The 55,257-nt window shown below is 63.5% G+C and carries 56 protein-coding genes, 1 tRNA gene and 2 pseudogenes (1 of these 59 running past the window's edge); 38 read left to right on the top strand and 21 right to left on the bottom strand.

Annotated features, from left to right (window positions below; translation table 11 throughout):
* Nucleotides 1-135: the 5' end (the start) of a bifunctional UDP-N-acetylglucosamine diphosphorylase/glucosamine-1-phosphate N-acetyltransferase GlmU gene (gene glmU, locus MTX23_RS17760; protein WP_280977953.1), read on the bottom strand. It extends 1,224 nt beyond the left edge of the window; 135 of the gene's 1,359 nt are visible here — the first part of the coding sequence; the start codon lies at nt 133-135; the stop codon falls past the left edge of the window.
* A 171-nt stretch (nt 136-306) separates the two neighbouring features.
* Between glmU and MTX23_RS17755 the strand changes: the two genes are divergently transcribed.
* On the top strand, nt 307-1,626 hold the full coding sequence (locus MTX23_RS17755) for a hypothetical protein (protein WP_280977952.1): 1,320 nt from the start codon (nt 307-309) through the stop codon (nt 1,624-1,626).
* A 95-nt stretch (nt 1,627-1,721) separates the two neighbouring features.
* Nucleotides 1,722-2,102, top strand: a complete 381-nt coding sequence (locus tag MTX23_RS17750) for a hypothetical protein (protein ID WP_280977951.1) — start codon at nt 1,722-1,724, stop codon at nt 2,100-2,102.
* Here MTX23_RS17750 and MTX23_RS17745 read toward each other — a convergent pair.
* Nucleotides 2,062-3,687, bottom strand: a complete 1,626-nt coding sequence (locus MTX23_RS17745; protein WP_280977950.1) for a beta-(1-6) glucans synthase — start codon at nt 3,685-3,687, stop codon at nt 2,062-2,064. The two genes, MTX23_RS17750 and MTX23_RS17745, sit on opposite strands and share 41 nt — an antisense overlap.
* Before the next feature lie 243 nt (nt 3,688-3,930).
* Here MTX23_RS17745 and MTX23_RS17740 point away from each other — a divergent pair, with 243 nt between their 5' ends.
* The 7 genes from MTX23_RS17740 (at nt 3,931) to MTX23_RS17710 (ending at nt 10,418) form a co-directional block, all read left to right on the top strand.
* Nucleotides 3,931-4,521 carry a beta-1-3, beta-1-6-glucan biosynthesis protein gene (locus MTX23_RS17740; protein ID WP_280977949.1) on the top strand — a complete coding sequence of 197 codons (591 nt, stop codon included), beginning with the start codon at nt 3,931-3,933 and terminating at the stop codon, nt 4,519-4,521.
* 192 nt (nt 4,522-4,713) lie between these two features.
* Nucleotides 4,714-7,542 carry a glycosyltransferase gene (locus tag MTX23_RS17735; RefSeq protein ID WP_280977948.1) on the top strand — a complete coding sequence of 943 codons (2,829 nt, stop codon included), beginning with the start codon at nt 4,714-4,716 and terminating at the stop codon, nt 7,540-7,542.
* Nucleotides 7,543-7,762: 220 nt separating this feature from the next.
* A tRNA-Lys gene (locus MTX23_RS17730) sits at nt 7,763-7,838 on the top strand.
* A gap of 187 nt (nt 7,839-8,025) precedes the next feature.
* Nucleotides 8,026-8,789, top strand: a protein-coding gene (locus MTX23_RS17725; RefSeq protein ID WP_280972717.1) for an IS5 family transposase whose coding sequence is annotated in 2 segments (ribosomal slippage) — nt 8,026-8,367 and nt 8,370-8,789 — 762 coding nt in all. Because the reading frame shifts where the segments join, the coding sequence is not laid out codon by codon here.
* A 69-nt stretch (nt 8,790-8,858) separates the two neighbouring features.
* Entirely contained in the window at nt 8,859-9,023 is a 165-nt protein-coding gene (locus tag MTX23_RS17720; RefSeq protein WP_280977947.1) for a hypothetical protein, read from the top strand.
* A gap of 207 nt (nt 9,024-9,230) precedes the next feature.
* Entirely contained in the window at nt 9,231-9,779 is a 549-nt protein-coding gene (locus MTX23_RS17715) for a hypothetical protein (protein ID WP_280977946.1), read from the top strand.
* A 348-nt stretch (nt 9,780-10,127) separates the two neighbouring features.
* Nucleotides 10,128-10,418 carry a hypothetical protein gene (locus MTX23_RS17710; protein ID WP_280977945.1) on the top strand — a complete coding sequence of 97 codons (291 nt, stop codon included), beginning with the start codon at nt 10,128-10,130 and terminating at the stop codon, nt 10,416-10,418.
* A 245-nt stretch (nt 10,419-10,663) separates the two neighbouring features.
* On the opposite strand, the gene MTX23_RS17705 is transcribed toward MTX23_RS17710, so the two are convergent.
* Both MTX23_RS17705 and MTX23_RS17700 read right to left on the bottom strand, forming a co-directional pair.
* Nucleotides 10,664-10,831: a hypothetical protein gene (locus MTX23_RS17705; RefSeq protein ID WP_280977944.1), complete on the bottom strand. Its 168-nt coding sequence runs from the start codon at nt 10,829-10,831 to the stop codon at nt 10,664-10,666.
* A gap of 149 nt (nt 10,832-10,980) precedes the next feature.
* Nucleotides 10,981-11,235 (bottom strand): DUF3551 domain-containing protein, encoded by a 255-nt coding sequence (locus MTX23_RS17700; RefSeq protein ID WP_280977943.1) that lies wholly within the window; start codon nt 11,233-11,235, stop codon nt 10,981-10,983.
* A gap of 256 nt (nt 11,236-11,491) precedes the next feature.
* Between MTX23_RS17700 and MTX23_RS17695 the strand changes: the two genes are divergently transcribed.
* On the top strand, nt 11,492-11,767 hold the full coding sequence (locus MTX23_RS17695) for a hypothetical protein (RefSeq protein ID WP_280977942.1): 276 nt from the start codon (nt 11,492-11,494) through the stop codon (nt 11,765-11,767).
* 172 nt (nt 11,768-11,939) lie between these two features.
* On the opposite strand, the gene MTX23_RS17690 is transcribed toward MTX23_RS17695, so the two are convergent.
* Nucleotides 11,940-12,791, bottom strand: coding sequence for a 3-hydroxybutyryl-CoA dehydrogenase (locus MTX23_RS17690; RefSeq protein ID WP_280977941.1), 852 nt, complete (start codon nt 12,789-12,791; stop codon nt 11,940-11,942).
* Between the two features lie 1,016 nt (nt 12,792-13,807).
* On the opposite strand from MTX23_RS17690, the gene MTX23_RS17685 reads away from it, so the two are divergent.
* The 7 genes from MTX23_RS17685 to MTX23_RS17655 all read left to right on the top strand — a co-directional run bounded on the left by MTX23_RS17685 (nt 13,808) and on the right by MTX23_RS17655 (nt 17,911).
* Complete coding sequence (locus tag MTX23_RS17685; protein ID WP_280977940.1) at nt 13,808-13,933, top strand: hypothetical protein; 126 nt, start codon at nt 13,808-13,810, stop codon at nt 13,931-13,933.
* A 152-nt stretch (nt 13,934-14,085) separates the two neighbouring features.
* On the top strand, nt 14,086-14,394 hold the full coding sequence (locus MTX23_RS17680; RefSeq protein WP_280977939.1) for a hypothetical protein: 309 nt from the start codon (nt 14,086-14,088) through the stop codon (nt 14,392-14,394).
* Nucleotides 14,395-14,416: 22 nt separating this feature from the next.
* Nucleotides 14,417-14,665, top strand: a complete 249-nt coding sequence (locus tag MTX23_RS17675; RefSeq protein WP_280977938.1) for a hypothetical protein — start codon at nt 14,417-14,419, stop codon at nt 14,663-14,665.
* 209 nt (nt 14,666-14,874) lie between these two features.
* Entirely contained in the window at nt 14,875-16,164 is a 1,290-nt protein-coding gene (locus tag MTX23_RS17670) for a hemolysin family protein (RefSeq protein ID WP_280977937.1), read from the top strand.
* 104 nt (nt 16,165-16,268) lie between these two features.
* A complete protein-coding gene (locus tag MTX23_RS17665; protein ID WP_280977936.1) occupies nt 16,269-16,868 on the top strand; it encodes a formyltransferase family protein in 600 nt (199 codons plus the stop codon).
* A gap of 184 nt (nt 16,869-17,052) precedes the next feature.
* Complete coding sequence (locus MTX23_RS17660) at nt 17,053-17,412, top strand: hypothetical protein (protein ID WP_280977935.1); 360 nt, start codon at nt 17,053-17,055, stop codon at nt 17,410-17,412.
* Nucleotides 17,357-17,911: a hypothetical protein gene (locus MTX23_RS17655; protein ID WP_280977934.1), complete on the top strand. Its 555-nt coding sequence runs from the start codon at nt 17,357-17,359 to the stop codon at nt 17,909-17,911. Before MTX23_RS17660 ends, MTX23_RS17655 begins: the two co-directional genes overlap by 56 nt.
* A gap of 63 nt (nt 17,912-17,974) precedes the next feature.
* On the opposite strand, the gene MTX23_RS17650 is transcribed toward MTX23_RS17655, so the two are convergent.
* Both MTX23_RS17650 and MTX23_RS17645 read right to left on the bottom strand, forming a co-directional pair.
* Complete coding sequence (locus MTX23_RS17650; protein WP_280977933.1) at nt 17,975-18,175, bottom strand: hypothetical protein; 201 nt, start codon at nt 18,173-18,175, stop codon at nt 17,975-17,977.
* Nucleotides 18,176-18,186: 11 nt separating this feature from the next.
* A complete protein-coding gene (locus tag MTX23_RS17645) occupies nt 18,187-18,585 on the bottom strand; it encodes a RidA family protein (RefSeq protein WP_280978104.1) in 399 nt (132 codons plus the stop codon).
* A 140-nt stretch (nt 18,586-18,725) separates the two neighbouring features.
* On the opposite strand from MTX23_RS17645, the gene MTX23_RS17640 reads away from it, so the two are divergent.
* Entirely contained in the window at nt 18,726-19,604 is an 879-nt protein-coding gene (locus MTX23_RS17640; protein WP_280977932.1) for a DMT family transporter, read from the top strand.
* A 30-nt stretch (nt 19,605-19,634) separates the two neighbouring features.
* On the opposite strand, the gene MTX23_RS17635 is transcribed toward MTX23_RS17640, so the two are convergent.
* Both MTX23_RS17635 and cysK read right to left on the bottom strand, forming a co-directional pair.
* On the bottom strand, nt 19,635-19,874 hold the full coding sequence (locus MTX23_RS17635; protein ID WP_280977931.1) for a BrnA antitoxin family protein: 240 nt from the start codon (nt 19,872-19,874) through the stop codon (nt 19,635-19,637).
* A 3-nt stretch (nt 19,875-19,877) separates the two neighbouring features.
* The gene (cysK, locus tag MTX23_RS17630; RefSeq protein ID WP_280977930.1) at nt 19,878-20,852 is read right to left on the bottom strand and encodes a cysteine synthase A; all 975 of its coding nucleotides are present in this window, start codon (nt 20,850-20,852) and stop codon (nt 19,878-19,880) included.
* Nucleotides 20,853-21,079: 227 nt separating this feature from the next.
* On the opposite strand from cysK, the gene MTX23_RS17625 reads away from it, so the two are divergent.
* Nucleotides 21,080-21,295, top strand: a complete 216-nt coding sequence (locus tag MTX23_RS17625; RefSeq protein ID WP_280978103.1) for a hypothetical protein — start codon at nt 21,080-21,082, stop codon at nt 21,293-21,295.
* 6 nt (nt 21,296-21,301) lie between these two features.
* Here the strand turns inward: MTX23_RS17625 and tgt are convergent, their stop codons facing one another.
* On the bottom strand, nt 21,302-22,435 hold the full coding sequence (tgt, locus tag MTX23_RS17620; protein ID WP_280977929.1) for a tRNA guanosine(34) transglycosylase Tgt: 1,134 nt from the start codon (nt 22,433-22,435) through the stop codon (nt 21,302-21,304).
* A gap of 258 nt (nt 22,436-22,693) precedes the next feature.
* Here tgt and MTX23_RS17615 point away from each other — a divergent pair, with 258 nt between their 5' ends.
* The 5 genes from MTX23_RS17615 (at nt 22,694) to MTX23_RS36375 (ending at nt 27,636) form a co-directional block, all read left to right on the top strand.
* A complete protein-coding gene (locus tag MTX23_RS17615; protein WP_280977928.1) occupies nt 22,694-23,833 on the top strand; it encodes a patatin-like phospholipase family protein in 1,140 nt (379 codons plus the stop codon).
* Nucleotides 23,834-23,931: 98 nt separating this feature from the next.
* Nucleotides 23,932-24,675 (top strand): TetR/AcrR family transcriptional regulator, encoded by a 744-nt coding sequence (locus tag MTX23_RS17610; protein WP_280977927.1) that lies wholly within the window; start codon nt 23,932-23,934, stop codon nt 24,673-24,675.
* A gap of 299 nt (nt 24,676-24,974) precedes the next feature.
* Nucleotides 24,975-25,598, top strand: a complete 624-nt coding sequence (locus MTX23_RS17605) for a PepSY domain-containing protein (protein WP_280977926.1) — start codon at nt 24,975-24,977, stop codon at nt 25,596-25,598.
* Between the two features lie 230 nt (nt 25,599-25,828).
* Nucleotides 25,829-26,866: an aspartate-semialdehyde dehydrogenase gene (locus tag MTX23_RS17600; RefSeq protein WP_280977925.1), complete on the top strand. Its 1,038-nt coding sequence runs from the start codon at nt 25,829-25,831 to the stop codon at nt 26,864-26,866.
* A 503-nt stretch (nt 26,867-27,369) separates the two neighbouring features.
* Nucleotides 27,370-27,636, top strand: a complete 267-nt coding sequence (locus tag MTX23_RS36375) for a hypothetical protein (RefSeq protein ID WP_348637563.1) — start codon at nt 27,370-27,372, stop codon at nt 27,634-27,636.
* Between the two features lie 374 nt (nt 27,637-28,010).
* Here the strand turns inward: MTX23_RS36375 and queA are convergent, their stop codons facing one another.
* From queA to coaD, 5 genes are all read right to left on the bottom strand, one after another.
* A complete protein-coding gene (gene queA, locus MTX23_RS17590; protein ID WP_280977923.1) occupies nt 28,011-29,102 on the bottom strand; it encodes a tRNA preQ1(34) S-adenosylmethionine ribosyltransferase-isomerase QueA in 1,092 nt (363 codons plus the stop codon).
* 140 nt (nt 29,103-29,242) lie between these two features.
* On the bottom strand, nt 29,243-29,707 hold the full coding sequence (locus tag MTX23_RS17585) for a peptidylprolyl isomerase (RefSeq protein ID WP_280977922.1): 465 nt from the start codon (nt 29,705-29,707) through the stop codon (nt 29,243-29,245).
* Nucleotides 29,683-30,123, bottom strand: a complete 441-nt coding sequence (locus tag MTX23_RS17580; protein ID WP_280977921.1) for a hypothetical protein — start codon at nt 30,121-30,123, stop codon at nt 29,683-29,685. Before MTX23_RS17580 ends, MTX23_RS17585 begins: the two co-directional genes overlap by 25 nt.
* Nucleotides 30,124-30,126: 3 nt before the next feature.
* Nucleotides 30,127-30,690, bottom strand: coding sequence for a peptidylprolyl isomerase (locus MTX23_RS17575; RefSeq protein WP_280977920.1), 564 nt, complete (start codon nt 30,688-30,690; stop codon nt 30,127-30,129).
* Nucleotides 30,691-30,734: 44 nt separating this feature from the next.
* A complete protein-coding gene (gene coaD / locus MTX23_RS17570; protein WP_280977919.1) occupies nt 30,735-31,232 on the bottom strand; it encodes a pantetheine-phosphate adenylyltransferase in 498 nt (165 codons plus the stop codon).
* Between the two features lie 267 nt (nt 31,233-31,499).
* Here coaD and MTX23_RS17565 point away from each other — a divergent pair, with 267 nt between their 5' ends.
* Nucleotides 31,500-31,757, top strand: a complete 258-nt coding sequence (locus tag MTX23_RS17565) for a hypothetical protein (protein WP_280977918.1) — start codon at nt 31,500-31,502, stop codon at nt 31,755-31,757.
* A 255-nt stretch (nt 31,758-32,012) separates the two neighbouring features.
* Here the strand turns inward: MTX23_RS17565 and MTX23_RS17560 are convergent.
* A pseudogene (locus MTX23_RS17560) lies at nt 32,013-32,728 on the bottom strand (IS5 family transposase).
* A gap of 70 nt (nt 32,729-32,798) precedes the next feature.
* On the opposite strand from MTX23_RS17560, the gene MTX23_RS17555 reads away from it, so the two are divergent.
* From MTX23_RS17555 to MTX23_RS17530, 6 genes are all read left to right on the top strand, one after another.
* The gene (locus MTX23_RS17555) at nt 32,799-34,646 is read left to right on the top strand and encodes a KUP/HAK/KT family potassium transporter (RefSeq protein WP_280977917.1); all 1,848 of its coding nucleotides are present in this window, start codon (nt 32,799-32,801) and stop codon (nt 34,644-34,646) included.
* A 556-nt stretch (nt 34,647-35,202) separates the two neighbouring features.
* Nucleotides 35,203-36,426: an acyltransferase family protein gene (locus tag MTX23_RS17550; protein WP_280977916.1), complete on the top strand. Its 1,224-nt coding sequence runs from the start codon at nt 35,203-35,205 to the stop codon at nt 36,424-36,426.
* Between the two features lie 10 nt (nt 36,427-36,436).
* Nucleotides 36,437-37,570: an ABC transporter permease gene (locus tag MTX23_RS17545; protein WP_348637562.1), complete on the top strand. Its 1,134-nt coding sequence runs from the start codon at nt 36,437-36,439 to the stop codon at nt 37,568-37,570.
* Nucleotides 37,567-38,301 (top strand): ABC transporter ATP-binding protein, encoded by a 735-nt coding sequence (locus MTX23_RS17540; RefSeq protein ID WP_280977914.1) that lies wholly within the window; start codon nt 37,567-37,569, stop codon nt 38,299-38,301. The genes MTX23_RS17545 and MTX23_RS17540 overlap by 4 nt, the downstream gene beginning before the upstream one ends.
* 15 nt (nt 38,302-38,316) lie before the next feature.
* A complete protein-coding gene (locus MTX23_RS17535) occupies nt 38,317-39,243 on the top strand; it encodes an alpha/beta hydrolase (RefSeq protein WP_280977913.1) in 927 nt (308 codons plus the stop codon).
* Between the two features lie 61 nt (nt 39,244-39,304).
* The gene (locus MTX23_RS17530; RefSeq protein WP_280972939.1) at nt 39,305-40,654 is read left to right on the top strand and encodes an IS701 family transposase; all 1,350 of its coding nucleotides are present in this window, start codon (nt 39,305-39,307) and stop codon (nt 40,652-40,654) included.
* A gap of 36 nt (nt 40,655-40,690) precedes the next feature.
* Here MTX23_RS17530 and gyrA read toward each other — a convergent pair whose 3' ends face one another.
* The 3 genes from gyrA to MTX23_RS17515 all read right to left on the bottom strand — a co-directional run bounded on the left by gyrA (nt 40,691) and on the right by MTX23_RS17515 (nt 44,785).
* A complete protein-coding gene (gyrA, locus tag MTX23_RS17525; RefSeq protein ID WP_280977912.1) occupies nt 40,691-43,417 on the bottom strand; it encodes a DNA gyrase subunit A in 2,727 nt (908 codons plus the stop codon).
* A gap of 230 nt (nt 43,418-43,647) precedes the next feature.
* The gene (locus MTX23_RS17520) at nt 43,648-44,046 is read right to left on the bottom strand and encodes a DUF2306 domain-containing protein (protein ID WP_280977911.1); all 399 of its coding nucleotides are present in this window, start codon (nt 44,044-44,046) and stop codon (nt 43,648-43,650) included.
* 250 nt (nt 44,047-44,296) lie between these two features.
* Nucleotides 44,297-44,785, bottom strand: a complete 489-nt coding sequence (locus tag MTX23_RS17515) for a single-stranded DNA-binding protein (protein WP_280977910.1) — start codon at nt 44,783-44,785, stop codon at nt 44,297-44,299.
* Between the two features lie 440 nt (nt 44,786-45,225).
* Between MTX23_RS17515 and MTX23_RS17510 the strand changes: the two genes are divergently transcribed.
* From MTX23_RS17510 to MTX23_RS17480, 7 genes and pseudogenes are all read left to right on the top strand, one after another.
* Nucleotides 45,226-45,969, top strand: coding sequence for an outer membrane beta-barrel protein (locus tag MTX23_RS17510; protein WP_348637561.1), 744 nt, complete (start codon nt 45,226-45,228; stop codon nt 45,967-45,969).
* A gap of 117 nt (nt 45,970-46,086) precedes the next feature.
* Nucleotides 46,087-46,474 (top strand): annotated as a pseudogene (locus MTX23_RS17505) (outer membrane beta-barrel protein); the annotation flags it as partial.
* Between the two features lie 246 nt (nt 46,475-46,720).
* Nucleotides 46,721-47,467 carry an outer membrane beta-barrel protein gene (locus MTX23_RS17500; protein WP_280977908.1) on the top strand — a complete coding sequence of 249 codons (747 nt, stop codon included), beginning with the start codon at nt 46,721-46,723 and terminating at the stop codon, nt 47,465-47,467.
* 244 nt (nt 47,468-47,711) lie between these two features.
* On the top strand, nt 47,712-48,374 hold the full coding sequence (locus tag MTX23_RS17495; RefSeq protein WP_280977907.1) for an outer membrane protein: 663 nt from the start codon (nt 47,712-47,714) through the stop codon (nt 48,372-48,374).
* A 259-nt stretch (nt 48,375-48,633) separates the two neighbouring features.
* Nucleotides 48,634-51,609 (top strand): excinuclease ABC subunit UvrA, encoded by a 2,976-nt coding sequence (gene uvrA, locus MTX23_RS17490; RefSeq protein ID WP_280977906.1) that lies wholly within the window; start codon nt 48,634-48,636, stop codon nt 51,607-51,609.
* A gap of 153 nt (nt 51,610-51,762) precedes the next feature.
* Nucleotides 51,763-52,517 (top strand): IS5 family transposase gene (locus MTX23_RS17485; RefSeq protein WP_280972604.1). Its coding sequence is split into 2 segments (ribosomal slippage): nt 51,763-52,096 and nt 52,096-52,517, totalling 756 coding nucleotides; the frame shifts between segments, so codons are not numbered across the junction.
* Nucleotides 52,518-52,581: 64 nt separating this feature from the next.
* A complete protein-coding gene (locus MTX23_RS17480; RefSeq protein WP_280977905.1) occupies nt 52,582-53,664 on the top strand; it encodes an ATP-binding protein in 1,083 nt (360 codons plus the stop codon).
* 93 nt (nt 53,665-53,757) lie between these two features.
* Here MTX23_RS17480 and MTX23_RS17475 read toward each other — a convergent pair whose 3' ends face one another.
* Together MTX23_RS17475 and MTX23_RS17470 are read right to left on the bottom strand one after the other, a co-directional pair.
* Nucleotides 53,758-54,696, bottom strand: a complete 939-nt coding sequence (locus MTX23_RS17475) for a cytochrome D1 domain-containing protein (protein WP_280977904.1) — start codon at nt 54,694-54,696, stop codon at nt 53,758-53,760.
* A 3-nt stretch (nt 54,697-54,699) separates the two neighbouring features.
* On the bottom strand, nt 54,700-55,239 hold the full coding sequence (locus MTX23_RS17470; RefSeq protein WP_280977903.1) for an SRPBCC family protein: 540 nt from the start codon (nt 55,237-55,239) through the stop codon (nt 54,700-54,702).
* Between the last annotated feature and the right edge of the window lie 18 nt (nt 55,240-55,257).

Below are 55,257 nucleotides of genomic sequence, written 5' to 3'. Positions count from 1 at the left end.
GGCAGCGGCGGCGTCAAGCACATGCGACAGCAGCGACTGGCCGGCCACGGGATGCAGCACCTTGGGCAGCGACGAGCGCATGCGCGTCCCCTCGCCGGCCGCAAGCACTACCGTCAGGCTCGATCGCGCAGTCATTCCGTATCCTCAGTGTCGCGCGGACTCGTCTGCGCCGGGCCGTCTTTAATTGTTTTCCCGCAGAGAGGAAACCGTTTCGCCTCCGTGCGCGTCCGGATTCAAGTTCCCCGGCCATTTCCTGTTAATCTTTACCCTGTGATTCGGCGGGCCTTGAGGAGGGCCGAACGGGCTTTGGCCAAAGATCCCGACAAGCTGGCGGCGGAGTTGCAGACTGACGACGGTCTGCTGGGTAGCGTTCTGGCCGAGGAGAACGAGTTCGATCGCGGCATGCTGTGGCGGCTCGGGTCGTGGGGTTTTGCCGCGGTCGGCGCGGTCACAGTCGCCGTGATGGCCAACCAGTCGTCGCTGACGCTCGAGCGCGACCAGCTTGCCGCCGCCGACCTCGCCCGCCAGGCGCAACAACTGCAGACGCTGACCAAGGAGAGCCACAACGAGACCCGGCGGCTCGCCCTGGCGATCGACACGCTCAACAGCGACCGCGACCGGCTCTATTCGCGCGTCACCACGCTGGAGCAGAGCCTGGATTCCATCACCGGCGCCGTCGCGAAGCAGGCTCAGATGCCCGTCGCAGCTCCGTCGACCCCGGCGACGGCACCCGCCGCACCGGGCCAGGCCAATCCGCCGCCGGCGACGCCTGTTGCCGCGGCCCCCGCAGTGGCGCCGATCGCAACCGCCCCAGCCGACAGGCCGGCGGCTGCGGAGAAAGCGGCCGCGGCGGAGAAGCCAGTCGCCGCCGTTAAGCCGCAGGCCGCCTCTGAAAGGCCGCCAGCGCCGATTTTGGACAATGTCTCGGCGGTGGCTGCGTCCGCCGCGCCGGCTGCCGGCCCGCTCGTCGTGGCGGTGCCGGCTGGTGCCGATGACGGAAAACCCTCGAGGCCAAAGCCCGCCGAACCGCAGGTCGCCGACACGTCGATCATCGGACCACCGGCTCCCGCCTCCAGCATGCCGGTCGAACCGGCCAAGGGGGTGACGGCGGCACCGATGCCCGACATTGCGACCGCGGCCCGGGCGAGCGATGCGACGGCGGACGACGCCGGCGCCCCGAAGGCGCAGATCCAACGCACCGAGTTCGGCGTCGATCTCGGCACGGCGAATTCGGTCAACGGCCTGCGTGCGCTATGGCACGGTCTCCTGAAGTCCAAAGCGAACGCGCCGCTCGCCGCGTTGCGACCGATCATCGTCATCAAGGAAAGCGCCAACGGGCTCGGCATGCAGCTCCATTTGGTCGCCGGACCGCTGAACGATGCCGGCACCGCCGCCAGGATCTGCGCCGAGCTGAGCCTGAGCCACCGGGCCTGCGAGACCGCGATCTATGACGGCCAGCGGCTATCGCTCAAACCCGATGACACGCCGCCGGCAGGCAGGCCGGTCCACCGCCGCGTGGCCCCGAAACACGTCGCCGTGCCGCCGCCCCCGCCACCGCCGGTTGCCGAGGAAAAGAAGCCGGAGCCGACGACGTTCTCCTCGATCTTCCGGCGCAACAGCCAATGATCATGCCAAGCAAGGCATTGCGGCCGGATTTTCACCTGATTTCGCTGCTCTAGCCGAGCCTTGTCCCGCCCTCCGTTCCCGACCATATTGCCGCGATGACAAAACCTCCGTTCCGCCTCTCCCCCTACCAGGTCCAGTTCCTGATGGTCGTGGGCTTCCTGACCATCGGCTACGCGCTTTACCTGCGCTACCTGGCAATTGAATTCTCGACCGTTGCGCTCGCCTGCGATGCCGGTCTGCAAACGATGATCTGCAAGGCGCGCGCGCTTTCGACCGTGCTGTTCAAGCACTGGGTGTTCGGGATCACCGCGCTCGTGATCGCGGTGCTGAACCTGATACGGCCGTCGATCGTGCTGCTGACCGGCGGATTGATCGCCGCCGGCCTGGGGATCGTGCTTTACAACGTCGCGCTGTCGGGGGTCGCGATCGGACTATTTATCCTGAGTTTTGCGCGGCCCGCGCCCGCCACAGCGTAGCGGCGAGCAAAAGGTACATCGAGCAGGTCCAGTCGGACTGCCAGTTGATCGTGCCCTCGTTGTAGAGCGTGTAGGCCGCAGCGATCGCGAGCAGGCCGGCAAACACCGATTCCGCGATCGGACGGGTACCCTCCTTCGGGCGGTTGAACAGGGTCAGCAGCGCGAACGGCACCACCGCCATGGTCAGCGAGGCATAGGGGAAATCGCGATAGCGGGGGTCGAAGGTGAAGCCGAGCGCAGTCTCGGTGGCGATGACGGTGGTCACGGCCAGCACGATCGCGAGCAGCGCCGCGAGCGCGCCCTTGCCGCGGTAGTCGCGCGGCCCGAGCAATTCGAGGAAGGTCGGCAGCGGGCGGCCGGCGACCAGCGCATGCGCGGTCAGCAAGGGTGCGGCAATCCCGGCCGCCAGCAACGCGCCCCATACCAGCCAGCCGCCGGCGCCGTAGCTCTCATAGGTCATCTTGTCGACGCCGATCCCAAGCAGCGCGCCCGCGGTCGTCGCGGAGACACCGACCGCGAGCCAGGCCGAAGGCCGCGGCGTCCACGGCCGGCGCCGCAGCGTCAGCCACGCCGCAAGGAAGGTGAAGACGCTCAGCACCATGCCGCAGGCCATGTGCAGCTTCCAGGCGGGATAGTTGCTGATCGCGACACCCGGCGGATACTTCACCTGCCGGCGCACGGAATCGAACAGGCCCCAATAGCCGCCGACGGTACCCTCGAGCTTGCGCTTCCAGGGCTGGTCATAGGCCTCGATCAGGTTGACGCGAAAACCCTCGCGCTTGGCGAGGTCCAGGATCTCGGAGACCACGCGCGCCTGGTTGGTGCGCGACGGCAGTGCGCCTTCCCGCATCCGCCCGGCGCTCGGCCAGCCGGTCTCGCCGATCAGGATCTCCTTGCCCGGGAACGCCACCGCCATCCGCTTGCGGATGTCGTCGACATGGGCGGCGGCGAACTTGGCCTTGACCGGCATGTCCTCCCAATACGGCAGGATGTGAATGGTGACGAAATCGACCGCGTCGTAGATCTCGCGGTTCTTCAGCCAGTATTCCCAGACGTCGGCATAGGTGACGGGAACGTTGGCCTGTGCCTTGACGGCGCGGATGTTGGCGGCGAGATCGGCGGTGGTCATCTCGCCGCGCAGGAGCACCTCGTTGCCGACGATCAGCGAGGTGATCACGTCTGGATATTGCTTGGCGAGCCGCACCGCGATCGCGATCTGCTGCAGGTTCTTGAAGCGGTTGCTGCCGAGCCAGATGCCCTGCATCACCTTGAGGCCAACCTTGGCCGCGATGCCCGGCACCTGATCGAGACCGTTCTCGATCGAATAGGTGCGGACGCAATCGGTGACCTTGGCGAGCTCGGTCAGGTCTTGCTCAATCTGCTCGGCCGGAATCTGCGTCGACGGATCCAGCGGCGTCTGGGCACCGCGGAACGGCGTGTAGGACACGCATTGCAGCTTAGCGTTGGGATCGATCGGCGCGCGCACAAGCGTGATCGGTGTGGCAAGCCACCACCACACGGCTGCGATGACCGACAGTGAAATTAGGAGAAGCGCCAGCGGCGTACGAAGCGAAATCGGTTCCATCCTCCGGGGGACCGTCGAATTAGCCGGTCACAGCCCATCTGCCAAGAGCGGGAATCGGTCAATACCATGGTTGTCCTGCGACAGTTTTGCGCTGCTGCGATAAAGTTGTGACTTTGCTGGACAAAAATTGAAATTCCGGTCATCAGACTGCAGCAGAGTCTTCCGCCGCACTGGAGACCTATTTGGACGGCATCACGCGAGCCGTTAGGGTGTCCCGCGGGGTGGGAACATATCGGGGAATGCATGCGTCGACGGCTGCTTGAGTTGAAGAACACGGGTTTGCGCCACCTTGCCGTAACGGGCCTTGCGCTTCTGATGGGGGCCGGCGGCGCTTTCGCCCAGAGCGGCACGCCCAATCCGCCGGATCAGGCCAAGCAACAGTCCGGAAATCCGGCCGACGCCAATGCAAATGCCGCGAAGGAAAATAATCAGCGCAAGACCGACGAGTTCATCGAGGCCCAGCAGGCCATCAACGGCCCGGCCGGCAACCCGGAATGCGTCTGGCTCGGGCGCCGGGTCGTCCGCTTGATGTGGCTTGACGATCTCGACACCGCCTTCCGCCATCTTGATCTTTACGACCGGTTCGGCTGCCCCGGCGGACACGTCCAGGCGGCCTTCCGTTGCCTGACCCGGTTCGGCGCCCAGATCGACGATAAGGTGCCGCGCAGCCTCGACGGCCGGATCCACGCCTGCTGGGTCAACCCGGGCGCACAGCCGCAGCCAGCGGCAGCGGCCTCACCCAGCCCGGCGCCGTCGACGGCCGGCAATGCTTCGCCTACGCCGGCGGCATCGCCTGCGCCGACGCCGTCGGCCTCACCGACGCCAGCGAAATAGCCGCGTCGAGCAAACCCGTTTCGGCCGACTTTATTTGCGTCCGGAACGGCTTACGCCCTTAAAACGCCATCGCGGCATACCAGTTGTTAAATCGGGTGGTGGAGATATCTTTGTCTCCACCACCGTGCCGGTCGAACCTAGGGGACGGGTTCGCTTAGTCCTCAATCTCAGGCCCCGTATGGTTTAACCGCGATGCGCGCCGTCGTCGCCGTCCTGTTGCTTGTCACCGCCGCTCACGCCGCATTGTGGGGCCTGTTCCAGGAGAAACAGTCGGCGCCGGATTTCCGCGGCACGCTGCCGAGCCTCTCCTATGCACCGTTCGAACCAGGCCACACCGTCGTTGACCTTGCGGCCGACACCGAGAAGGTGCGTGCGGACCTGAAGAAGTTGTCTACCTTGACGCGGGCAGTCCGCCTCTATTCGTCGACCGAAGGCAATGAACTCGTGCCGCCGATCGCCGCCGAGTTTGGCATGAAGGTCACGGTCGGCGCCTGGGTCGACAAGGACGCCAACCGCAACAATCGCGAGATCGAGGCCGCGATCAACCTTGCCAAGCGGAACAGCAACGTCATCGGCATCGTGGTCGGCAACGAAACCGTGTTCCGTGGCGAGCAGATCCCGCTCGAGAATCTTGGTTCGGTCCCCGAGATCGGTATCTCGCCCGAGGAGTCCGAACGGATCCTCCGCGAGGAAGCCCAGCGGATTCGGGACGCGGAGGCGCAGCCCGAAGACAAGCGCGCTGAGGCATCGAAATGGGCGGTCGCGGAGAACAACGTCCATCGGCTGATCAAGCTGATTCAGCGCGTCAAGAAATCGGTCAGCGTTCCCGTGACGACCGGCGAAATCTGGAACATCTGGCGCGACCATCCCCAGCTCGCCAACTCCGCGGACTTCATCGCGGCGCACGTGCTGCCCTACTGGGAAAACTTCACCGACAAGCAGGCGGTGGATCAGGCGGTCGACCGCTTCAACCTGTTGCGCGACCTGTTCCCCGGCAAGCGCATCATGATCGCCGAATTCGGCTGGCCGAGTCAGGGCTACAATTTGCGCAACGCCGAGCCGGGCCCGTTCGAACAGGCCTCGGTGCTGCGGAACTTCGTCACCCGCGCCGATGCCATCGGCATGGACTACAACATCGTCGAAGCGATCGATCAGCCCTGGAAGTTCTTCGAAGGCGGCGTCGGGCCTTACTGGGGCATTCTCAACGCAGACCGCGAGGCGAAGTTCGCCTGGACCGGTCCGATCACGAATCTGAACTACTGGAAGATCGCTGCGGTCGCCGTGCTCGTCGGGCTGTTCATGTCGTTGCCGATCCTGCGGCTGGATTCACCGACCGTGATGCAGACGCTGCTGCTGTCGGCGGCGGCCAACGGCGTCGGAGCGTGGGTTGCGACGGTGTTCTCCTACTGGACCACGCACTATTTCGTCTGGGGCTCCGCCTTTGCGCTCAGCCTCGGCCTGGTCCTGCTCGTTCCGCTGGTGCTGATCGCGATGGCGCGGATCGAGGAGATCGCGGCCGTGGCGTTCGGTCACGGCCCGCGCCGCCTGATCGGCAAGAGCGCATCGCTTGCGCCGGCCACGATCGGCGAGAACGTGTCGTTCCCCAAGGTCTCGATCCACATCCCCGCCTATTACGAACCGGTCGAGATGCTGAAGCAGACGCTCGATGCGGTGTCGCGGCTCGACTACCCGAATTTCGAATGCATCTGCATCATCAACAACACGCCTGATCCGGAGTTCTGGCGGCCGATCCAGGATCATTGCAGGCTCCTGGGCGAGCGCTTCAAGTTCATCAACGCCGAGAAGGTGCAAGGCTTCAAGGCCGGCGCGCTGCGCATCGCGATGGACCGTACCGCGGCGGACGCCGAGATCATCGGCATCATCGATGCCGACTATGTCGTGCATCCGGATTGGCTGAAGGATCTGGTACCGGCCTTTGCCGACGCGCGCGTCGGCCTTGTGCAGGCTCCACAGGAGCATCGTGACGGCGATCGCTCGCTGATGCACTACATCATGAACGGCGAATATGCCGGCTTCTTCGACATCGGCATGGTCCAGCGCAACGAGTTCAACGCCATCATCGTGCACGGCACGATGTGCCTGATCCGCCGCGCCGCGATGGACAAGGCCGGCGGCTGGTCCAGCGATACGATCTGCGAGGACACCGATCTCGGGCTGACGATCCAGCAGCAGGGCTGGCTCACGCACTACACCAATGTGCGCTACGGCGAAGGCCTCCTCCCCGACACCTACGAGGCCTTCAAGAAGCAGCGTCACCGGTGGGCCTATGGCGGCTTCCAGATCGTCAAGAAGCACTGGCGGCGCTTCCTGCCCGGTGCCAGCCGCCTGACACCCGATCAGCGCCGCGAGTTCTCGCTGGGCTGGCTCAATTGGCTGGGTGCCGAAAGCCTCGGCGTCGTGGTCGCGATTCTCAACCTGATCTGGGTGCCGATCGTTGCCTTTGCCGACATCGCAATTCCGGACAAGATCCTGACGCTGCCAATTATCGCCTCCTTCGTCGTCTCGCTGGTGCACTTCGTGGCGCTGTACCGGTTGCGGGTGAAGATCAAGGCTGGCCAGATGCTGGGGGCCATGATCGCGGCGATGAGCGTGCAGTGGACCGTGTCGCGCGCGGTGGCCCAGGGCCTGATCACCGAGCACCTCGCATTCGCACGCACCTCGAAGGGCGGCCTGTCGCGGATGTCGATCGAATTCCAGGCGTTCTGGGAAGCCGTGATCGGCGTTCTGCTCCTGATCGGCGCCGTCGTGCTGGTCGCCACCAACGGATACAAGCAGGTGCGTGAGATCTACATCTTCGCCACCGTGCTGGTGCTAGAAAGCCTGCCGTTCCTGTCAGCGGTTGCGATCGCGATCCTGGAGAATTCGCGGATCAACGAGTTCTCGTTCTGGCGCAACAGCGCGATCCGCACGGCGGAACTAATCGGCCTGCGCCCGGTCAGCCTGCCTTCGGTCGCCGCCCCGTCCCAGCCGGTCGGCTCTGACATGCGCCGGGATGGCTGAACCGGAACCGCCGGAATGCCGTGGACGAGCCACGGGGCCGACTTCAAGAAGCGGTCGTAACCGCGGGTCCTGCAAAGCCAAATCCGGCGCATTCCGCCCCACGGTTGCGGCGCGCTCCGCTATTGACCCGATGAGCCCTGGCCCCTACACAGCGCGGGCTGGAGCATGATCCGGAGATGCGGGAAACCGCCGACGTCCGGAAACGACGCTTTAGGTGAGTGAGCTCGTAGCTCAGGTGGTAGAGCACGTGACTTTTAATCATGGGGTCGAGGGTTCGAGTCCCTCCGAGCTCACCAAGCAAAATCAAATACTTGAGCCGCAAATTCCGACCGAACAATGCGGTGATGATCCAGCCATTGCACACACCGTCCGGAGAATTGGCCCGGATCTGTGCAGGGGCATACCTCGCGCTAGGCAGTGTGGACTCTAAGGATTCCCTTTTGAGAGCAAATCAGATTCAAGTCTGCTTTTGGGGAGGCAGTCTTGGGTGTGATGGATCGTTTGGTATTGAGCGACGCGGCCTGGGAGCGCATGGCGCCGCTGATCATCGGCCGGCCCGACCAGAAGGGCTCGACCGGGCGAGACAACCGGATGTTCGTGGAAGGTGTGCTTTGGATCGTGCGCACGGGCTCTCCCTGGCGTGATCTTCCGGAGGTGTTCGGGGACTGGAACAGTGTGTTCCGGCGCTTCAGCCGATGGAGCGCCAAGGGTGTTTGGTGGCGGATCTTCGAGGCGATGTCCGATGATCCGGACTTCGAATACCTGATCGTCGATTCCACCATCGTCCGGGCGCATCAGCACGCCGCCGGCGCGAAAAAAGGGGGCCTGAAGATCAGGCGCTTGGCCGCTCGCGCGGCGGCCTGAGCACGAAGATCCATATGGCCGTTCGCGGCTTGGGATGTCCTGTCCGGTTCACGCTCACCGCAGGCCAGAAGGGCGATGCACCGCAAGCCGCTGCGTTAATCGAGGGACTGCCTGCCGAGGTCGTCATCGCCGACACGGCCTATGACGCCGATCATTTGCGCAAACACATCGCCGCCAAAAACGCGCTCGCCGTCATCCCCAACAACCCGTCACGCGCGCTCAAATATCCGCTCGACAAGCATCTCTATGCCCAGCGCCATCTCGTGGAATGCTGCTTCTCCAAACTCAAGCAGTTCCGTCGCGTCGCTACCCGCTTCGAAAAAACCGCCCGAAATTACCGAGCCGTCGTCACTCTCGCTGCCATCGTCCTATGGATGCGATAAGTGTCCACACTGCCTAGCGGTGGTCGCGAATATCATCGTCGCTTGGTGGAGCTAGGAGCGCCCGCGCCAATGGTGCTGCTCATTGGCGCAGCGACGGCCTTGATCGCCACGATCAACAGGTTCCGCGCGCGGCTAACATGGCGCGGTGATTCAATCGGCGGCGCCCGAATTGGTATGCCTGACGATCGTGAGCGCATAGCGGCGCGCTATAAATATTTGACCATTAACAACTAGAAGGATTTTCGAAAATGATCGCCAAACCCCTTATCATCATCACTGCCGCTGTTGCCTTCGTTTACATTCAAGGCTGCACCCTGGGTCAGTAAAAAATCCATCCCCTCTTGGAGGTCACCCATGTGTCGACGAGCTTGCGACCCATGGTTGCGCTTAGTAGTTTGAGCGCTGGGGAGGCTTTTTGCTATGTTGGGCGGCTCTCGGACTATGAAGGATGAATTGCTCAAGGCGGAGCACACTGCGCTCGCGATGGCACACGTAGCCACCCCAGAGAGTCGAAAAATCCTAGAGACGATGGCGACGGATTTGAGAGCGCGGGCCGATGCGATCCCGGCTACGCCGTCGATCGGGATGCAACCGTTTCTGATCGGCATTGCTGCACTCTTTGGAATTTATTTTGCCATGGCTTGGCAGCTCTCTCAGGCACCAATTCCTGTTATTCCGAAGGGCGCAGTAGTCGTTCAGCTCGTCCGACCGTTCTACAAGGAAGGTAACGCAGTCGTCGCTTCACCCGACACATCCAAACAAGTCGATGAATTCGGAGACGATCCTAAGAACATAGACGACCGGAGCTCGCCGCTCCTCATCTACGAGGACGGCGTACCCCTCGGCCCTGCGCACGGCACTTTCGCCGACATCCACAACTTTGGTTCGGGCCGTTACGCCCACTGGAAAGGCCAAGGGATCGTTTTCTCCTCGAGCGACAACACCGATCCAAATACGAACAACCGCAGATATTTTGCCGTTATTCCGTAGCGGTCAACGTTCGGTAGTCCATTGCGTGCTCTTTTCGGTTGAAGTCCCGAGGTATGGGCAGAGCACCATATGCTTAAGACGGCTAAAGCGATGGTCAGGAGCGGCGCCAGTTCTGGCGCTGCGCCTTTCCAGTGCATCGCTTTTTGTTTCAGGATGGTCACTTTATCTAACCAACGACGCGTTGACGAAGCGGCCATGGCTGAGCCCGTCAGGCGACGAACCTCTCGCATGCGCCGGGGAGCCGGAAAATGATGTGTCATCGGAAAATGAACTGTGGCAGCCCCGGGCACGAGCAGATAAGTTAGCGGTTGTTTTGTTGTTTTTGTTCGCCTTTTTTGGACCAGTGCAGTGCGAACGTTGCTTATCCTTCTGGGAATCTGGCTGCTGCTGAACGTCCTCTTTGTGGTCGTGATAGTGCCGCCGCAAAAGCCGCGACGGTCGGGACCGGCGGCGCAGGCCGGCAGAGACCTCGCGCCTGCACCGATCGACAAGACCGCCTATCCGCTCGAGGATGACGAGAAGGTCTCGCTGCGCCACATCATCGTCTCGGTCGGGATGGGCGCATTTTTCGCGCTGTCTCCGTTTCTGCACGAGGCGATCGAGGCCACGAAGCGCTTCTTCAAAAGAAGCCGCGAGTAAGGCGGCGCTGGTGTGGACGTATTCGACCAGATGAAGAAACGTGATTGGGCTTTTCTGGCAGCCTGCCTCGCAACCGCGTTGCTGTTCGGTATCTGGAGCGTCCAGATGGGCATCGCGCATCATCGTGTCCGACGCGGCCCGACCGATCTCAGCAGTGCGAACAAGCGTGGTGGCGAGGGCGCTTCCGTGACAGCCCCGGCATCGCCGAGGACTGGCGATGCCAACGCGCAGACGAGGCACGCGCGCTAAAGATCGGACGACACCTGGCTTGCGTTGTTGCTCTCGGACGAATCTGCTTGCGCGCTGCCGGCATCGGTCGACGGAAAGACGCGTTCGTAGTTTGCGCGGGCCTCACGTATCAACCGCGCTCGCTCGAGTTCCGACTTCGATGTGAACCGGACGACGTCGCCCATGTGCTCTCCAATGCAGAATATCTGATCAATACGACCTGCGACGCGAACGTCATGTCAATCGGCACCGCGGCCACCGTCCGTCGCCGCAGCCATTTCCGCTGCCATCCCGCAGGCTGTTATTGATTGCTCACGCTTCGCAGACATCCGGTTCAGCGGAACGTCCACTGCGATGTCCGTGACTGGCCGAACGCAAAGCGCGGATTGTATCCGCAATAGGCATTCCGGCCCGACGCAGTCGCCTCGCACTGCGCGTAAGTCTGGAAGCCGCAGTAGCCCGGATATCCCTCCTGCTTGCCCTGGATGCACCAGGGATAGTCACGGGCCGCCGCGGGCGATGCAGAGCCGACGAGCGATCCGGTCCCGAGCGCCGCGAACGCCAGAATTGCCCAAATCGTCCTGCGCATGGTCCCGTTCCTTCTTCCGTCAGCCTTGTTGCGTTGATGTAAGGTACGGACCTGGGATCCGCGAGGTTTCCAGCCACGGCCTCAACAAGCTGTGAGGACAGTTCGCGCCGCACGCGCCTGGATGCGCAGCGCGCTCGTTGCCTCAATGATCCCGTGATTCGCGTTCAGCCCGGCGCTTGCCGGTCCGCAAGCCTCAGAGACGCTGAGTGCCGCAACGTCGACTCCGTCTGGCTTTGAGAGGTATCACGTCCGGCTGATGCCGAACGGCTACGACAACAAGGGGATCAAACAATTGCTCGGCGAAGCCAAGTCGAAGGAGCTGTTCGCCAAGGAAGCCTACGCGTTGAAGAACCAGCAGGAGTTCTTCGCGGTGACGGCGAGCATCTTCCGGGCCGGCGCGGACTCCGCGCACGAGCCCTACACGCGCGCCAAGCTCAAGGAGAAGATGCCGGAATACTACAAATATCTCGTCGGCCTGCTCGGCTTCGACCCGGACGAGACCAGCGTCACGCCGGTCGCGTCGGCGCAATGAGCATTCGCCACCGCTAGAAAAGCACGAGGCGCGGTGTGCCTAGGAGACCGGGCCTCGCATCATGTGTCCCCCGCCTCACGTGGCGGATCAGATGTCTGACGAGCGGTGTGTTAGGTCAGCTTCGCCGCGCGATCCATTCCGGATGACTACGGTGGTCGCCGCGCGGCAGCCCTCACTTGGCGTAGCTGTAGAACCCCTGCCCGGTCTTGCGGCCGAGATGACCGGCATCGACCATCTCCTTCAGCAGCGGCGCCGGCCGATATTTGGGATCGTTGAATCCGGTGTAGAACACCTCCATCACCGACAACATGGTGTCGAGCCCAATCAGGTCGGCGAGCGCAAGCGGCCCGATCGGATGGTTGCAGCCGAGCTTCATGCCGGCATCGATCTCCTCGGCGGTCGCAATGCCTTCCTGCAGCGCGAAGACCGCCTCGTTGATCATCGGGCACAGGATGCGGTTGACGGCAAAGCCCGGGCTGTTCTTCGCGGTGATCGCAAGCTTGCCGACCCGCTTGGCGAAGGCCTCCGCCTTGGCGACGGTGTCGGCGGAGGTCTGCAGCCCGCGAATCAGTTCGAGCAGTGCCATCACCGGAACAGGGTTGAAGAAGTGCATCCCGATGAAGCGGTCGGGACGATCGGTCGCGGCCGCAAGGCGGGTGATCGAGATCGACGAGGTGTTGGTTGCGACCAGCGCGCTCGGCTTCAGCGTCGCGCAGAGATCCTTCAGTATCTTGATCTTCAGGTCCTCGTTCTCGGTCGCAGCCTCGATGACGAGATCGCAGGCGGCGAGCTTCGCCTTGTCGGTGGTTGCGGTGATGCGCGCGAGCGTGGCATCGCGATCCGCCGCAGTCATTTTCTCCTTGCTGACCAAGCGATCGAGGCTCGAGCCCACCATCTTGAGGCCGCGTTGCACGGCAGCGTCGGAGACGTCGACCATCGTGACGCCGAGCCCCGCCGCTGCGCACACCTGGGCAATGCCATTGCCCATGGTTCCGGCCCCGATGATGCCAACCGTCTCAATCATTGCATTCGTCCTTGTCGCTCGCGCCGCCGTGCGGCTGCATCGTCAAACAATGCGGAGCTTCGCTCCGCGGATGGCGCATGCATAGCAGTCCGATCGGACGGCCGATACAGGGGAATCTGGTATTGTGGTGGCGCTAGTTGGGGCGCGGCGGCGTTGGTTGCCGTGACAGAACGGCTCCCCGCGGCGGCACATGGGGCCGCGTCGGCTCGGCGGCACGAGACGGCTCGAGCATGCGATTGAGCCTGACAATCCACCAAGCCTGCCGTCCGTAGCTGCTGCGAATCGCCGCCGCAACACCCTCGTCGATGTCTTCATCCCAGTCCATGGCCGCGTCGCTAGCGTCCATCCTTGAAGGAACGGTGTGGCGGGCCGGTCCTGTGCAAGGTCGATGTTTAGCGATTCGCTAACTATCCCGACGCGTCCACACTTGCTCTCCGCCAGATGGTGTTGCGCCACACGAAATGGAACCGAAATGCCACCTCTCGCGACTTCCACGAGAGCCCAAACGTTGCTAGTTTGTTATAGTGTTGGCTATCTGAAACGCTGAGGGGTGCGGTGTTTCAACTGATTCATTGGTGGAAGACGAGCAAGCTGTCCTTGGCTTGCCCGCATTGCAAGGAGCCTGCCTCGTCCGAGGCGTTCCGACGTGGTCGATATTTGGTCGGCGGCGCGCCTTTGCGCTGCGAACATTGCGGAGTCACGGCGCCGATTACGCTTTGGCGCTTTGAAGGATTGTCGCAAGGCCCTGGCTCGGTTTCCTGCCGCGCGCAGTCACGGCAGTCGTTCCTGTCGGAGCCAAGTGCAAACTAGACCTCCGACGCGTCGCAAGGCGGATTGAAGTCGCGGTTGCCACCGGCAGGTGGCGACCGCGATTCGGCGTGGCCGGCAGTCTCCCGGATTGCACATTGACGCCTCGGCGCTGCAGCATCGGGAAGCCGGCGCGCTTCGCGTTTAGTTGATCGAATTTTTAGGGCGAGTGCCGCGACTAAAGGAAATGATCGACGAGGGCTACGCCCATGCTTGCCGAAAAATTCATTTTGCTTCTTGAGACGCTGCTCCAGAGCCAAACCTATCCTGACGGAAGCCCGCGCGTGGTGAGCACTTCGCGCCACGTGCCGGTCAAGCTGCCGGCCCGGAAATAGTCTGGAGACCATGGACCATCGGTGAGATTGCTGGCAGCCTTGTCAGACGGGTCCGATCACACTAGGCAAACACGCGCATTGCCCGTGAGCCATCTCACAGCCGGCGGCCGTCAGTTGCGCTACACCGGCCGCGTAACGACTCGGTGCTGGCCATGGACAGCGAGATCGATTTCGCGACCATCATCGTCGCAGTCTGCATTGCCGCATACGCAGCGATCATGCTTGCCTGTGTCGCCGATGATTTCGACCTGCCCGGCGCGCAGATCCGCCGCCTCGCGATGACCGCTGCGGTCTGCCTCGCGCTTCCGGTGCGCTGGATCTCGTGCGCTCCCGGCCCGACACGGTCGGCTGACGCTGCGCGGACGGCCGCATCATCCGCCTGCCGCATCCGCACGTCGCAAACACGCCGCACAACAATCTGGCTAGGCGAACGACGCGAATCAGCGTTACTTCACACCTGATCACTCCTTGAGGTTTGGCGGCATGACCCAGCCCGAAGCCTTGGATCAGAATATTCGCGCGCTGCAGGAATGGCTGCGCAGTGCCTGGATGCAGCTCGGGGACCCCTCGCTTACCGCTTTCTCCCGCCGCGAATTGCGCAACCAGATGAAGCAATGCAGCGCCGATTTGCGCATGCACCTGCACGCCGCATCCGAGCGGCCGCCGGAGCCGCCGGCCGCGCCTGCCAAGACGTTCGCGATGCCGGCGCTACGGCTCTTGGCTTGGAGCTAGCCTCGCGGGCTCTCATCACCGGGGCGCTTGGCGCGCGCTGGCGACCGATCGGCGCGAGGCGCGCCAAAATGCCGCGACCGCCCGCGCATGCGGGCATACGCGCTGACGGCTTGTTCGCGGCAGCCGCGCAAGGCACAGCAGAACCGCACCAGCATGCCTATATTCCGCGGTGGTGCCGCGGCCAACGCCGCCTATTCTCAGGGACTCTCGTGCTCTATCTGGAACTTGCGGTCGTGACGGTGTTGATCGTCGTCAACGGCCTTCTGTCGATGTCGGAACTCGCCATCGTCTCTTCACGCCCGGCGCGGCTTGCGGCGTTGGTCGAGAAGGGAATCGGTGGATCGCGCCTCGCGCTCGCACTGGCCTCCGATCCCGGAAAATTCCTCTCCACCGTGCAGATCGGCATCACGCTGATCGGCGTGCTGTCGGGTGCATTCTCGGGCGCGACGCTTGGCCAGCGCCTGACGCAATGGCTGCTCGACGTCGGACTATCGCCGCGCATCGCTGACGCGGTCGGAGTCGGCCTCGTCGTCGGTGTGATCACCTATGCCTCGCTGATCGTCGGTGAGCTGGTGCCGAAGCAGATCGCGCTGCGCGATCCCGAGGCGATCGCGGTGAAGGTCGCCCCGGCGATGACGCTGATGGCGAAACTGTCGCTGCCGCTGGTTTGGCTGCTCGACCGCTCCGGCAAGGCACTGCTGTGGGTTCTCGGCCATCGCGAGGACCCGCAGGACCGGGTCAGCGAGGACGAGATCAAGACGCTGGTGGTGGAGGCCGAGAACGCCGGCGTGCTGGAGCCCGGCGAGAAGGAGATGATCGCAGGCGTCATGCGGCTCGGCGATCTTCCGGTCGGCGCCGTGATGACGCCGCGCCACGAGGTCAGCTTGGTCGACCTGTCCGACCCCGCATCCGACATCCTGGCGGCCCTGCAGCAGAGCACGCACTCGCGCTGTGTGGTGTTCGACGGCAATCGCGACCATGCGCTCGGCATCGTGCAGGCCAAGGAGGTGCTCGACGTCTATCTCGACGGCCGCTCGCCCGACATCCGCGCGCTGACGCGCGATGCTCCGATCATCCCGGAGACCGTCGACGCCCGCGACGTGGTCGCGATCCTGCGCGACTCCGCCGTGCATATCGGCCTCGTGCATGACGAGTACGGCACCTTTCAGGGTGTCGTCACCAGCTTCGATATTCTCGAGGCCATCGTCGGCGCCTTCCACACCGAGGAGGGCCCGGCCGAACCGGCCTTTGTCAGGCGCGGCGACGGCTCTTACCTGATTTCGGGCTGGATGCCCGCGCTCGAATTCGCCGAGCTGCTCGGCATCGCGCTGCCCTCGCCGCGGCCCTACCAGACGGCTGCAGGTTTCCTGCTGCATGCATTCGGAGCGATCCCCGAGGTCGGCGCCAGGGTCGCCGCGCAGGGCTGGGAGTTCGAGGTCATCGACCTCGACGGCCGGCGCATCGACAAGGTCCTGGCGAGCCGCCAGCGTCCGGCCTGACATTGCTCCCCGACCGCCCTGTTGATAACCGGCAGGAAAGCGAAAAGGACAGCCATGCTGTGCTATCGGCATAGCGGTCCGAGTGAACCCACGGAATTGATCCCATGCGCATTACCCTTGTCGGCTCCCGCCATTTCGGCGTGACGACCCTGAACATGCTGCGCGAACACGGCGTCACGATCGTCAGGGTTGTCGTCCATGACGGTGAGGACCGGCTGGCGGCCGCAGCCAGGGCGGCCGGCATCGACGTCGTCGTACAGGCCCATCCCAAGCTGGTGACCGCGTCCGAGATCGCACCCGGTACCGACCTGATCGTGACGGCCCATAGTCACGCCCGTGTCAGCAAGGAGGCACTGGCGGAAGCGAGGCTCGGCGGCATCGGTTACCACCCGTCGCTGTTGCCCCGGCACCGCGGTATCGCCGCCGTGGAATGGACCATCAAGGAAGGTGATCCGATTGCCGGCGGCAGCATCTATCACCTCGCCGACCGCATGGACGCCGGCGCGATCGCGGCTCAGGACTGGGTGTTCGTCAAGAAGGGCGAGACCGCACGCGAACTGTGGGAGCGCGCGCTTGTGCCGCTCGGCCTGCGGCTACTCGGCGAAGTCATCGATTATGCCAAGACCTACAAGGAGCTGCCTGCTAAGCCGCAGGACGAGCAGTTTGCAACCAAGGCGCCTAGCCTGCCCGGCAGCAAGCACTAAGGTATCAAAACACCTTGTGTGTCCCTGATCGTGTGGTCCGGGTCGAACCGAATTCACCATCCCAGTTCACTATGATGTGTTTGAGTTCACAGGAACTTTCCGGGATGCTTGCGACGCAGCAAATTTTCGTCACATTATGCCCGGATAAGCCGCGCCATCTCATCAAATGACAGGGATTTGATTCATGCGTTCGACCCGCATTCGGGACCTGCTTGTTGCGTCCGTCGCCGCCTCCGCAGCCATTGTCGCGGCGGCTCCCGTTTCCGCCCAGCAGCCCTATGACGGCCTTTGGAATGTCACAGTCGTGACCAAGACCGGCAGTTGCGAGCCGTCGACGAGTTCGATCCTGACCGTCACCGACGGAAAGATCTCGGCACCGGGTGCGGCGATCTCGGGAACCGTGGGCAGCGGGGGACTTGTGCGAGTCTCGATCAATGGTGCATATGCGAACGGTCAACTCAATGGCAACTCCGGATCGGGGAAGTGGAATGGGGCATCAGCTGGCGTACCGTGCAGCGGCCGATGGGAAGCGTCCCGTCAGTAAGATCAGCAGAGCGTCAGGATTTTTTGCCAAGGCGCGACGGCCTGCATTCGCAGCCGTCGCGTTTTTCGTGACGGCCATGGCGAGCTCGGCCGGGCATGCCCAGTCCAGCCCGTTCGCCGGCATGGCCGGCACCTGGTCCGGCAGCGGCTCCGTCACGCTGGACGACGGTTCCAGCGAGCGCATTCGCTGTCGCGCGACCTATCACGTCTCCGGCCCCCGGATGGCCATGAGCCTGACCTGCGCCAGCGATGCGTACAAGTTCAACCTGGCGGCCAATGTGCAGGCCGAGGGCAGCGCGGTCACCGGCACCTGGAGCGAATCCAGCCGCAATGTCACCGGCAACTTGCAGGGTCGCGGCGGCGGTGGAAACTTCCAGGTCATTGCCAGTGCACCCGGCTTCAATGCCGACATCTCGATGCGCACGACCGGCAACCGCCAGGCGGTTGCGATCAGGGCAGACAACCAGTTCCGCGGCGCCAACATCGCGCTGGTACGGTAAAACGATACACCGACAAAAAAGCCCTCGGGGTCATCCCCCGAGGGCTTTTTGCTGCGCCGAGGGTTATGCCGTGGGCGGCGTGGCGAGTTTCTCGGCGGTCTGCTGGATGGTGCGAGCGATCAGTAGCGCCTGCTCCTTGTTCACGGCGAAATCGTGCACGCCCTTGTCCGTCGTCATCGAGATCACCATGATGTCGGGCTGCTGTTCCGGCCAGCCGGTCGCGAACCCCGAGAGAAAGTCTGGTGCCTTTCTGAGATTGTTCATCGTGACAGATCCTATGCGGCGGGCACGAACGCGGTGACTTCGATCTCAACCTTGGCGCGCTGATCAACCAGCCCGTCGATGTAGAGCAGCGTCGAGGGCGGGAAATTGCGCCCGAGGGTCTCCCTCCACGCCGCGCCGATGCCCGCGCCAGCGGCCTCATATTCGCTGCGGCTGGTCAGGTACCACGTCAGCCGGACGATGTGCTCGGGTCCGGCGCCCGCTTCGTTCAGGAGCTTGACGATACGCTTCAGCGCGGTGCCGACCTGGGCGGCCATGTCGGGCTGGTATTCGCCCTTTTCGTCGCCTCCGGTCTGGCCGGCCAGCACGATCCATTTGCCCGGGCTGTCGAAGGCGACGCCGTGCGAGAAGCCTCGGGGTTTCGACCATTCGGCCGGTTGCAAGACACGCATGAGCAGATCCTCCTGATTATTCCAGCCGTTGCTTAGCACCGATCGCATGGACGGCGCATCACTGGATCGGCAGAATTGCACGTTGCAAATCCGGTTCATCTCGCCGATACCGGCGGACCGTCCCCGCCTCATTCCCCGCCATGGACCGCACACCCTCAAAGACCCGCGCCGCGCTGTGGATGTCCGGCTGGCTCGCGCTGATGCTGATTGTCGCAGTCGCCGGCCGCGAGGCGACGCGCGATGTGAGCGTATTTCAGCTGATGTGCGTGCGCGGCGTGCTCGGCTTCGTGATGCTCTATCCGCTGATCCGGATGAACGGCGGCTTCGCGATCGTGAAAACGGCGCGCCTCCACGTTCATATCGGACGCAACCTGATCCATTTCGGTGCGCAACTCGGCTGGTTCTATGCGCTGACCTTGATCCCGATCGGCCAGGTGGTCGCCATCGAGTTCACCATGCCGATCTGGACTGCGATCCTCGCGGCGAGTTTTCTCGGCGAGCGGATGACGGTCTGGAAGATGATCGCGATCGCGCTTGGCCTGATCGGCGTGTTCGTGATCGTGCGGCCGGCGACCGGCGAGATCAATCCGGGCCAGATGATCGCGCTCGCCGCGGCCGTCGGCTTCGGTGTCTCGGTCACGGTCGTGAAGTCGCTGACGCGAACCGAACAGACACTGGCGATCATCTTCTGGATGCTGGTGGTGCAGTCGGCCGCGAGCCTCCTGCCTGCGCTTTATGTCTGGACATGGCCGCCGCTCCACACCTGGGGCTGGCTCGCCGTGATCGCGTTCGGCGGCACGTTCTCGCATTACTGCATGGCTCGCGCGCTGCTGCATGCCGACGCCACGGTCGTGATCCCGATGGATTTCCTGCGCGTGCCGCTTACGGCGATCCTTGGCTGGCTGCTCTACGCGGAGCGGCTCGATGCCTTCACGGTGCTCGGCGCGGCCATGATCCTGGCCGGCAATCTGTTGAACCTGAAACCGAGCACGCCGGTTGCGGCGCGCGCCAGAGCGTGACTCCGTCCTCGGCGAGGTCTCGCTGGAGCGCTATTTCCCAGCGGCCTTGCGCAGCGCCGCATTGATGCGGTCCTGCCAGCCGGGGCCGCCCTCCTGGAAATACTCCAGTACGTCCTGGTCGATCCGCAGCGTGACCTGCTCCCGGACACCGGGGATAGCCGCAGCCTTCGGCGGCGCTTCCGCGACCTTGGTGGTGGCGCGCTTGAAGGCCGCCTCGGCCTCGCTGCGGGCGTCGCTCAGGGTTCGCGGTCTCCGGGGCTGATCGGCCATGTCTCAGATTCCTTCAACCAGCACAGTTGACAGATAGCGCTCCGAGAACGAGGGCACAATCGCCAGGATGGTCTTGCCCGCCGCCTCCGGCCGCTTGCCGATCTGCAAGGCTGCGGCAATCGCGGCGCCCGATGAAATGCCGCCGGGAATCCCTTCGTTGCGCGCCAGCGCCCGCGAGGTCTCGATGGCGGTCGCGCTGTTGATCTTGACGATCTCGTCGATCACCGAACGGTCGAGGATATCAGGGATGAAGCCCGCGCCGATGCCCTGGATCTTGTGCGGCGTGTGCTGGCCGCCAGACAGCACCGGGCTTTCCTCGGGCTCCACCGCGACGATCCGCAGCGACGGCTTGCGGGGCTTGAGCACCTGCCCGACCCCGGTGATGGTGCCGCCGGTGCCGACGCCGGCCACGAAGTAGTCGATGTTGCCGCCGGTGTCGTTCCAGATCTCCTCGGCGGTGGTGCGGCGATGGATTTCGGGATTGGCGAGGTTCTTGAACTGCTGTGGCATCACCGCGTTCGGCGTCGTGCGCACCAACTCTTCCGCGGTCGCGATCGACCCCTTCATGCCCTGCGACGCCGGCGTGAGCACGATCTCGGCACCAAGGAACGCCAGCATGCGCCGCCGCTCGATCGACATCGATTCCGGCATCACCAGTTTGAGCCGGTACCCGCGTGATGCCGCGACATAGGCCAGCGCAATTCCGGTGTTGCCCGACGTTGGCTCGATCAGCACGGTATCGGGATTGATGATGCCGGCCTTCTCCATCGCGACGATCATCGCGGCGCCGATGCGATCCTTCACGCTGGCCGCTGGGTTGAAGTATTCCAGCTTGGCGAGGATCGTCGCGTTGACACCGCTGGCCTGCGGCAACCTGCGCAGCCGGACGATCGGCGTATCGCCGATCGCGTCGACGATGGAGTCATAGACGCGGCCGCGTCCGGGTTGCACTGCACTCGTTGTCGACGATGCGTCCATCAAGCGGCTCCTGTGGCCAGATGCGCTGGGAAAATGCGGTCTTCATTTCATTAGATGCGGCGCGGCATGACGCGCAAGGGAGAAACCGGCTCATCGGGAATTCGTTGCATCGCAAAATCAGAGCCTGCTCAAATAACGTAAAACCAACGCATTTGTGTTGCGACAAGGTCAAACAAATCGGGCTATATACTTTCGTCACCGAAGCTCAGAACGCAAAGGAGGTCACGATGCCAGCGCTTGCTGAAATCCTGTCGACCGTCGCGTCTAAGCCAGATCCGCGCGGCAACGATCTGCCAACCTGCCCGGTGTGCGCCGACTCCATGGTCGCGGCGGAAGCGTCCGCCTACCTCCATGAGAATTTGATCAGCTATCTCTGGACCTGTGACACCTGCGGTTACGGGTTCGTGACCAAACACTTGGTGAAGCCGATCGTCTGCAACTGACCAAGCTCACCTCGGTGTGATGTCCCCGCGCGCCCATACGGCGCGCGTCTGGTTTCTGAACTGCTCGAACGTGCCGCTGGCGATCGCCTCGCGAATGCCCTGCATCAATTGCTGGTAATAGGCGACATTGATTTCGGACAGCAGCATTGCCCCAAGCGTTTCGCCCGAGCGCACCAGATGATGCAGATAGGCGCGCGAACACCTGCGCGCCGCCGGCCACGGGCTCTCCTCGTCCAGCGGGCGTGGATCGTCGATGTGACGGGCGTTGCGCAGATTGATCTGGCCGAACCGGGTGAACGCCATGCCATGGCGTCCGTTCCGGGTCGGCATCACGCAATCGAACATGTCGACACCGCGTGCTACCGCTTCCAGCATGTCCTCGGGCGTGCCGACGCCCATCAGATAGCGCGGCCGATCGGCCGGCAGGGCGGGCGCGGTCTCCTCGATCATCGACAGCATCACGTCCTGCGGCTCGCCGACCGCCAGCCCGCCGATCGCGTAACCGTGAAAGCCGACCTCGGCCAGCCCGCGCGCGCTGGCGTGGCGCAGCGCCGGGACGTCGCCGCCCTGGACGATGCCGAACAGCATGTAGCCGTCAGGCGCGGATTCAAAAGCGCGCTTGGAGCGCTCGGCCCAGCGCAGCGACAGTTGCATCGCCCGCTCGATGTCGGCGCGCTCGGCCGGCAGCCGGACGCATTCGTCCATCTGCATCGCAATGTCGGACCCGAGCAATCGCTGCACCTCGATCGATCGCTCCGGCGACAGTTCGACCTTGGTGCCGTCGATATGTGAGCGGAACGTGACGGCGTTCTCGGTCACCTTGCGCAGCTCCGACAGCGACATGACCTGGAAGCCGCCGGAATCCGTCAGCATCGGGCCGCCCCAGCCGGTGAACCGCTGCAGGCCGCCGAGGACCGCGACCCGCTCGGCGCCCGGCCGCAGCATCAGATGATAGGTGTTGCCGAGCACGATGTCGGCGCCAGCCTCGCGCACCTCGCGCCAATGCATGCCCTTCATGGCGCCGGCGGTGCCGACCGGCATGAAGGCCGGCGTCCGCACAACCCCGTGAGGCGTGGTCAGGTGCCCGGTGCGGGCCGCGCCGTCGGTTGCGAGAAGCTCGAAATGATTGGGAAGACTCATGCGGCTGCTTATTGCCTGCCGCCGGGGCCCGATCAACCCGCCTCGCGGCGGTTCGGGCGCCGCCGACGTGTTCGACAGGCGCGACCGAACGAGGCTTGCAACGGTCGATGCCTTCCTTTAAACAAAACGAAACCGTATCGTTTTATGACGGCGGTATGGCGATGAGATGCCCTCGGCGCCCGATGTGCTTCAGAGAATGACAAGCGACCGATGGTCTCAGCCGGCAAGGCGCTAGCGTCCGCCCGCATCGTTCGGTGGATGACGGCAGTTCCCGCGCGCACGACATCGCGGGCTGCCCTGCTGTGCGGTCTTGCGCTCGCGCTGGCAGGCTGCAGCACCCTGGCGCGTACGCCCTACACCGCCGCCGACGCCGCCAATGCGCGCGTGCTCGACCTCGACGGGCTGCGGCGGTACGCGGACGAACCGGCGGCGAAATTCCGCCTCGACAAGGAGACTCTCGCGCCGATCACGACGTATCTGGCGCTGTCCGGCGGCGGTGCCGACGGCGCTTACGGCGTCGGCGTCCTGAACGGCTGGACCGCGGCGGGCACCCGCCCGACCTTCTCGGTCGTATCGGGCGTCAGCACCGGTGGCCTGATCGCACCCTTCGCATTCCTCGGCCCGCGCTACGACGAGACGCTGAAGGACGTCTACACTAGCGGCATCGCCGAGAGCCTGCTCCAGGACCCGAGCCTCATGCGGGTGTTATTCGGATCCGGCCTGTTCGGCAATACGCGGCTGCGCGAGCTGGTGGCGCGCTATGTTGGGCCGGAGATCCTGAGCGAAGTGGCGCAGGAGAACGCCAAGGGCCGGAAGCTCCTGATCGTCACTACCGATCTCGATACCCAGCGCTCGGTAATCTGGGACATGGGCCGGATCGCCGCCGTCGGAACCCGTGGGGCGCTGCAGTTGTTCCGCGACGTCATGGCCGCCTCGGCCAGCATCCCGCTGGTGTTTCCGCCGATCATGATCGACGCCGAGGGTCAGGGCCGGCGCTTCCAGGAAATGCATGTCGACGGCGGCGTCACGGCGCCGGTCCTGACGCTGCCGGACGCCCTGCTCTTCCAGGACAGCAGGTGGCCAGCAAACCGCCGCTTCAACATCTACATCCTCGTCAACAAGAAGCTCGAACAGGGTTTCGAGCTGGTATCCAACTCCACGATCGACGTCGCCTCGCGAAGCATTTCCGCGATCACGCAGGCGCAAACGCGGTCCGTCATCCTGTCGACCTACGACTTCGCCCGGCGCAACCGGCTGGGTTTCCATCTGTCCTACATCGAGCGTGACTATCCGTCGCCGGCTTCGCAAGGTTTCGACACGGCCTATATGCGCGCGCTCTATCAGTACGGCTACGAGAAGGCCGTGTCGGGCCGCGCCTGGACGTCGACGCCTCCATGAGAGACAGGCTCGTCGAGTTGGCACCGCGAATGGACGAATCCGGCCGCCGCGGGTTATAGACCGGACACGCCGTCCGAAACGCAACCAAATGAACAGGAATGGGATTGACCGCTACTAGGGTCAGGGCAACGAAACGCAACATTCCGAAATCGCGCGGCGGCCGGCCGACCCGGGATGCCGCGATCGAGCGCGACCAGCGGCTGATCGAGGTCGCCACGCGTCTCTTCCTTGATCGCGGGTTCGACGCAACCTCGATCGACGCCGTCGCCGAGGCCGCGCGGGTCAGCAAGCCGACGGTCTATGCGCAATACGGCGACAAGCGGGGCCTGTTCGCTGCGGTGCTCAGGCGCGAAATTGCGCGCTGGCTCGCCCCGCTCGCTGCTGCGGCGGCTGAAATGCACGTCGATAGCGCCTCAGATAATTCGGTCGAGCAGCGACTGACCGATCTCGGACGCCAGTTGCTGCAGCTGAACTGCGGCGATGATGCCATCGCCTTCAGCCGAATCCTGACCGCCCAGGCCATCAACTTTCCCGAGATTGCAAAGCTTGCGGTCGATGAGGGCTGGTCGAAGGCCGTCGCCACGACGGCGGAATTCTTCGATCATCTGGTCGGGGGCGGCGCCCTCGACCTCGAGGACACGACGATCGCGGCCGAGACATTTCTCAACATGGTGGTCGGCCATACCCATCGGATGGCGACATTTGGGATCCCGATGGACATGAGAACTGCCGAGAAACGCATGGAGGTCTCGATCCGGCTGTTTCTCGCCGGAGCCCTTGGACCGCCTGATCGGGCTCCTATCTTGCCTAAGGCCAACCCGCGCCGCCGGCCGGCGCGCTGATCGTTCCGCAAAGCATCAGGTTGCGCATCGGGTTACCTCCGCGCTGCAGCAATTCTGTCCTTGACCAAAACAAAACGACACCGTATGGTTTTATTTATAAAGAGATGCGGACCCACTGCAACGAGCCCCCCAAGGGTCTCGCGTCGCCTGATAAACTATGATCGCCGCAACGGAGCCTGCGCCGTCACTCCGCTGGACGTTCGGCGGCCGACCTTCACGCAACAGGTCGGCCGCGCTTTCTCGATCTGCACGGCCGCGCAACGCGCAACAGCTTCAACGCAAAAAGTACGGATTCGACGATGACGACAGGACGACTGCGCAGGCTGGTGCGTCGGGTGCTTGGAACGCGGCTGCTTGCGATCGCGCTGCTATCCCTGCCCTTCGCCTCCCCGGCCCACGCGATCGCCACAATGGATGCCGCGGCGGCGGCTCCGTTCCAGAGCGACGACAGCGCGCAGCTCGATGCTCAGGCGGTCCGCCGCGAGATCGACAGCTTCCGGGCGGCCCAGGTCTCGCTGCGTCAGGCCATGGCGATCGCCGAGGCGCAGCACGCCGGCTCCACCACGGCGGATGTCAGCTTCGACGGCGGCGCTGAGCCCGCGGTCTACCGGGTCAAGACGCTCCAGCGCGACCGCGTGTGGCAGCACGCCATCAATGCCGCGACCGGCGAAGTGATGGGTGGCGAGGCCGCGTCGCCGCTGGCGATGCTGGACGACGAAGACCGGAGCAACCTGGTCGTGCTGCGGGGCCTTCGGCACCGTCTGTCGGATGCCGTGCGCGTGGCCGAGCACGCAACGTCCGGAAAGGCGATCAGCGGCGGCATGACGCGCGAGCGCGGCCGGCTCAATTTTGTGATCGTCGTGGTCAGCGGCGCCGATCTGAAGGAGGTCATCCTCGAGCCGCCGGGGGCGCGCAGGCGATGATGCCTGAGCCGGCCGCCGCCTCTGTTTCGCCCAAAAGCCGTTGACGGACGCCGATCTCTCCCGCATAAGTCCGCCCCATGATCACCGCGACCAAACGCACGACCAAAACCACCAAGCCCTCCAGGGCCTCGGGAGGCGTGCGCGCGTAGTCGGTCGAACCGCATCATCTCAACCCGAAGCCCCGCCTGATGAAGGTCCGGGGCTTTTTTATTGCCTGCAGCACATCTTGAATGGAGGACAAAGTGAGTAACGATCCCGTCGTCGCGATTGTCGGCGTCACCGGTGCAGTCGGCGCCGAATTCATCGCCACCATGGACAAGCGCGGCTTCCGCGTCGGCAAGCTGAAGGCGCTGGCCAGCGCCCGCTCGGCTGGCAAGACCATCGACTTCCGCGGAAAGCAGGTCGTGATCGAGGAGCTCACCGAGCGCGCCTTCGAGGGCGTCGATATCGCGCTGTTCTCGGCCGGCAGCGGCATCTCCAAGAAGTTCGCGCCGCTGGCCGTGAAGTCCGGGGCCGTCGTGGTCGACAACTCCTCCGCCTTCCGCATGGATCCGAACGTTCCGCTGGTGATCCCGGAGATCAACGCGAACCGCATCCGCGACCACAAGGGCATTATCGCCAACCCGAACTGCGCCGCCATCACCGCGCTGGTGCCGCTGTGGCCGATCCATCAGAAGAACCGCATCAAGCGCGTGATCATCTCGACCTATCAGGCTGCGAGCGGCGCCGGCGCCGCCGCGATCGAGGAGCTCGTCGAATCGACCCGCGCCAATCTCAACGGACAGGTCTACACGCCGAAGGTGATGCCGCACCCTTACGCCTTCAACCTGTTCAACCACAACACCGCGATCGATCCGGAGACCGGCTACAACGACGAGGAGACCAAGGTCATCAAGGAGACACGCAAGATCTTCGAGGACGAGAAGATCGCGATCGGCGTCACCTGCGTGCGCGTGCCGGTGTTGCGCGCCCATTGCGAGGCGATCACCTTCGAATGCGAGCGGCCGATCACCGAGGATCAGGTACGCGCGATCATGGCGCAGGCGCCGGGCGTGAAGGTCGTCGACGACCGCGCCGGCAACTACTTCCCGATGCCGATCGACGCCTCGGGCCAGGACGACGTCCTCGTCGGCCGCATCCGCAAGGACCTCAGCGACCCCACGGGTCACTCGATCTCGATCTTCGTCGCGGCCGATCAGCTCCTGAAGGGGGCCGCGCTGAACGCGGTGCAGATCGCCGAGCTGTTGCCCGAGCGCGTCCCGGCGTGAGCGCGAGTTTGGAAAATGCCTGACCCGTCATCCCCGCGCAATGGCGTAGCCATTGTCGCTGGAGGAGCGCAAAGCGCGTCTCGAAGGATGCGCGGCCCCAGTCGGGCTGTCGCCCTTCGAGACGGCTGCTTCGCAGCCTCCTCCAGCGACAACGGCGGAGCCGTTGCGCGGGGGTGACGGAAATGCGGTTGCATTCGCCGACTTGATTGTCGGGTAGGATTGTCGGGTGGGCAAAGCGCGAGCGTGCCCACCATTCCTCGTTCAGCACTTGATGGTGGGCCCGCCGCACGCGATTCCTCGCGCAGCGCTAGCTAGCCGCAGATGTTGATAAACCGCGGTCCACGGGGCGTCCATACCCTGCGCAAGCAGCCATCATCGCCGGCGAATGCAAAGCGATGGAAGCGATGATGGAAGAATCGGTGATCGAAGAAGCGGTGGGCGAAGAAGCGGTGGTGAAAGCCGTCTCGATCCGCGAACCTTGAGAACCGGGGCGAGAAGTCCCGATGCGCAAAAGACTCGCGAGCGAAACGTCCGTCGCCGAATTGCGTCCGTCCGCCAATGGCGCCGAAATGCGTGCCGCCTCCGGGGCTCTGCATTCCACCTGCCATCCCGCCGGGATGCATTCCAGCTCCGCCTCCGCCGCCACGGGACATGCCGCTGCCCATTCCACCGCCGGACATGCCACCTCCACCGCCGGACATGCCACCACCAGACATGCCACCGCCGGACATACCGCCACCGCCGCCGCCATGCTGGGCCAACGCCGGTGATGCAAGACCAAGCGCCGTTCCGAGTACAACCGCGGCGAGGCCGTTAAGGATCTTGCAGTTCATGCGAATGTTCCTCCTTGCTTGTTTGCAGCGACGGCCGTCGCGCGAACAAAACGGTCGGAGCTCCCAAATGATCCAGCATTTCCAATTACAAATGAATCAGAGTCTGACAGCCAAGTTAGTTTCATCAGCAACCGCCCAACTGATCGATGTCGCGTTCCGTTGCGCGATCAAGCCCGGCCTTGGACTCCGCAGGTGACGGTGATGGATCGGCACGTGCCGACTCGGTGGTGGAATGGGCAACGCGCAAGCGTACCCACCATTCCTCGCTGCGCACTTGATTTTCGGGCACGACGCATGCGCGCCTTTGCTCCCTACAAATCTACGCGCGGCTCATGCGCCCGGAACAGCAAACAGGCGTCGCCATACGAATAGAACCGATAGCCGCTGGCAATCGCGTGCGCGTACGCCTGCTTCATCGTCCCGAGCCCGGAGAAGGCCGAGACCAGCATGAACAGCGTCGAGCGCGGCAAGTGGAAATTGGTCAGCAGAATATCCACCGCGCGGAAGCGATAGCCCGGCGTGATGAAGATCGAGGTCTCCGCCGAAAACGGCTGGATGGTGCCGTCGGCCGTCGTGGCGCTTTCGAGCAGCCGCAGCGACGTGGTCCCGACCGCGACGATGCGGCCGCCCTTGGCGCGCGCGGCGTTCAGGGCGGATGCGGTTGCGGCGCTGATGCGACCCCATTCGGCGTGCATCCTGTGCTCCGACGTCTCCTCCGCCTTCACCGGCAGGAAGGTCCCTGCCCCGACATGCAGCGTCAGCCGGTGCAGCCCGACGCCGCGCCCACGCAGCGCCGTCTCCAGCGCCGGCGTGAAATGCAGCCCCGCCGTCGGCGCCGCCACCGCGCCTTCGTTTGCCGCGAACATGGTCTGGTAGTCGGCCTCATCCTTGTCGTCGGGCGTGCGCTTCGATGCGATATAGGGCGGCAGCGGCGTCGCGCCGACGTCGGCGATCGCTTGGTCGAGCGTCGGGCCATGGAAAGAGAACGACAGCGTCACCTCGCCCTCCTGCCCCTTCGCCTCAACTTCAGCGTCGAGATGGCCGAGCAGGCAGACCTTGCCCTCATTGCCGAAGCGGACGATGTCGCCGACGGCGAGTTTCCTGGCCGGCTTGACCAGCGCCTGCCAGCGCGAGCCGTCGAGCCGCTTGATCAGCGTCGCCTCGATCCTGGGTTCGGTCTCGCGCCCGATGCGGCGGCCTTTGAGCTGAGCGGCGATTACCTTGGTGTCGTTGACCACGATCTGGTCGCCCGCTTCCAGCCAGTGGGGCAGGTCGGCGATCATGGCGTCGCGCAGCACGCCGTCGGGATGCACCACCAGCATCCGCGCGGAATCGCGCGGGCTCGCGGGCCTCAGCGCGATCCGTTCAGGAGGAAGTTCGAAGTCGAAGAGATCGGTGCGCATTTTAACCTGCACACTGCTGACCCTCATCCCGAGAAGCGCGACAGCGCGTCTCGAAGGATGAGGCCCAGTCCGTTCCAGCATTGTGGCCTCATGGTTCGAGACGCCTGCTTCGCAGGCTCCTCACCGTGAGGGGACAACAGTTACGCCGCGTCGGCGGCCATGCGCGCCTTGACGATCTTGTCCGGATCCTTCACCGGCTCGCCGCGCTTGATCTTGTCGACGTTCTCCATGCCCTCGGTGACCTTGCCCCAGACCGTGTACTGGCCGTTGAGGAAGGATGCGTCGTCGAAGCAGATGAAGAACTGACTGTCGCCGGAATCCGGATTGGCCGCGCGGGCCATCGAGGCGGTGCCGCGGACATGCGGCTCCTTGTTGAATTCAGCCTTCAGTTTCTTGCCGGAACCGCCCATGCCGGTGCCCTGCGGACAGCCGGTCTGGGCCATGAAGCCGTCGATCACGCGGTGGAACACGATGCCGTCGTAGAAGCCTTCGCGCACCAGCTCCTTGATCCGCGCGACGTGGTTGGGCGCCAGATCGGGGCGCATCTCGATCGTGACGGGACCCTGGGTGGTTTCAAGGATCAGAGTATTCTCGGTAGCAGCCATGCTCGCTTCTCCTGGCTTCTGGGTGGATATTTCTTGTTTCTGAAGGGGATCGCGAACGGGCGGCCCGCCACCGCGCCGCCCAAGCTCTCCGTAAATGGCAACGGCGTGCAGCGTTGCAACGCCTCCATCACGGCGATCCGGTATTGCAGCCGGTCATTATCGGTCGCCTGCTCCGATTCGTAGGAGATCCTGGGATGCCCGAGGATCGCGCCTTCGCGGTTGAAGCTGACGATGACCGTGATGTCGATCGGGTTGGCCTTGTCCAGCGGCGGCGGCCTCCAGCACCGGTGAATGCTCAGGACAACGTCCCGGATCGTGTTGAGTTGCTGAGGCTCGGCCGGCGCCGGCGCGGTCAGCGCAAGCCACACGAGCGGCGCGGCAAACCAGGAGAGTTGCTTGCTGCGCGCCGCACTCATGGGTCACTTGATGTCGGATGCGACCTGCACCTTCACCATCTTGTCGGGGTCGGTGACGGTGCCGCTCGCGGAGCCCGCCGGCGCCTTCTTCAGCTTGTCAACCACATCCATGCCCTGCACCACCTCGCCGATCACGGTGTACTGGCCGTTCAGGCTCGGACCATCGGCATACATGATGAAGAACTGCGAATTGGCGCTGTCGACCGAGTCGCCGCGCCGGGCCATGCCGACAATGCCGCGCTTGAACGGCACGTTGGAGAATTCCTGCTTCAGATTCGGATACTTCGAGCCGCCGGTGCCGTTGAAGTTCTGCCCGTCGCCGGTCTGCGCCATGAAGCCGTCCATCACGCGGTGGAACGGCACGTTGTTGTAGAAGCCCTCGCGCGCCAGCTGCTTGATGCGCTCGGCGTGCTTCGGCGCGATGTCGCTGCGCAGCTTGATGACGATGCGGCCCTTGGTGGTGTCGATCACGATCGCATTGGCCTTGTCGAGGCCGGCGGGCAGCGGCTGCGCGATCGCGGGAACGACGCAGAACAGCGCGGCAACGAATGCAAGAATGCGGATCATGGAAACTCCGGATCAGGACGTTCGGGATGTGGCAGGCGCCGGTATCAGCCGGCGAATTTGGCCTTCAGGCTAGCGGCGACTGATGACGGCACGAATGCAGAGAAGTCGCCGCCCATCTGGGCGATTTGGCGCACCAGTGTGGCGGTGATCGGGCGGACCGCGACCGATGCCGGAACGAACACGGTGTGCACCTCGGGCGCCATGGCCTCGTTCATGCCCGCAAGCTGCATCTCATAGTCGAGATCGGTGCCGTCGCGCAGGCCGCGAATCATGATGTTCGCGCCAAGCTTCCGCGCTGCCGTCACGGTGAGATTGTCGTAGGTCGTGCAATCGAAGGCGCAGCCCGCCTTCTGGGCTATCGGGCCGCACTCCTCGCGCAGCATCTCGAGCCGCTCCTCGGTCGAGAACAGCGGCTTCTTGCCGGCATGGACGGCGACGGCGACGACCAGGCGGTCGCAAAGTTTGACGGCCTGCCGGACCACGTCCAGGTGGCCGTTGGTGACGGGATCGAAGGAGCCGGGATAAAGCGCGATGCGGGTCATGGTCCCCTCTAACCCGCCCCGCCTTGCCCGGCAAGCCGGCCCGGTTCCAGGGACCCCGGTCCCCCTTTATTTTGCCTCGGCCAGTGAACCAGCCCTGGCATCCCAGCGTCTATCCGGCGGAATGTTTCGTCAGCCGGTGGCGGACGAAACAAAACCGGTCCGTGACGAAACCATTTTCCAGCGTGGCGAAGACTCCAGGAAACGTGCGGCCGGTACAGCTCGGACAACGAAACGACGGGCCCGGGGGGCCCGATCACAGGGATCGTCATGATCAAGGCACTTTCCGCTATCGCTGTTGCCGCGTTCATTGCCTCGGCGCTCACCGTTCTTCCCGGCTTTGCCCCGCAGGTCGCAGCCAGCACCCCGCAGCCGCTGGCCAAGGGCGACCGCCTCAACATCCATCCGGTCGGCAAGGACTGCTCGCAGCAGGCCTGGCCCAACTTCGAGGCATCCTGCCTGCGCACCGCCGGCAGCAAGCTGTCGGTTCGTGAAGCCCGCCTCGTCACCGCCCCGCGCTCGCCGTAGTCGGCCGGGCGTCCTCTGCTCTGTCACGCAAATCCCATGGAAATTTGCGACGTCTCGTCGCAGACTATCGTCTAACGCGCCCGCCGGATGTTCCGGTCGAGCGCGCGGCATCGGGGGATTTGCACGTGACCAGTACGCCCGCCATCGTTTCCTCCGACCGCCATCCGAGCCCGCTGCCGATCGCGACAACGCTCGGCGCACTTGGCGTCGTCTACGGCGACATCGGTACCAGCCCCCTCTAGGCAGTGTGGACACTTATCGCATCCATAGGACGATGGCAGCGAGAGTGACGACGGCTCGGTAATTTCGGGCGGTTTTTTCGAAGCGGGTAGCGACGCGACGGAACTGCTTGAGTTTGGAGAAGCAGCATTCCACGAGATGGCGCTGGGCATAGAGATGCTTGTCGAGCGGATATTTGAGCGCGCGTGACGGGTTGTTGGGGATGACGGCGAGCGCGTTTTTGGCGGCGATGTGTTTGCGCAAATGATCGGCGTCATAGGCCGTGTCGGCGATGACGACCTCGGCAGGCAGTCCCTCGATTAACGCAGCGGCTTGCGGTGCATCGCCCTTCTGGCCTGCGGTGAGCGTGAACCGGACAGGACATCCCAAGCCGCGAACGGCCATATGGATCTTCGTGCTCAGGCCGCCGCGCGAGCGGCCAAGCGCCTGATCTTCAGGCCCCCTTTTTTCGCGCCGGCGGCGTGCTGATGCGCCCGGACGATGGTGGAATCGACGATCAGGTATTCGAAGTCCGGATCATCGGACATCGCCTCGAAGATCCGCCACCAAACACCCTTGGCGCTCCATCGGCTGAAGCGCCGGAACACACTGTTCCAGTCCCCGAACACCTCCGGAAGATCACGCCAGGGAGAGCCCGTGCGCACGATCCAAAGCACACCTTCCACGAACATCCGGTTGTCTCGCCCGGTCGAGCCCTTCTGGTCGGGCCGGCCGATGATCAGCGGCGCCATGCGCTCCCAGGCCGCGTCGCTCAATACCAAACGATCCATCACACCCAAGACTGCCTCCCCAAAAGCAGACTTGAATCTGATTTGCTCTCAAAAGGGAATCCTTAGAGTCCACACTGCCTACGCCCTGAAGGAAGCGGCCAGGGCCGCCGCCCATGGCGGAGCCCTCACCCAGGACGCCGTCCTCGGCGTGGTCTCGCTGATCCTGTGGGCGTTGATTCTCATCATCTCGCTCAAATACGCGATGCTGATCCTGCGCGCCGACAACCGCGGCGAAGGGGGCATCGTCGCGCTGCTGGCCTTGCTGTCGGCGCGCAACGCCGCGCCCGGCACCTGGCGCGCCCAGCTCCTGATCGTCGGCCTGGTCGGCGCCGCCCTGCTCTATGGCGACGGCGCGATCACCCCGGCCATCTCGGTGCTGTCGGCGATCGAAGGCCTGAAAGTCGATGCCCCGTCGCTGGCGCCCGCCGTGGTGCCGCTCACCGTCGTCATCCTGGTCGGCCTGTTCGTGATGCAGAAGCAAGGCACGGGCTTCATCGGCCGGATCTTCGGCCCGGTGATGCTCGGCTGGTTTGCGGTACTGGCCGCGCTCGGCATCCACGGCATCGTCAAGGCCCCGAGCGTGCTGGTTGCGTTCAGCCCGTTCTACGCGTTCGACTTCCTGATCCACCAGGACTTCCATATCAGCTTCGCCATTCTCGGCGCTGCCTTCCTCGCCGTCACCGGCGGCGAGGCGATGTATGCCGACATGGGGCATTTCGGCCGTTTCCCGATCCGCCTCGCCTGGTTCGCGGTCTGCCTGCCGGCGCTGGTGCTGAACTATTTCGGTCAGGCGGGCGAATTGATCAACGACCCGACCTCGGCCGACAACCCGTTCTTCCAGCTCGCTCCCGACTGGGCGCATTATCCGATGGTCCTGCTCGCCACCGTCGCCACCGTAATCGCCTCGCAGGCGATCATCTCGGGCGTGTTCTCGCTGACCCAGCAATCGATCCAGCTCGGCTTTCTGCCGCGCATGCATATCGAGCACACCACGAGCGATGCGATCGGGCAGATCTACGTGCCGCTGGTGAACTGGCTGCTCGCCGCCGCAACGCTCGGCGCAGTGCTGGCTTTCGGCACGTCGGACGCGCTCGCCGGCGCCTACGGCATCGCCGTGTCGCTCCTGATGGCGATCACCACGCTGCTCGCGGCACTGGTCGCGATCCAGTGGGGTTATTCGCCGATCCTCGTGATCGCGGTGAACGGCTTCTTCTTCGTCATCGACACGATCTTCTTCGCGGCGAATTCGGCCAAGCTGTTCGAAGGCGGCTGGTTCCCGCTGCTGCTCGCCGCCGCCGTGGCGTTCCTGATGCTGACCTGGCGCGGCGGCGTGAAGCTCGTCGAAAAGGCCCGCGCCAAGCTGCGCCAGCCGGAAGAGGATCTGATCGAGACCGCGGTCAACAAGTGCCAAAGCCGTCTGCCGGGCACCGCCGTATTCCTGGCATCGGCCCCCAAGGGAGTACCGCTGGCGCTGACGCAATTCGTCAAGCATAACCACGTGCTGCACCAGCGCGTGCTGCTGGTCACCGTGCAGATCGAGGAGCTGCCGCGGATATCGGACGAGGATCGGGCCGAGGTGATCGAGATCATCCCGGGCATCACGCGGATCATCCTGCATTACGGCTTCATGCAATATCCGACGATCTATGAGGGCCTGAAGCTCGCCTGCAGGCAGGGCAAGCTGCCCGGCATCGAGCTATCCGATGTGACCTACTATATCGGCCGCGAGACCATCATTCCGCGCGAGGACATCCCGGGCATGTGGGTGTGGCGGGAAGGACTGTTCGCTTTCCTGCAGCGCAACGCCGAGCGCACCGCCGCGTTCTTCGGCGTGCCGACCGGACAGGTCGTGGAGTTCGGCACGGAGATCGAGATCTAACTCCAGGTGCTGTGTAGCCCGGGTGGAGCGAAGCGTAACCCGGGAAAGCTACGCCGTGTTGCCCTCCGGATTTCGCTTCGCTGCATCCGGCTCCCCCCCCCGGAACGAGAGTGCATGTCCGACGACGCGCCGTTGTCGCTGCCCCCCTGACGATCTCGATTGACCAGGCGCAGGCGATCCTGGATCGCATCTCCCTTCGCTCGTCGGTGCTCGGCATCACCGAATTGCACGGCGGCGCGATCAGCACGCTGTTCGAGGTCGGGATCAAGGATGCTCCGGCCTGCATCCTGAAAGTCCATCCGACGGCGCTGCAGTGGGAGATGGCGAAAGAAGTCTACGCCCGACAGGCTGGCCGATCACACAAAGGGACTGGAGCGCTCCCTGGACTAGACGAACGGCGAACACGGGTAACGATCTCTGAGGTTCCGCTTCGCTCGACGTGGGCGACCGGCACGCGGCTCCTGAATTGCCGCCAAATAGGAAACAAATAGGAACAAGTCGAGTTGCCCGGCGGTTGAACTCGAAATTTCACTTCCATCTCGGCTGTCACCGCCACATGAGTTCAGGCGTAAACGTTGCCTTTAGTAACTTGCGCGCTGTGGTCATCTTGATCGTGGTGGCCTTTCATTCGGCGCTTCCCTACCTTGCGTCGCAACCACCGCACCCGTTCGCCTTCGATACCCCACCCTATCGCTGGATCGCATTTCCGATCATCGACCGCGAGCGCTGGTTCGGGTTCGACCTGTTTTGCGCGTGGCAGGACATCAGCCTGATGTCGCTGATGTTCTTCATGGCGGGCTTGTTCACACCGCAAAGCCTCATCCGCAAGGGGAGTGTTGTTTACCTCGCGGAGCGATGCTGGCGAATTGGAGTGCCCTTCGCTCTCGCTGCCGCCATTCTGAGCCCGCTCGCCTATTACGCATCCTATCGGGTAACCGCGGCGGACCCGTCGGTCGAGGCGTTCTGGCAGCACTGGCGTGCATTGCCGATGTGGCCCACCGGCCCGCAATGGTTCCTGTGGCAGCTTCTGCTGCTTGGCATTCTTGCTGCCGCCCTGCAAGGGCTCGCGCCGTCGTGGCGACATGCCGCGAGTGGCCTCGTTGCGAGCTGCAACGACCGTCCGCTGTTGTTCTTTGCAGGCCTGACTGGACTTTCTGTCGTGGCGTACGTTCCGTTGGCGATGATCTTCACGCCGTGGGAGTGGACCTTTCTCGGTCCGTTCTCGTTCCAACTCAGTCGCCCGCTGCACTATCTCATCTATTTCCTCACCGCATTTGCCATCGGCAGTCATGGCTGCGATCGCAGCGTGCTTCGCTGCGACGGACCCATTGCTCGCCATTGGTTGGCCTGGCTTGCCGCAGCGATCGGCTGCTTTGCGCTGTGGGGCGGGCTTACATCGTTGACGCTGCCTGACTGGAACGCCAGCCCGCTGCCGTATCGCCTGGCTGCGGCGTTCGCTTTCCCCTTTGCCTGCGCCACCGGCGTTCTCGCCTTTGTCGCGATCTCGCTGGCCTTGCTGCGCGCACGTGCAGGCGCTCTCGACAGTCTTTCGACCAACGCCTACGGCATCTACATCGTGCATTATGTCTTCGTGCTGTGGCTGCAATATTGGCTGCTTGCCGCAGACCTGAATGCCGTCGTCAAGGCGGGACTCGTCTTTGTCGCTGCGCTCGCGCTCAGCTGGACTGCAAGCAGCATGGTCAAGGCGGGAGCGAAGCCGTTAGTCCGCCGGCACGCCGAACCGCCGGTCAAGAGTGCTATCGCAAATCAACCACGATGATGGTGCGCGCATGTCGCTGGTCCTAACGCTCGCGTCCCGCAATCTCTTCCACGACCGGCTGCGCTTTGTCGCAACGCTTGTCGGGATCGTGTTTTCGGTCGTGCTCGTGATGATCCAGATGGGGTTATTCCTGGGGTTCGGTCGCATGGTGACGACAATGATCGACCATGCTTCTGCCGATCTGTGGGTATTGCCGAAGGGCGCGAAATGTTTCGAGGATCCTTCGCTGCTGGATCCCAAGCTGCGCGACAAGGTCGCTCAAGTCGATGGCGTGGCGTCGGCGGTCCCGCTGGTCATCGGCTTCTCGGACTGGCGGCTCGATAGCGGCGAGATGACGCCCGTGTTTGTCGTGGGCGCCGATTTGCGTGATGGCGCCATGCAGCCGTGGAACGTGGTCGAGGGCGACGTCCGGGGGCTGTCGCAGCCGGGTACTGTCGTCGTCGATCGCTCATACCACGACCGGCTCGGTGACGTGAAAATCGGATCGACCGCACAAATCCGAGGCCGCCGCGTCAAGGCTGTGGCCTTGACTGATGGAATCCGCTCGTTCACCACGACTCCCTATGTATTCGTCGATCTGAAAAGCGCCCGCACCTACACCGGAACCCCTCCCGACCGCGCCAGTAATCTGCTCGTTCGCCTCGAGCCGGACGCAGATCGAGACAAGGTCTTGCGAGCCGTCCGCGCACAGGTCGGCGATGCCGAGGTGCTCACATCGGACGAATTCCGTGCCCGCAGCCGTTCGTTCTGGCTGTTCGGAACCGGAGCCGGCGCAGCATTGTTTGCCGGTGCGCTGCTCGGCGTGATTGTCGGCACCGTGATCGTCGCGCAAACCCTCTACTCGAGCACAAAGGATCATCTGAGCGAGTTCGCCACGCTGCGCGCGATGGGTTCGTCGAACGGCTATATCTACAGGGTCATCATCTACCAGGCACTGCTCAATGCGGTGATTGGATTCGTCATCGCCGCCGCGATCGGCGCCGTGGTCGTTGAGATGACTGCAAAGAGTGCACTGCCGATCGTCATCACGCCATGGCTGGTCGCGGGATTGTTTACCCTGACGGTGGTCATGTGCGTGGCTTCCGCCGTGGCGGCGATCGTGCGCGTGATCCGCATAGATCCAGCAACGGTGTTCATGCGATGAGCAAAATCATCCTCGAAGCCAGGAGCATCAGGAAGACGCTTGGCCGCGGTGCCGGAAAGGTGCAGGCGCTCCGCGGCGTCGACCTGTCGCTGCGGCGCGATGAACTCACATTGCTGATGGGACCGTCCGGCAGCGGCAAGACCACACTGCTGCTCGTCTTGGGATGCATGTTGGCACCGACCGCAGGTACTCTCACCGTGTGCGGTACATCCACTTCCAATTCCGACAAGGAAGCCCTCGCCCGGATTCGGCGCAACCATATCGGCTTCGTCTTCCAGTCCTATCATCTGTTTCCGACGTTGACGGCGGCGCAGAACGTGCAGCTCGCGCTGGACATTCGCGGCGAGCATGGCAGGCGCGCGGCAAAAAAAGCACGGGAGGCGCTCAGCAAGGTCGGACTCGAACAGAAGGCGGATACTCTGCCGATGGAACTCAGCGGCGGCGAGCAACAGAGGGTCGCAATTGCGCGTGCCTTCGTCGCCAATCCCTCCATCATTCTCGCCGACGAACCGACAGCTGCGCTCGACGGCGACAACGGTCGCACGATCATGCACATCCTCGCCGATGCCGCGCACGAGCGACAAAGAGCAGTGCTGGTGGTGACCCATGACCCGCGCATCGTTCCCTTCGCGGATCGGATCGTCGAGATCGAGGACGGCCGGCTCGTCAACGAAGAATCCGGCGGGCCGGAGCGCCTGCGCATGCCGAAGGCAGTCGCGTTCAGGCCGTGAGCCGACAGGCGCATCATGAGCCTGCGCGCCGAAATGCTGCGCTGGGGTCTCCGCATGTTGCTGAAGCGGGGAAGCGAGCCCTTCGATGTCGAAGTCTGGCGAAGCAACATGCGTCGTATGGAGCGATGGGTACCGCGCCCGCCCGGCAGCACGGAAACGGTTGAGGTTCAGGCCGGTCAAATCAGATTTCATCGGATCACGACACCGGCGTCGCGGCCGCAGCGCAACGTGCTCTATCTCCACGGCGGAGCCTACATTTCTGGCGCGCCAATCTATTATCGGCATTTCACCTGGCGGATAGCCAATGCGACCAAAGCCTGTGTCTGGGCGCTGGAATACCGCCTGGCGCCTGAACATCCGTTCCCGGCCGCGCTGGAGGATGCAGTTGCAGGCTTTCTCTGGCTCGCCGAGAGGAAGACCGACACGAGCGAACTCTTTGTGATGGGGGACTCGGCAGGCGCAGGACTGTCGCTGTGCCTGCTGTTGAAGCTGCGCGATGAGGGTAAGCCGCTTCCTCACGCGGCCGTCGCGATGTCGCCGTGGACCGATCTCGCCCTCACCGGACCTTCATTGATCGAGAATGCAGCCTCGGATCCGATGTTGAACGCCGACGATCTTCCGGAATTTGTGCGGCGTTATCTCGCCGGTGCCGATCCGCGCACCCCGTATGCATCGCCGCTTTATGGCGATCCCTCCGCGCTGCCGCCGGTTTTAATCCAAGTCGGCAGCGATGAGATATTGAGGGACGACGCGGTGCGTATGGCCAGAGCGCTGAAACGGGAGAATCCATGCAGCCGACTGGCGATCTGGCCGCGAATGCCGCATGTGTTTCAGCTCTTTGTCCCGGTGCTGCCGGAAGCCCATGGCGCGATCGCGCAAATCGGAGATTTCATCTCGGATGTGCGGTGCGCGCCGGGAGTTCGTCGGCGCGCAGCCACCTAGCACTACTTTGGCAGATTATCGCTTTTACTGCGTTTTTTAGGATTCCCGAATCGATTTTTCAATGATTCATGGGTGGTCGGCTCTCGGAGGGCTGACCATGGCGGAGTGGGAAGACGAACTCGAACGCTGGCTGAAGCCGTTCCTGGATCGGTTGGGTCATAGGACCCGGCGGCGGATGTGTCCATTGTACGTTGCGGGATTGATCGGTCCCGGCGACCGCAAAAGCGTTCAGCCGATGGCGGAGCGCCTTGCCGCGGGCAACTACGATCAGTTGCACCATTTCATTGCCGACGGTGTCTGGGACGCGACTCCGCTGGAATCTGAACTGTTAAATCAGGCCGACCGGCTTGTCGGCGGCAAGGACGCGGTGCTCGTTATTGACGACACCGCAATGCCGAAGAAGGGCGAACGCTCGGTTGGCGTCGCGCCTCAATATGCGTCCTCTCTTGGCAAAACGGCAAATTGCCAAACGCTGGTGTCGCTGACCCTTGCGCGCGGCGAAGTGCCAGTAATGGTCGCGCTGCGTCTCTTTTTGCCCGAAAGCTGGACGAGCAATGTGTCTCGTTTGAAGCGTGCTCGCGTGCCGATCGAACACCGAACGGCACGATCCAAGCCGGAAATTGCTTTGGCCGAGGTTGACCGAGCGATGGCAGCCAACGTGCGCTTTGGATGCGTGCTGGCGGATGCAGGATACGGGCTTAGCGCACCGTTTCGACAGGGGCTAACAGAACGCGGCCTGGCCTGGGCCGTCGGCATCCCTCGGCATCTCAAGGTGTATCCGGTTGATGTACAGCTCATTTGGCCGATTACCAAAGTCCGCGGGAAGCCACGAAAGCACCACGTACCAGATGTCTTATCGATTGCGGCAGAACAAATGCTGGCCAGCGCCAAATGGAAAACCGTGAGTTGGCGCAGCGGAACGAAAGGTCGTCTGACAGCCCGATTTGCTGCTGTCCGTGTCCGCACCGCCGACGGCCCTCCGCAGCGGATTTGGGACAAGGGTCAGCAGCATCTCCCAGGCGACGAGGCCTGGCTCATTGGCGAGCAACGCGCCTCCGGGGAGAAGAAATACTATCTCGCCAATCTCCCGGCGGCGACGGATCTGCGCACGCTGGCCGCAACCATCAAGGCACGGTGGATTTGTGAGCAGGCGCATCAGCAGTTGAAGGAGGAGCTTGGACTGGATCACTTCGAAGGGCGATCATGGCAAGGTCTTCATCGCCACGCCCTGATGACCATGATTGCCTACGCCTTCCTGCAACATCGTCGCCTCGCACACGCGGGGCGGAAAAAAAAGAATCAACGGGCCTCCGCCTCAACCAACCATGCCCGCCGTACGTCACGCCATCGTCGATCTCATCCTTCGGCCGCCGTCTCAGCAGTGCCCATATTGCCGAAAGCAAATCCTTGAAAAGCAGTCGCGCAAACACATTCTGCCAAAGTAGTGTTAGCCTCCGTTCCCGTTTTCGCCGTTCTCTTCCTCCGGGATGTGCTCGACCGAAACGACATGCTCGTCCTCGGCGGTGTCGAACACGATCACGCCCTGGGTCGAACGGCCGGCGACGCGGATGTCGGCCACCGGGCAGCGGATCAATTGTCCCTTGTCGGTGACCAGCATGATCTGGTCGGCGTCCTCGACCGGGAACGAGGCAACCAGCTTGCCGTTGCGGTTGTTGACGCTCATCGCGACGATGCCTTTGCCGCCGCGGCCGGTGGTGCGGTACTCGTAGGACGAGGTCCGCTTGCCGTAACCGTTGACGGACACGGTGAGCACCACCTGCTCCTGCGCCGACATCTCGACATAGCGTTCCTGCGAGAGCTGGATCGCGTTCGACGTCTCCTCGCCCTCGGCCTCCGCCGGCTCCTCGGCAGCAGCCTCGCCGGCGACGGCGCGACGCATCTTCAGATAGGCCGAGCGCTCGTCGGACGTGGTCTCGACATGGCGCAGGATCGCCAGCGAGATCAGCTTGTCGCCCTCGCCGAGCGTAATGCCGCGCACGCCCATCGAGGTGCGGCCGGTGAAGACACGCACGTCGGTGACCGGGAAACGGATGCACTGGCCGCCTGCGGCGGTCAGCAGCACGTCGTCGCGCTCGGTGCAGATCTGCACGTCGACGATCGCCTCGCCGTCATCGAGCTTCATGGCGATGATGCCGGAGCGGCGGACATCGACGAAATCGGACAGCTTGTTGCGGCGGACGTTGCCGCCAGTCGTCGCGAACATCACGTCGAGATTGCCCCAGGAGGATTCATCCTCGGGCAAAGGCATGATGGTGGTGATGCGCTCGCCCTGCTCCAGCGGAAGGATGTTGATCAGCGCCTTGCCGCGCGCATTCGGCGCGGCCATCGGCAACCGCCAGACCTTTTCCTTGTAGACCTGGCCGCGCGAGGAGAAGAACAGCACCGGCGTGTGCGTAGAGGCCACGAAGAGGCGGCTGACGAAATCCTCATCGCGCGTCTGCATGCCGGCGCGGCCCTTGCCGCCGCGACGCTGCGCCCGATAGGTCGACAGCGGCACGCGCTTGACATAGCCGGCGTGCGACACCGTCACCACCATGTCCTCGCGCTGGATCAGGTCCTCGTCCTCAACCTCGCCTTCCTGCTCGACGATCTCGGTCCTACGCGGGGTGGCGAATTCGGCCTTCACTGCGGCGAGCTCGTCCTTGACGATGCTCTGCACGCGAGCACGCGAGCGCAGGATGTCCAGATAGTCGGCGATTTCGACGGCGAGCTCGTCGAGCTCCTTGGAAATCTCCTCACGGCCGAGCGCGGTGAGACGCTGCAGGCGGAGGTCAAGAATATGCCTGGCCTGCTCGAGTGAAAGCCGGATGGTGCCGTCGGGGTTGATGCGGTGGCGCGGATCGTCGATCAGCGTAATCATCGCCTCGACATCCCTCGCCGGCCAATCGCGCGACATCAGGGCTTCGCGGGCCGTGTTCGGATCGGGCGAGTTCCGGATGACGCGGATCACCTCGTCGATATTGGCGACCGCGATCGCAAGACCGACCAGGAGATGGGCGCGGTCACGCGCCTTGCCGAGCCGGAATTTGGTGCGGCGTGTCACCACGCTTTCGCGGAAGGCGACGAAGATGCTGAGCAGATCCTTCAGCGTCATCTGCCGCGGACGGCCGGAATCCAGCGCCAATATGTTGGCCGGGAAATTGGTTTGCAGCGGCGTGAACCGATAGAGCTGGTTCAGCACGACATCCGGCATCGCTTCGCGCTTCAGTTCGATCACGACGCGGAAGCCATCGCGATCGGATTCGTCGCGGAGATCGGCAATGCCCTCGATCTTCTTCTCGCGGATCAGGTCACCGATCCGCTCGACCATGGTGGCCTTGTTCACCTGGTAGGGGATCTCCGTGATGATGATCGCCTCACGGTCCTTGCGCAGGGATTCAACCGAGACCTTGCCGCGCATTACGATCGAGCCGCGGCCGAGATGATAGGACGACCGGATGCCTTGGCGGCCGAGGATGATGCCGCCGGTCGGGAAATCCGGACCGGGAATGATGTTGATCAAGTCGTCGATTGTGAGCGCAGGGTTGTCGATCAGCGCCACGCAGGCGTCGACGACCTCGCCAAGGTTGTGCGGCGGGATGTTGGTGGCCATGCCCACCGCAATGCCACCCGCGCCGTTGACCAGCAGGTTCGGGAACCGCGTCGGCAGAACCGACGGTTCCTGCTCCGAATTATCGTAGTTCGGCTGGAAGTCGACGGTGTCCTCGTCGATATCCGCGAGCACGGCCTGCGCCGCTCGCGTCAACCGCGCTTCGGTATATCGATAGGCCGCCGGCGGATCGCCGTCGACCGAGCCAAAATTGCCCTGGCCGTCGACGAGGGGCACGCGCATGGAAAAGTCCTGCGCCATGCGCACCATCGCGTCGTAGATCGATTGGTCGCCATGTGGATGATATTTACCGATGACGTCGCCGACCACGCGCGCGGATTTGACGTACTTCTTGTCCGGCGTATGCCCCTGCTCGTGCATCGAGTACAGGATGCGCCGATGCACCGGCTTCAGTCCGTCGCGCGCATCGGGCAGCGCACGCGACACGATCACGCTCATCGCGTAATCGAGGTAGGACTTTTTCATCTCGTCGAGAATGGAAACGGGACGAATGTCTGAGGGCCCCGGCGGCTCGCCGGGCTTGTCATCTTCGGGTTCGGACAAAGGGGAAATCCGGTCAGTTCTACTGGGGAATCATATAGCGTATCGAAGGCCTGAAAACCACCCTCGCCCGCCTTCGGAAAGCCGTTTTTCCCTTCGTTTTTTCATGGACTTACGGGGTGATCTCTGGATTCGTGGACACCCAGGTCCGAGACGCGTGCAGCGAGTGGCGAATAGCGAATGGAACCCAGTCCCCTACTCGCTATTCGCCACTCGCCATTCGCTTCTTTTGCTCACGGCCCAAGCACCACCGCGTGCATGATGCGTCCGGGCATCAACGTAAACAGCCCGGCAATGACCAGCGCGCCGAAGAAGATGCCGATCATCGTGAACTTGTGACGGCGAACATCGTGGGTCCGCGCCGCTGCCACTCCCAACGCCAGCATCATCAGCGTGAAGATCGACAGCAGATGGATCGGGCTCCACGGCCCCATCAGACGGATCTGATGGATCCAGAACGAGCTCAGCGCCACGACCAGCATCAGGATCACCCAGATCCAGCCCAGGGTCCGGTGCGGCAACGTGCCCTTTTGCGCGGCGAACTGAATGGAGCCAAGCACAAAGGCGGCCAGCGCTGCAAAGGCATGGAGCGGGATCGCTGGAGCAGCGTCGAGCAGAGGCGCGAGGCTCATGGTGGCAGGCCTTCAATACCGGCCGCAGCAACGTCAGCCACCGCCGGGCTGATGTGAATATCATTAACATGGACCTTTGTCAAAGCGCAGAATTCACCGCTCTGAAATAGAGCTAAATATATCAATAGATTAGTATAATATATTGATATCTGACGCGAGGATACGAACGCGACACATCAAGCCACAGTTCCGGGAAACGATTTTCACGGAACTGCGCCTGACAGAGTTGTTCGAAAGGTGACAATCTCGTTCAGAACGGGATGTCGTCGTCCATGTCGCTGTTGCGGCTGCCGGCGGCGACCGCGCGCCGCGGCGCCGAGCTTGTCGGACCGGCCGATCCAAAATCGCTGCCGCCGTCGTCGGAGAAGCTGCCGCCTCCGCCGCCGCCGCGCCCGTCGAGCATGGTCAGGTTGGAGTTGAAGCCCTGCAGCACGACCTCGGTCGAGTACTTCTCGACGCCGCTCTGGTCGGTCCATTTGCGGGTCTGCAACTGGCCCTCGATGTACACCTTGGCACCCTTCTTCAGGTACTGCTCGGCAACCTTGCAGAGGCCCTCGTTGAAGATCACGACGCGGTGCCACTCGGTCTTTTCCTTGCGCTCGCCGGTGCCCTTGTCGCGCCAGGTTTCCGAGGTGGCGATGGAAAGGTTTGCGATCGGACGGCCGTCCTGCGTCCGCCGGATTTCCGGATCCTTGCCGAGGTTTCCGACCAGGATCACCTTGTTCACGCTTCCCGCCATCGCTTCATCTCCACTCAAAACTGGGCGGCCGGACATCGGCCGCCACTCTCAACCTTCGCCACTTACTGCAGGCGTCGCGAACGCCCCTATACGCCGACGCCGCCCCGCCGCCTCCGCCATTCGCACGGCCACTCAGCGGTTATCCCCACATATAGCACCGCCCGGCGAAATGTTCCAGCTTTGTTCCACGCAACCAGTCGTAGCAAGAACCTTGGTTACGGATCGCAGGCCGGCTCCGCCGCAAATGTCGCTCCAACTGCCAGAGCCTGGGAAAAAATATAAACAAATCACAGCCTTGCCGAGACCGCACTTCTTCCGCGAGTGTGGCATTTGGGAGACGGCCTTTTCGGTTGAATCGGAGTATAGGTGTGACCGGATGGCGCGGGCGCTCGCGTCGCCGCTTCGGGACCAAAGGAAGCGGAAGGGGTGGGAGATCGATCATGAAGAAATATTTGCTGGCTGCGGTCGCACTGATTGCATTTGCTGCGCCGGCCGCTGCGGCCGACTTGGCCGCGCGTCCTTACACCAAGGCGCCGCCGCCGATGGTTGCCGCGGTGTACGACTGGAGCGGGTTCTATATTGGTGCCAACGGCGGCTGGGGTTCGAGCCGCAACAGTTGGGACTCGGTCCCGCCGTTCCTGGTCGGCGCGGAAGGCAGTCATGATGCGACCGGCGGCGTGGCCGGTGGCCAGATCGGCTATCGCTGGCAGGCCGGCACCTGGGTGTTCGGCCTTGAGGCACAGGGCGACTGGGCCGACCTGAAGGGCAGCAACACCAGCCTGCTGTTCCCCGGCTTCGTCAACACCTCGAAGATCGATGCGTTCGGCCTGTTCACCGGTCAGATCGGTTACGCCGCCAACAACGTCCTGCTCTACCTGAAGGGCGGCGCCGCCGTGACCTCGAACAAATACCGCATCAACGATCTCACCGGCGCGCTGTTTGCGAGCAGCGGTGACGACACCCGCTGGGGCGGCACGGTTGGCGTGGGCCTCGAATTTGGCTTCGCGCCGAACTGGACGGCCGGTGTCGAGTACGATCACCTGTTCATGCAGGATCGCACCCTCGACTTCACCTCGCCGGCGACCGGCGTCATCGTCGGTAGCGATCGCATCCGTCAGGACGTCGATCTCGTCACCGTCCGCGTGAATTACAAGTGGGGTGGCCCCGTCGTAGCGAAGTACTGATCGCGCGATCGGATTTCTTGGGGACGAAAAGGCCGGCCTTGTGCCGGCCTTTTTGTTGGCCTGATGGTTGCGGTCCGACGCCTCCCTCTCCCGCGCCAAGCATCGCCATCAGCGGTCTACACGGAATTGTGCAGCTTCGGCGACATCAAAGGCCGCCTCGGCTACGCCGACGGACCAGCACTCTGGTTCGTGAGCGGCGGCGCTGCGGTCGGCGACATCCTGCATCACTACAATGCAGGGCTCATCCCGCCTTCAGTGTCCGCAAGCGACACGCGTTGGGGGCGAATCGCTGGTGCACCGGCGCCGAATACATGTTCGCGCCGAACTGGTCGGCCAAGGTCGAATACAACTACATCGATCTCGTACATCGATCTCGGCAAGGGCTCGCTGCAGTACGATCCGTTGGTCGCAATCAACCGCTCGGAATGGAGCGACACCTTCCAGACCGTCAAGGCGGGCCTCAACTATCACTAGTTGGGGCGGTCCCGTTGCCGCAAAATACTGATCGCGCGATCTGACGAGGCCGCGAAGGGCCGGCCCGATGCCGGTCTTTTTGTCCCGGGCCGCTTTCAGTTTCGGATCGGCCTGCGCGGCGCGCGCGTCTGCAGAACTCCTTCACACGTTAAGGAGTTGTGAAGACGGAACCAGCGCAACTTGTTGGCGACTGTGGCCGCTCAGCGACAGTCCTTCCGCGAAACACATGGTAATGTTTGTTCCCAAGTGCAGAGCTTTTCTCAGGAAGGGGGATCCCATGAAGAAGTTCCTGGTCGCAACGGTCAGCATCGCCGCTCTCGGCGTTACCTCCGCGTCGGCAGCCGACTTGGCCGCGCGTCCTTACACCAAGGCGCCGCCGCCGATGGTTGCCGCGGTGTACGACTGGAGCGGGTTCTATATTGGTGCCAACGGCGGCTGGGGTTCGAGCCGCAATAGTTGGGACTCGGTCCCGCCGTTCCTGGTCGGCGCGGAAGGCAGTCATGATGCGACCGGCGGCGTGGCCGGTGGCCAGATCGGCTATCGCTGGCAGGCCGGCACCTGGGTGTTCGGCCTTGAGGCACAGGGCGACTGGGCCGACCTGAAGGGCAGCAACACCAGCCTGCTGTTCCCCGGCTTCGTCAACACCTCGAAGATCGATGCGTTCGGCCTGTTCACCGGTCAGATCGGTTACGCCGCCAACAACGTCCTGCTCTACCTGAAGGGCGGCGCCGCCGTGACCTCGAACAAATACCGCATCAACGATCTCACCGGCGCGCTGTTTGCGAGCAGCGGTGACGACACCCGCTGGGGCGGCACGGTTGGCGTGGGCCTCGAATTTGGCTTCGCGCCGAACTGGACGGCCGGCGTCGAGTACGATCACCTGTTCATGCAGGATCGCACCCTCGACTTCACCTCGCCGGCGACCGGCGTCATCGTCGGCAGCGATCGCATCCGTCAGGACGTCGATCTCGTCACCGTCCGTTTGAACTACAAGTTCGGTGGCCCCGTCGTCGCGCGCTACTGATCGTAGGAGTTGATGCTATTCAGCGAAAAGGCCGGCCTCGCGCCGGCCTTTTTGTTGCCCGGAGAGCACACGCCTGTACCCAGCCGGCGTTCTGGGCTGCACGTTTCCCGTGCATTGTTGTTTTCCGGAGACACACGTCCCAGTTTATCCGTGTAGAAACGCGCCAACGTCATGCAACACTGCCGTGACGCTCCCTTCAAGGGCTTGAAGGGACAACAAGAAGAATGGGACTGGGATTTTGAAAATGAAGACCGTTTTGCTGGCGTCGGCCGGCTTGCTTGTTTTGAGTGCGTTTGCTCCGGCCTCGGCCGCGGACATGGCGGCGCGTGCGCCCTACGTCAAGGCTCCGCCGCCCGCCGCGATCTACAATTGGACCGGCTTCTACCTCGGCGGCTTCGGCGGCTATGCGAGCGAGAACACCGACGCTTCACCGAAGATGAGCGGCGGCTTCGCCGGCGGCACCATCGGCTACAACTGGCAGGCCGGCAACATCGTGTACGGCCTCGAAGCCGACGGCGGCTGGGCTGACGTCGACGCCTCGGTCACGGCGCTCGGCATCACCATCAAGAGCCGCATCGACTCGCTCGGCACCGTGCGCGGCCGCATCGGCTTCGCTGTCGACAAGGTGCTGTTCTACGGCACCGGCGGCTACGCCTGGATCGACAACAAGCTGAGCCTCAGCGCGCTCGGCGTGACGGTCTCGGAAAGTCACTTCCACTCCGGCTGGACCGTCGGCGCGGGCATCGAGGCGTTCTTCGCTCCGCAGTGGTCGGTCAAGGGCGAGTACCTCTATCGCAGCCTCGGCAGCGAGAACTATTTTGGCGTTCCCTCCGGCGATCTCAACCTGCACAGCGTCCAGGTCGGCGTGAACTATCACTTCGGCGGCCCGATCGTCGCGCGCTACTGATCGAACTTCACGCCCCCGTCGTGACCTTCACGACCGTCGTGACGAAAGGCCGGCCTCGCGCCGGCCTTTTTGCTGTGGCAGGTTGCTGACGGCTGCTGCCATCTGGCAAACTATCCGTTGATGGACCCAACACGGCACTGGAAATCCGCCGCCGTTCTTCCTACGTTCCAATCTTCACACAGCCATCGGCGCGAGGTCCCGGCATCACCGGTGACGCGCGCCCAAAAAGGCGCAACATCAGGCGCCCGGAATTGCCGCAATGGATGAAGTGCTGAAGTCGAAGCGCCAACAGACCGCGGGCTCCTCGTCGCGCGCCATCACGATCCGCGGCGCGCGCGAACACAACCTGAAGAACATCGACGTCGAGATTCCGCGCGACAAGCTTGTGGTGTTCACGGGCCTGTCCGGTTCCGGCAAATCCTCGCTCGCGTTCGACACCATCTACGCCGAGGGCCAGCGCCGCTACGTCGAGTCACTGTCGGCCTATGCGCGCCAGTTCCTGGAGATGATGCAGAAGCCCGACGTCGACCAGATCGACGGCCTGTCGCCGGCGATCTCGATCGAGCAGAAGACGACGTCGAAGAACCCGCGTTCGACGGTCGGCACCGTCACCGAAATCTACGACTACATGCGCCTGCTCTGGGCGCGCGTCGGCGTGCCCTATTCGCCGGCCACCGGGTTGCCGATCGAGAGCCAGATCGTCTCGCAGATGGTCGATCGCGTCCTGGCATTGCCCGAAGGCACGCGGCTCTATCTGCTGGCACCGGTCGTGCGCGGCCGCAAGGGCGAGTACAAGAAGGAGCTCGCCGAATATCTCAAGAAGGGCTTTCAGCGGGTCAAGATCGACGGCACCTTCTACGAGCTCGCGGAGGCGCCCGCGCTCGACAAGAAATTTCCGCACGACATCGACGTCGTGGTCGACCGCATCGTGGTGCGCCCCGACCTCGCCCAGCGCCTTGCCGAAAGCTTCGAGACCGCGCTGAAGCTCGCCGACGGCCTCGCCGTAATCGAATACGCCGACGCACCTAGCGCAGCCGCGAGCGAAGACAAGAAGAAGACCGCGAAGATCCACGACAAGAGCGGCCCCGAGCGCATCCTGTTCTCGGAGAAGTTCGCCTGCCCGGTCTCCGGCTTCACGATCCCCGAGATCGAGCCGAGGCTGTTCTCGTTCAACAACCCCTATGGCGCCTGCCCCGCCTGCGGCGGCCTCGGCGTCGAGCAGCATGTCGACGAGGATCTCGTGATCCCCGACAAGGAGCTGACCTTGCGCAAGGGCGCCATCGCGCCCTGGGCGAAGTCATCCTCGCCCTATTACATCCAGACGCTGACCGCGCTCGGCAAGCACTACAAGTTCACGCTCGACACCAAGTGGAAGGACCTGCCGAAGAAGGTGCAGGCCGCGCTGCTGCACGGCTCCGGCGACGACGAGATCAAGTTCTCCTACGAGGACGGCGTGCGCTCCTACGACACCAAGAAGCCGTTCGAGGGTGTGGTCACCAACATCAACCGCCGCTACCGCGAGACCGAGAGCGAGTGGGCGCGTGAGGAGCTCGGCAAGTACTTCTCCGACATTCCCTGCGCGGGCTGCCATGGCTACCGGCTGAAGCCGGAGGCGCTCTGCGTCAAGATCGGTGGCAAGCATATCGGCGAGATCGCCGACCTCTCGGTCAAGCGCGCCGGCGAATGGTTCGAGACGGTGCCGGAGGCGCTGAACGCGCAGCAGAACGAGATCGCCGCGCGCATCCTGAAGGAGATCCGCGAGCGCCTGACCTTCCTGCTCGACGTCGGCCTCAATTACCTGACGCTGTCGCGCTCCTCCGGCACGCTGTCCGGCGGCGAAAGCCAGCGCATCCGTCTGGCGTCGCAGATCGGCTCGGGGCTCACCGGCGTGCTCTACGTGCTCGATGAGCCGTCGATCGGCCTGCACCAGCGCGACAATGCGCGCCTGCTCGACACCCTCAAGCGACTTCGCGACCTCGGCAACACCGTGGTCGTGGTCGAGCATGACGAGGACGCGATCCGCCTCGCCGATTACGTGCTCGACATCGGCCCCGGCGCCGGCATGCACGGCGGCCATATCGTGGCCCAAGGCACGCCCGACCAGATCATGCGCAATCCGAAGTCGCTGACCGGCAAGTATCTCACCGGTGAACTCTCGGTCCCCGTGCCCGACCGGCGGCCGCCGAACCACCGGCGCACCATCAAGGTCGTCAACGCCCGCGGCAACAACCTGAAGAACGTCTCGGCCGAGATCCCGCTCGGCCTGTTCACCTGCGTCACCGGCGTTTCCGGCGGCGGCAAGTCGACGCTGCTGATCGACACGCTCTACCGCGCCATCGCCCGCAAGCTGAACAACGCCAGCGAAGGCGCGGCCCCGCACGACCGCATCGAGGGGCTGGAGCATATCGACAAGATCATCGACATCGACCAGTCGCCGATCGGCCGAACGCCGCGCTCCAACCCGGCGACCTATACCGGCGCCTTCACGCCGATCCGCGAGTGGTTCGCCGGCCTCCCCGAGGCCAAGGCGCGCGGCTACGAGCCCGGCCGCTTCTCCTTCAACGTCAAGGGCGGCCGCTGCGAGGCCTGCCAGGGCGACGGCGTCATCAAGATCGAGATGCACTTCCTGCCCGACGTCTACGTCACCTGCGACACCTGCAAGGGCAAGCGCTACAACCGTGAGACGCTGGAGGTGCTGTTCAAGGGCAAGAGCATCGCCGACGTGCTCGACATGACGGTCGAGGAGGCCGCCGAGTTCTTCAAGGCGGTGCCGCGCGTGCGCGAGACCTTCAAGACCCTGCACCGCGTCGGCCTCGACTACATCCATGTCGGCCAGCAGGCCACCACGCTGTCGGGTGGCGAAGCCCAGCGCGTCAAGCTCGCCAAGGAGCTGTCGAAGCGCGCCACCGGCCGCACCCTCTACATCCTGGACGAGCCGACCACCGGCCTGCACTTCCACGACGTCGCCAAGCTCCTGGAGGTGCTGCACGAGCTGGTCGCGCAGGGCAACACGGTTGTCGTGATCGAGCACAATCTCGAAGTCATCAAGACCGCCGACTGGGTGATCGACCTCGGCCCCGAAGGCGGCGACGGCGGCGGCGAGATCGTCGCCTGGGGTCCGCCGGAAGACATCGTGAAGGCGCCACGCAGCTACACCGGCAAATTCCTGGCACCGGTGCTGAAGAAGGCGAACAGCAAGCCAAGGAAGAGCAACGCGAGCGAGGCGGCGGAGTGATGCAGTTTCACTGAGGGTGAAAATGGGGCTGTCCAACTTAAACTTTGAAGCCATTTCAGAGACCGATCTGATCGATCTAAGGTTTGTACTCAATCAGATGTATAATTTTACGTGGAGATATGATTCAAGCTCTGCATTTGCGGGGCTTGGATCATGGCGGGCGAGTTTTGGTTGAATGATCGGCAGTGGGCAGCAATCGAGCCCTTGCTGCCGCAAAATCAGCCCGGCGCTCGTCGAGTCGATGATCGCCGCGTGATCAGTGGCATCATCCATGTGTTGAAGTCCGGCTGCCGCTGGCGCGATTGCCCGGCAGTGTTCGGCCCTTACACGACCGTCTACAATCGCTGGAACCGCTGGTCGCGGCGCGAGGTCTGGCGCAATCTGTTCGAAGCACTTCGGGGCCTGTCGCCCGATGACGACTTCCAGGCCATCGATTCCACGACCGCCAAGGCGCACCGTGCGGCGGCCGGTGGAAAAGGGGGGCGGAGGCTCAGGCCATCGGTCGTTCCCGCGGTGGCAGGACCACCAAGATCCACGCCGTCTGCGACAGTCTCGGACGCGCCATCGCGCTCGAAGTAACGCCAGGTCAGCGTGGTGACATCCGCGCGGCGCTGCCCCTGCTCAGCTCTCTGCCACCACCGCGTTGCTGTGCGGCCGACACGGCCTATGACGCGAACGAACTGCGGCAATTCCTCATCGAACGGGGAACAACCCCGGTCATCCCAAACAATCCCACCCGAAAACGCTTCCATCCGTTCGACCGCGCCGCATACAAGCGGCGCAACCTCGTCGAGCGCATGTTTTGCAGGCTCAAGGACTGGCGGCGCATTGCAACCCGCTATGACAAGCTCGCCAGAAACTTCCTCTCGGCCGTCAATCTTGCTGCCGCTATCATTTGGTGGACCTGATTGAGTCCGGACCTTAGTCTCTTCGGGTGTCCCTGAGGGAGTACTTACCGACTACAAAAAGTCCATGTACGGTCGCTCGGACAACGACACAAAGGAATTCCTAAAGGACGTTTCTTCCTTCGCGAACACGTCAGGCGGCCATCTCATTATTGGGATGGACGAGGCTGCGGGTATCGCAACAGCGATAACACCCTTGAGCGGTGATCCAGATCAAGACCTGCAGCGGCTGGAAAATCTAGCACGTGACGGCATCGAACCTCGCATTTCGGGTTTGCGAATGCGTGCACTGCCGATCTCCAGTGGTGGCTACGTAGTCGTTCTGCGCATTCCCAAGAGCTGGACGCCGCCCCATCGAGTGAGCGCGCGCAACAGCAATAGAATCTACGGAAGGAATTCCGCAGGAGCGTACGAGTTCAGTATCGACGAACTTCGAGTGATCTTTACGTCGTCCGCGGCGGTTCTGGACCGTGTTCGAGCGTTCCGCGCCGAACGACTTGCGAGAATTGCTTCCGGCGATGCAATCGTACCGCTGGTGCAAAACCGAGGACGGCTAGTCGTTCACTTGGTGCCGATATCGGCATTTGGACTGAGCAGCCCAGTGGAGCCGGGCAAGGCGCGAGAACTACAGGAACTACTGAGCCCGATTGACTCCATGGGATATTCGCCGCGAGTGAACTTCGATGGCTTCTCCAACATTTGTACTGCAACCGACAGCAAGTGCGTGTCCTACACTCAAGTGTTTCGAAACGGAGCGATCGAGGCAGTTAAGGTTCGAGTCGTAAGCGACTACCAACCGGAGCAGCTGCTAATCTCTACTCTTGATTTCGATCGTTGGATATTTGAGAAGCTGCCTAAGTATCTCTCTGCGCTTCAGCGCCTGGAAGTGCCTACACCGATTGTTTTGATGATAACGTTACAAGGCGTCCGCGGCGCCCGCTTAGGTGTAGCCTTTGACATTCTTGACGACCTCCCCAAGATCGATCGCGATGTACTTGAGCTGCCAGAGTGTCTCATTGAGCAATTTGGCCCCGACGTCGATTATCAAAGAGCCGCGCGCCCCGCCTTCGACGCCCTCTGGAACACGGGAGGATTTGTGCGATCGAAGCATTTTGATTCGACCGGCAAATGGGCGCCGCCTTCGAGATAGCAAGTAGCCAGGATGAGCGAAGCGATATCCGGGACATTTTGCCGATCGAGCTGCTCCCGCATCTCGCTTCGCTCATGCGGGCTACAGACTGCCCTACTCCGTCCGTCTGAGAAATGCCCCGAACGCGCGCGGGCCGTCGCCGAACTTAACCTCGCTGACGACCTTCAGCTCGACGGCATCGATCACACTCAGCGTGTTGCTTTCCCAGTTCGCGACCACGATCCGCTTGTCGTCGGCGGTCGCCTCGATGCCTTCGGGGTAGTCTCCGACATTGATCCGCCTCAACGGCTGCAATGTCACGAGGTCGAACACGCTGACCTTGCCGTCATACTGGTCGGTGACGAAGCCGCGGCCCTGCGCCAGCGCGACCGCGTAAGGCCGCAGGCCGACATGCACGCGGCCGATCTCTTTGCGGGTGGCGATGTCGATCACGGAGACGTCGTTCGAGCCGACATTGGCAGTGTAGGCGCGCTTACCCTCGGCGTCGATCGTCACGCCGAACGGATGGGTCCCGACCTTCACGACCCCTCTCCGCTCGCGCGCTGCGGTGTCGACGACAGACACGCTGTCGTCGTCGCGGTCCGCCGAGAGCAGCCATCGCCCGTCCGGCGTCACCGCGAGCCCGGACGGCGAGGCGCCAACCGCGATGCTGGCGGCGACACGCTGCTCCTTGGCATCGATCACCCGCACCGCGGCGGCGTACCAGTCGGCGACATAGACCGTCGCGGCGTCGGGTGCGACCGCGATGCCGAGCGGACCGCCGCCGATATCGACCCGGCCGACGACCTTTCGCGCTGATGCGTCGACCACCGTGAGCGCCTTGGCGTCGGGGCTCGTCACATAGGCGAAGCGGCCGTCTGATGTCACGGCGACGCCCGCCGGCTTGCCGCCGATCGCGATCGTCGCGACCGCCTTCGATGTCGCGAGGTCGACGACCGTGAGGTCATCGCTAAGCTGGTTGGTGACGAACGCCTCCTCGGCATGCGCGGCCGTGAGGCCGGCGAGCAGCGTCGCCAGAACGATCGCCCGCATGCTCTAGCTGCCGCTCTCGATCTTCTTCTTCAGCGCTTCAAGCCCGGCGCGATAAAGCCCGCTCACCGCCTTGATCGCGGCCTCGTCGTTCAGCTCCGGCGGCGGGTCGTTGTTCGGATAGCCGCGGTAGAACGCGCCGGCCCATTCCAGCTTCGCCTTGCCGTCGGGCGCGGGCGACACCGTCAGCGTCGAGGAATAATTGGTGACCGGCAGCACCTTCACATCGACCGCCGTGATCCGGTACGAATAGCTCATCATGTCGGCGTCGTACTTGTAGAGCTCTTCGTCGATGGTCGCGCCTTGCGTCAGCGTCAGCCGCCGCGTGGCGCCGATCTCGTTGCCCTTGTCGCCCTCGGTCTTGCTGACGCCCGCGAGCCAGCTCATGTCCTGGAAATTGCCGATCACTGCCCACACCTTGGCCTGCGGCGCGTCGATCTCGATCGATTCCTGCACCTTCCGGCGGGTCGGCCCGTGGGCCCAGGCGGCTCCCAGCACAGCCAGCGCCACCACCACGACGCAGGCCCTCGCGATCGTTCCCTTCATCCCGTCTCCTCCATTGTA

Origin of the sequence: Bradyrhizobium sp. ISRA436, from assembly GCF_029910015.1 — a bacterium.
Classification (GTDB): domain Bacteria; phylum Pseudomonadota; class Alphaproteobacteria; order Rhizobiales; family Xanthobacteraceae; genus Bradyrhizobium.
The sequence above is the reverse complement of the archived record's forward strand: the minus strand, read 5'-3'. Positions and strand labels throughout refer to the sequence as shown.

Excerpts from the sequence above, each read along its gene's own strand:
- MTX23_RS17510 (WP_348637561.1), top strand. The coding sequence starts at position 45,226 with ATGAAGAAATATTTGCTGGCTGCGGTCGCACTGATTGCATTTGCTGCG.
- MTX23_RS17540 (WP_280977914.1), top strand. The coding sequence starts at position 37,567 with ATGAGCAAAATCATCCTCGAAGCCAGGAGCATCAGGAAGACGCTTGGC.
- MTX23_RS17660 (WP_280977935.1), top strand. The coding sequence starts at position 17,053 with ATGCGTTCGACCCGCATTCGGGACCTGCTTGTTGCGTCCGTCGCCGCC.
- MTX23_RS17735 (WP_280977948.1), top strand. The coding sequence starts at position 4,714 with ATGCGCGCCGTCGTCGCCGTCCTGTTGCTTGTCACCGCCGCTCACGCC.
- MTX23_RS17625 (WP_280978103.1), top strand. The coding sequence starts at position 21,080 with ATGCCAGCGCTTGCTGAAATCCTGTCGACCGTCGCGTCTAAGCCAGAT.
- MTX23_RS17475 (WP_280977904.1), bottom strand. The coding sequence starts at position 54,696 with ATGCGGGCGATCGTTCTGGCGACGCTGCTCGCCGGCCTCACGGCCGCG.
- coaD (WP_280977919.1), bottom strand. The coding sequence starts at position 31,232 with ATGACCCGCATCGCGCTTTATCCCGGCTCCTTCGATCCCGTCACCAAC.
- MTX23_RS17565 (WP_280977918.1), top strand. The coding sequence starts at position 31,500 with ATGATCAAGGCACTTTCCGCTATCGCTGTTGCCGCGTTCATTGCCTCG.
- MTX23_RS17585 (WP_280977922.1), bottom strand. The coding sequence starts at position 29,707 with ATGGCTGCTACCGAGAATACTCTGATCCTTGAAACCACCCAGGGTCCC.
- MTX23_RS17675 (WP_280977938.1), top strand. The coding sequence starts at position 14,417 with ATGACCCAGCCCGAAGCCTTGGATCAGAATATTCGCGCGCTGCAGGAA.
- MTX23_RS17680 (WP_280977939.1), top strand. The coding sequence starts at position 14,086 with ATGGACAGCGAGATCGATTTCGCGACCATCATCGTCGCAGTCTGCATT.
- MTX23_RS17545 (WP_348637562.1), top strand. The coding sequence starts at position 36,437 with ATGTCGCTGGTCCTAACGCTCGCGTCCCGCAATCTCTTCCACGACCGG.
- MTX23_RS17685 (WP_280977940.1), top strand. The coding sequence starts at position 13,808 with ATGCTTGCCGAAAAATTCATTTTGCTTCTTGAGACGCTGCTCCAGAGC.
- MTX23_RS17700 (WP_280977943.1), bottom strand. The coding sequence starts at position 11,235 with ATGCGCAGGACGATTTGGGCAATTCTGGCGTTCGCGGCGCTCGGGACC.
- MTX23_RS17600 (WP_280977925.1), top strand. The coding sequence starts at position 25,829 with ATGGAGGACAAAGTGAGTAACGATCCCGTCGTCGCGATTGTCGGCGTC.
- MTX23_RS17705 (WP_280977944.1), bottom strand. The coding sequence starts at position 10,831 with ATGGGCGACGTCGTCCGGTTCACATCGAAGTCGGAACTCGAGCGAGCG.
- MTX23_RS17605 (WP_280977926.1), top strand. The coding sequence starts at position 24,975 with ATGACGACAGGACGACTGCGCAGGCTGGTGCGTCGGGTGCTTGGAACG.
- MTX23_RS17550 (WP_280977916.1), top strand. The coding sequence starts at position 35,203 with ATGAGTTCAGGCGTAAACGTTGCCTTTAGTAACTTGCGCGCTGTGGTC.
- MTX23_RS17610 (WP_280977927.1), top strand. The coding sequence starts at position 23,932 with ATGGGATTGACCGCTACTAGGGTCAGGGCAACGAAACGCAACATTCCG.
- MTX23_RS17635 (WP_280977931.1), bottom strand. The coding sequence starts at position 19,874 with ATGGCCGATCAGCCCCGGAGACCGCGAACCCTGAGCGACGCCCGCAGC.
- MTX23_RS17665 (WP_280977936.1), top strand. The coding sequence starts at position 16,269 with ATGCGCATTACCCTTGTCGGCTCCCGCCATTTCGGCGTGACGACCCTG.
- MTX23_RS17535 (WP_280977913.1), top strand. The coding sequence starts at position 38,317 with ATGAGCCTGCGCGCCGAAATGCTGCGCTGGGGTCTCCGCATGTTGCTG.
- MTX23_RS17750 (WP_280977951.1), top strand. The coding sequence starts at position 1,722 with ATGACAAAACCTCCGTTCCGCCTCTCCCCCTACCAGGTCCAGTTCCTG.
- queA (WP_280977923.1), bottom strand. The coding sequence starts at position 29,102 with ATGCGCACCGATCTCTTCGACTTCGAACTTCCTCCTGAACGGATCGCG.
- cysK (WP_280977930.1), bottom strand. The coding sequence starts at position 20,852 with ATGGACGCATCGTCGACAACGAGTGCAGTGCAACCCGGACGCGGCCGC.
- MTX23_RS17500 (WP_280977908.1), top strand. The coding sequence starts at position 46,721 with ATGAAGAAGTTCCTGGTCGCAACGGTCAGCATCGCCGCTCTCGGCGTT.
- MTX23_RS17645 (WP_280978104.1), bottom strand. The coding sequence starts at position 18,585 with ATGCGTGTCTTGCAACCGGCCGAATGGTCGAAACCCCGAGGCTTCTCG.
- MTX23_RS17615 (WP_280977928.1), top strand. The coding sequence starts at position 22,694 with ATGACGGCAGTTCCCGCGCGCACGACATCGCGGGCTGCCCTGCTGTGC.
- tgt (WP_280977929.1), bottom strand. The coding sequence starts at position 22,435 with ATGAGTCTTCCCAATCATTTCGAGCTTCTCGCAACCGACGGCGCGGCC.
- MTX23_RS17655 (WP_280977934.1), top strand. The coding sequence starts at position 17,357 with ATGGGGCATCAGCTGGCGTACCGTGCAGCGGCCGATGGGAAGCGTCCC.
- MTX23_RS17495 (WP_280977907.1), top strand. The coding sequence starts at position 47,712 with ATGAAGACCGTTTTGCTGGCGTCGGCCGGCTTGCTTGTTTTGAGTGCG.
- MTX23_RS17720 (WP_280977947.1), top strand. The coding sequence starts at position 8,859 with ATGGTGCTGCTCATTGGCGCAGCGACGGCCTTGATCGCCACGATCAAC.
- MTX23_RS17530 (WP_280972939.1), top strand. The coding sequence starts at position 39,305 with ATGATTCATGGGTGGTCGGCTCTCGGAGGGCTGACCATGGCGGAGTGG.
- MTX23_RS17515 (WP_280977910.1), bottom strand. The coding sequence starts at position 44,785 with ATGGCGGGAAGCGTGAACAAGGTGATCCTGGTCGGAAACCTCGGCAAG.
- MTX23_RS17650 (WP_280977933.1), bottom strand. The coding sequence starts at position 18,175 with ATGAACAATCTCAGAAAGGCACCAGACTTTCTCTCGGGGTTCGCGACC.
- MTX23_RS17520 (WP_280977911.1), bottom strand. The coding sequence starts at position 44,046 with ATGAGCCTCGCGCCTCTGCTCGACGCTGCTCCAGCGATCCCGCTCCAT.
- MTX23_RS17695 (WP_280977942.1), top strand. The coding sequence starts at position 11,492 with ATGCCGAACGGCTACGACAACAAGGGGATCAAACAATTGCTCGGCGAA.
- uvrA (WP_280977906.1), top strand. The coding sequence starts at position 48,634 with ATGGATGAAGTGCTGAAGTCGAAGCGCCAACAGACCGCGGGCTCCTCG.
- MTX23_RS17480 (WP_280977905.1), top strand. The coding sequence starts at position 52,582 with ATGTACGGTCGCTCGGACAACGACACAAAGGAATTCCTAAAGGACGTT.
- MTX23_RS17740 (WP_280977949.1), top strand. The coding sequence starts at position 3,931 with ATGCGTCGACGGCTGCTTGAGTTGAAGAACACGGGTTTGCGCCACCTT.
- MTX23_RS17470 (WP_280977903.1), bottom strand. The coding sequence starts at position 55,239 with ATGAAGGGAACGATCGCGAGGGCCTGCGTCGTGGTGGTGGCGCTGGCT.
- MTX23_RS17640 (WP_280977932.1), top strand. The coding sequence starts at position 18,726 with ATGGACCGCACACCCTCAAAGACCCGCGCCGCGCTGTGGATGTCCGGC.
- MTX23_RS17575 (WP_280977920.1), bottom strand. The coding sequence starts at position 30,690 with ATGATCCGCATTCTTGCATTCGTTGCCGCGCTGTTCTGCGTCGTTCCC.
- MTX23_RS36375 (WP_348637563.1), top strand. The coding sequence starts at position 27,370 with ATGCGCAAAAGACTCGCGAGCGAAACGTCCGTCGCCGAATTGCGTCCG.
- MTX23_RS17745 (WP_280977950.1), bottom strand. The coding sequence starts at position 3,687 with ATGGAACCGATTTCGCTTCGTACGCCGCTGGCGCTTCTCCTAATTTCA.
- MTX23_RS17715 (WP_280977946.1), top strand. The coding sequence starts at position 9,231 with ATGAAGGATGAATTGCTCAAGGCGGAGCACACTGCGCTCGCGATGGCA.
- MTX23_RS17580 (WP_280977921.1), bottom strand. The coding sequence starts at position 30,123 with ATGAGTGCGGCGCGCAGCAAGCAACTCTCCTGGTTTGCCGCGCCGCTC.
- MTX23_RS17690 (WP_280977941.1), bottom strand. The coding sequence starts at position 12,791 with ATGATTGAGACGGTTGGCATCATCGGGGCCGGAACCATGGGCAATGGC.